This is a genomic window from Actinocrinis sp. (assembly GCF_035650855.1).
In the GTDB taxonomy this organism is placed as follows: domain Bacteria; phylum Actinomycetota; class Actinomycetes; order Streptomycetales; family Catenulisporaceae; genus Actinocrinis.
Window position 1 is genome coordinate 1 of the sequence record NZ_DASRGV010000122.1, and the last position, 50,321, is coordinate 50,321.

Here is a 50,321-nt window from a genome sequence, read left to right on the forward strand (position 1 = left end):
GAAGCTGGCCGCGGTCGCTTCGGGGCGCCCCAGGTAACCGGAGAACACGGTCGCGCCGCGCACCTGGAGTTCGCCTACTGTCGCGCCGTCATGCGTGATCAGCGAGCCGTCTTCGGCGACGAGCCTGGTGGTGACCGGGGCGATCGGGTGGCCCACGGTCCCGGGCTTGCGGTTCGGTTCGTCGGCGCGAGTGGAGAGCGTGATGAGCGTCTCGGTCATGCCGTAGCGCTCGACCGCGCGATGCCCGGTGAGGGCTTCGAGTTCGGCGAACACGGGAGCAGGCAGCGCGGCGGAGCCGGAGACGAGCAGCCGGGCGGTGGATAGCGCCTTGGCGGATCCAGGATCGGCGCACAGCCGGGACCAAACGGTCGGCACACCGAAGAAGAGCGTTCCAGGATTGGCGGTTGCGGTGGCCGCTGCAGCGTAGGCGGCCGGAGTCGGACGTCCGGTGTGCATCAGCCGTGAGCCGGTGCGTAGCGCGCCGAGGACGCCGAGAACGAGGCCGTGGACGTGAAAGAGCGGCAAGCCGTGCACGAGCGTGTCATCGGCGGTCCACTGCCAGACTTCGGCGAGTGCGTCGAGGTCGGCCGCGATGGCGTCTGCGGTGATCGGGACGCCCTTAGGCGCTCCGGTGGTGCCTGAGGTGTAAAGGATGAGCGCTGCTGCGTCGGGCGATGGTTCCGAGAAGGAGGCCGACGCGCGCGCGTGCGCTGAGCCATCGACCGGGACGACGGGCACACCGCAGTCCGGCCACACGTCGGCGTCGGCAGCCAGCAGAGCGGCCGAGCCTGAGTCGCGTAGTAGGTGATCGCGCTCGGCCGGGCCGCAATCCGGCGGCACCGGGACGACGGGCACGCCAGCAAGCATCCCGCCGAGGACGGCGATGACGGTCTCCAGGCGCGCGGCGGCGTGGACGGCGACTGCCGGTGCCCCGGCGATCTGCGCGCCGACCGCCCCGGCCGCTTCGAGTAGCTGCGCGCGTGACGTGGCATGTCCGGCCACTTGGATCGCGTCGGGCTCGTCGGCGGTCGGACCGGTGAGGCTCGGCAGGAGGCGCATTCCGCCACCGTACCGGGGACCGCTGGAGCGCTGCATGCGCGGCACCGGCCGTCTCGGTTCGCCGCACGCCGCGCGGCACTCGCCCCGCAGCACCTGTCCCTAATCCCCTACCGGCCGCCTGCTCCCGCCGGAACCCGGTGCTCCGCGAGGTGCGCGAGGACGGCCTGATGCGCTTCCCAACCGTCCGGGAACTTCACCGGGACGCCGAGGTGCACCGGATCGGTGTGCGGATGCGCGTCGAGCAGCTCGGGAATGCCTGCGCGCGCGACGACGATGCACGCGTGGCGATGCCGTGACAGCAGTACGCAGAGCCGGCCAGTCTCCAGATGGAACGCTGTGGCATCGCGGCGCCCTGACAAAGGGTGCAGGACGATGCAGACGTCGTATTCGCGGCCTTGAAGGCGGTTGGCGGTGTCGACGGTGACACCGGCCAGGTCCGCGCCTAGACGGTCCAACGCGGCACGGATCCCGGCTGCCTGGTCGCGATGCGCCGCGCCGATCGCAATCCGGTCGGCGGTGACCTGCCGGCCGTCGGCGTATGCGGGGTCGAATACCGTGGCCTCCCGGCGCACCAACCGCGCGGCGAGGCGAGCGCAGGCGTCCAGCGCCTCGGCGTCGGTTCGCACGGTGTGCCGCGCGGGCAGCTCGTACAGTGCCCAGCCGGATTCGGCGGCCAGATCAATGGCCTGATCGACCGGCCCGGCGAAACCCGTCGGGCCGGAGAGCGCGGATCCGATGCCGGAGACCTTCATCGCGCGATCCTGCGGCCCGCTGCCCGCCTCGAACGGCGTGAACGGGTAGAACGCCTTGCACACCAGCGGCGCGGCGCTGGCCGGCAGCCGCCACGAGTAGGGCAGGCGATGCACCGGCAGGCCGGGATTGTGTGAGCGCACGACCGCGACGGCGCTGTCGGTCGGGTCCCACGCCGACCCGGCCCAGCGGTCCCCGTCGATGGTGGCGAACGGGTCGAGCTGACCCGGATCGCCCACGAACAGTGCGGTACCGGCGGCGAAGCGCGGCGCGATGGCCAGCAGACCGTCCGAGCGCATCTGGTACGCCTCGTCGAGGATCGCCCAGCGCCAACCGCCTTCCGGCCACTCCGCCGCTCCGGTGCGGGCCCATTTCGCGGCGGTGGCGATGGTCACTGCGGGGCGGCCGAGATCGCCGACCTTGCCCGCCACGGTGACCGAATCGTCCACCGCGTCCGGGCCGCCGAGGTGCCGCACGACGCGCTCGCTCGGAACGTACCCGGAGGCCGACAGCCGGCCAATTGTCAGGCTTCCGCGATCGTCATCACTGTCATCACCACTGTCCGGCTGCGCACCTTGGCCATGCGCCGTCGCCAACCGATCCACCAGGTCGTCAACCTGCTCATTCGTCTGAGCGACGATCATGACCGGCTCGCCGGTGTCCGCGAGCCGCTTGGCCAGCTCGACGACGAGCGTTGACTTGCCCGCTCCCGGCGGCGAGTCGACGATGACGCCGCGATGACTGCCGGAGAGCAGGTCCGCAGTCACCCGTCCGATCACGGCTCGTGCGTCAGCGGAACGGTCGGCGACAGATCGACCGGCGACATGGTCCGGCATCAGTGCCATTCCTCATCGTGGTCTGCGCCGGTCGGCGCGTAATCGGCGGGCGGCCCTCCGTGTGTCCACGGCGTCGCGGCCACTTCCGGAAGCGGCGGCGGAGGGAAGCGCTCGGCGGCCAGCACCGTCGAGTAGCAGCGGTACTCCCCTTCCTCAGGCACGGATCCCTCCTCCGGAATCGCGCGGCGCCCCATGCCGTCGACGAGCTCGAGTTCGACGATGTATTCGTCGCCCTCGCGCTTGACGGCGACGATGACCGGACGCTGATTCGGTCGCTGCGGGCAAGCGACCTTCGTGCCCTTACGCAGCACGACGGGATCGGCCGTGCGCAACCAGACGTGCGGTCGCGGCTTCGGTGTGCGGCCGGCGGTATCCTGGCGTTCCGCGTCGACGGCCATGACGGTCCCGGCGAAGGCCTCGCCGGTGACGCGATAACCGGCCAGGACCAGCGGATCGTCCAAGGCGCGCTGCTTGTCGTAGGCCTCCTGGGCGGATTCGAGGTCTGCGAGGCGCTTGGCGGCGGCTACGGCGCCCTCCCGCCGAGGCTGGGGCGGCGCGCCCTCGTCGACACCGCGGGCGAAGTCGGTGAAGCGGCCGCGGTCCACCATCCAGCGGTGACCATCGTGCCCGGCCTCCGGCAGTCCACGCAGCAACTCAATGCCCTGCCACATCAGGTCCCAGGTCGGCGCGAGCCGTTCACGCAGCGCCGCACGCAGCTCTTTCTCGACGCGGCGCTCGACGGCCGGGTCTCCGTCCGCGTTCCGCTGCGCGCTGATCAGAGGGCTGAGAACCTCGGTGTCGAACTCGGGATCGGTCGCCGGACCCGCGGACGGCCACCGCGCGGGATCCTCGGCCAGCGCGGCGGCCTGGCTTCCGGTGAGCCGCTCGCCGGACGTGGCGAAGTGTTCGGGGACGATCCAGGCGAGCAGGGCGGCCAGGTGCCGGTCCTCCAATGCGCTCTGGCCGGTGGCCCAGTGCGCGGCCAGCACGTCGGTGAGCGCGAGGCAGACGGAGGAACCGGCGGTAGGCGCTCGATCCTCGGCGAACCAGGTCAGGTAGCGCCCGAGCACCGGGACGAGCGGATCGACCGGATAAGGGCCCTGAGAGGACCGGAACCGGGCGGAGCGGCCGAGCAGCCGCAGCGCGTCGATCCCGCCGGGGTTCGGCACGATCAGCTGTGGGGCGTCGAGTTGGCGTTCCCACTCCTCGTGGTTGCGCGTGGCCTCGACCACCTCGGTCTCGCCGCGCCGCGCCTCGATGTAGCCGACGACGATGCGGGCCAGGTCCGCGAGGAAGGCGAAGCGCTGGTCGCGGTCGCGCGGCTGCCGGACCACGAGGAGCTGAGGCTCAGCGCGCTCGGTGCCGACAAGCGCGGCGAGCGGGGCGGCGGCCTCGCCGGCCAGGAGTATGGGCACGAGGACGAGTGGGTGCGGGGAAAGGTGCACGTGCCGGACCGTCGCGAGCGGCACGGCCCGGTCGGCGGCGAAGGCCTCGACTCGGGCGAGGGCCGCAAGCGCGCTCATGCGGCGACCCGGCGGCACTGGACGGCGGCAATCGCATACTCGTCACGCGATGGCGATGGCGATGGGGATGGGGATGGCGACTGCGACTGCGACTGTCCATACGACCGGGCCGCGATGGCGCTCGTACCCACGCGCGCGCTCACGCGGCGACCTCGCGCGATCGCAACTCCGCCTCCGCCGCCCGCGCCTGCGCCTGCTCAAGTGCCTCGCTACGTGCCCTGCGAGCCATGCTCAGCAACCTCGCCGCCTCTGCGAGGTCCGGGTCGTCGTCGAATGCTTCATCGCCCCCGCGCGCCTCTCCCCCGGCGAGCGCCAGCACGTCTCGCATCGTTCCGACGCCGCCGAGCGCGTCGCGGACCGATCTGCCGAGCAGGTCGGTCGAACACGTCGCGCGGGCCTCGTCTCGGCAGTAGAACGCCATGTCGCACCGCGAGATGCATTCGGGCGCGTATCTGGCCTCGACCGCGGCCACCGCCTTGCCGAGTTCCGCCGATCCGCGCACCGGTTCGCCGTCCTCGTCCTTGGCGAGGTCGAAGGTGAGGCCCGCGTCGAGTCCGTCCAAGAGCGCGCCGATCCGCGGCAGGCGGTCAAGCTGGCGGCGCACGGCGGCGAGTTGCCTGCGGACGTCAACCAGTGCGGCAGTCGGGGTGTTGCTGAAGTCTCTGGGGCACACCAGCACGACATCAGTCGCGGCCAGTTCCGGCGGCAGCCCGAGGTCGGCGAGCAGGGCTTGGAAGGCGAGCACGTACACGGCCGCCTGCGTCGCCGCCTCGGCCACCTTCACGGGATCGGCGCGTCCGTCGATCATCGCGAAGGACTTGATCTCCGCGAGATACCACCGCCAAGGCACCGTCGGAGCTGCTGCTGACGACGCCCGGAAGGCCACGAGGTCGGGCTCAACGTAGGCCGCGCGGCCGCCGACCTCCAGTTTGAGCAGCGGATGGTCGGCGAGCACTGGACCAGCGTCCTGATCGCGGGCGGCGGCAGCGACGAGGTCGCGGGTGCGCCGGTATCGCTCCTCCCGCTCGCCAGTGCCGAGGTCGAGCCACTCGCCGCCGGAGCCGGGAGAACCAGGGTTCTGATTGTCGAGCGGGACGTCGAGTCCGAGTTGGTCGCGCAGGAGGTGCAGCAGGGTGGTGCCACCGTCTGCCTTGACCAGCTTCTCGAAGGCGTTGCCGCGGCTGATCGCGAACGGCGACTGCCCGAACCGGGGACCGAAGCCGATCCGCTCGGCCAGCGCGCGCTTGTCCACTCCGGCCGCGTCGAGCACCGCTCGGCGCGCGCAGCCGGGATTCGCGGTGAGCGCGGCGATGGTGCGCGCGTCGTGATGACGCGGGGGAACCGGCCCGCGTAGCGCGGCGAGGCGGTCCGCGACGGCCGGGTCCTGGGCTGGAGGCGGGGCCAGTGGCGAGGTCGGGGGTGAGGTCGGGGTCGGTGGAGGCGTGGCGGGCATGATGGTCCCCGAGCATAGTGGGGGCCGTGTCGCCGCATGGGGCGGTCGGTTGGGTTGTAAGTGGGGTGTCGCGGCGGCGCTGAGCTCCGGCAAGCGGCAACCGGCGGCCGACAAACCGATGTGGGGTTGCGCAGACGGGTGCCGCGGAGGCGGTCAGCACCGGCAACCGGCAACCGATGTGGGGTTGCGTGGGCGGGTGTCGCGGCGGCTGTCCGATTCGGCTTCAGTGCCGGATGACTATGGCCGAACGCCTTCTGACTCTCCGTCATGGGTCGGCCTCAGCTCGGCTAGCAGCGCCTCGATGCCCTCACGGTACGTCGGCATGATCGGTCGCCAACCGAGTTCCGCCTTGGCCTTGGCGTTCGACAGGCGCAGCGACTGACGGGTCATCAGCCCGCCCATGTACGGCGCGGCGAGCCGCAGCAGCGCGCCGGGCACGCGCCGCGGCTTTGGCAGGCCGAACGCGGCCGCGAAGGCGTCGATGAGGACGCCCCAGCGCACCGGTTCGTCGTCCACGATGTTGTAGACCTGGCCGGGCGCGGACCGGTCCAACGCGGCGACTGTGGCGGCCGCAGCGTCCTCGATGTAGACCAGGGACGCGTAGGCACCGCCGTCGCGCGGCACGGGGAACTGCCGCTTCTGCAGGCCTTCGAGGATCTGGCTCACGCTGGCCGGCCCGTAGAAGCCGCCGTAGCGCAGCGCGATTCCCTCGATGCCGGGGGCTTCGAGGACCTGCTGCTCGGTGGATCGCAGCGCCTGCCAAGTGGGGTCGAATCGGCCGCCGGGCGGGGCGAACCGGTCCTGCTCCGTCAGCAGCCGGCTGCCGTCGTGGAAGCCGTAGCCGCCGAAGAAGGACTGGGTGACGAATCGCCGCGCACCGACCTGTTCGGCGGCGGCAAGCAGGTTCGCGGTCCCCTCCACGCGCAGCCGGTTCGTCGGCTCCACGTCACGGGCTCGCATCGGCGGCCGCTTGAGCGCGGTGAGCTGGTGGATGACGGCGTCCGCGTGCGTGTCCTTCAGTGCGCGCAGCAGGCTGTCGCGGTCGAGCGCGTCGGCGATGACGCTCGACGCGCCCAGGTCCCAGAGCACGCCTGCGCCGGGTTCGGTGCGGGTGATGCCGATGACCTGGTGGCCGGCCTTGGTCAGCCGCCGTACCAGCGGCACGCCGAGTGTTCCGGTGGCCCCGGCGAGCAGTACCTTCATGATCCGCTCCTCGTCGTCTCGGTGTTACGCGAGGGAGACGAGACAGCTCGCGGATGTGTGACGTGTGCTGCGTCACATGGTTGACGCCCGCTCAGCGGAGCGGCTCGGCGGCGCGGGTCAGCTCACGACGACCGGGAAGGTCTGGTAGCCGCGCAGGACGAGCCGGTCGTTGCGTATTCGCTCGGCGTCCTCGGCCGCAGCGAGGTTGGGGAACCGGTCGAGCAGCAAGGGGAACGCGGTAGCTGCTTCGAGCCGGGCCAGGGCCGCGCCGAGGCAGAAGTGGGCGCCCGCGCCGAAGCTGAGCGGCTGGTTGTCCGGCCGGCCGGGATCGAACCGCTCGGGCTCGGGGAAACGCGCAGGGTCCCAGTTCGCGGCGCCGAGCAGCAACATCACCTCCGAGCCCTTGGGCACCGGTATCCCGGCCACCTGCAGGCCGTCGGTCATGGCGAGCCGCGAGGTCAGCTGCACCGGGGAGTCGAAGCGCAACACCTCCTCGACGAATCCGGCCGCCGGTATCGTGCCGGCGCGCAGCCCGGCCGCCAGCCGCGGGCGGTCGAACAGCACGGCGAGGCCGTTGCCGAGCAGGTTCGTGGTGGTCTCGAACCCGGCCAGGAGCAGCAGCACGAGGTTGCTCAGCAGCTCCTCCTCCGAGAGCCTGCCGTCGTCCTGGTCGGCGTCGTGGATCAGGGCGCTGGTCAGATCGTCGCGCGGGGCGGCGCGCCGCTCGGCGACCAGCGCGGTGAAGTACTCCTCGATCTCGAGCATCGCGGCGTCCGCGGGGCCGAGCGTCGACAGGTCGCTGACGATCTCCAATGCGATCGCCACGTCCTGCATCAGGGCGCGGAAGCGGTATCTGTCCGCCTCCGGGATGCCGATCAGCTCGCAGATGACCGAGACCGGCACCCGGAACGCGAACTCGTCCATGAAGTCGACCGGCGAGCCGTCCGCGCCGGCCTCGGCCATCTTGTCCAGCCGGTCGCCGACGATGGCCGTGACCGCGGGCGCGAGCGCGGCCACCCGCCGGGGCGTGAAGACCGTGGCCATCAGCCGCCGCACGCGCGTGTGGTCCGGCGGATTGGTGTCCAGTATCGACGTGCCGAACCTGGTCAGCGAGGGATGGTCGGCGATCTCGGGCCACGCCTGCGCGCTTTGCGCCCACTTGCCGAACCCGGGATTGCGCAACACCGAGTTGACCTCGTGGTACCCGTTGACGACGAAGAACGGCCCGTCGACGTGTTCGGCCGGGCCCAGTTCGTGCAGCTTCACGTACAAGGGGTACGGATCGGCCCGCCCCGCCTCGGTGAACAACTCGCCGAGGATTGCCCCGCTGCTCGTCATGACCGTTCCTCCCCGCTGCCCTCGCCCGAAATCAGCCCCGTACTTCCGTCTGAACGATCGTCAGTCCCGGTCGGGTTCCCGGGAGATTCCGAAAAGTGGCAGCTTCAACACGGACGGTGGCGGCTCCTCGATGCCGAGCTGCGTGTACGCCTGCCGGATGGTCAGCGAGATGAGGATGAAGGCCCTGGTGAGGAAGAAGGCGGCGAGCGGCAGCTCGACCAGGACCGCGGAGGCGAGGGACCACCAGATGTCCGGGGTGCCGAGGTCGAGGGTGAGGTCGAACCAGGCGTCGCAGATCAGCAGGGTCGCCGTGGCGATGGCGGCCGGGATGACCGCCTGCCTTCTGCGCCAGCCCAGGTAGACGGTCAGGCTCATCGCGATCAGCAGCAGGCCGTCGAACCCGGCCCAGGTCAGCCGCCAGTGATGGGCCCGGTACTGGTCTGGCAGGCTGACCGCGAGGAAGATCGTCCACGGGACCAGCACCGCGAGGCAGGCCAGCAGCATCTCCAGCGCACGCCTGCGTCGCCGCCGGATGAAATCGGCGCTGAGCGGCCGATACGCCACTGCGTCAGTACTCCCCGGAGATCACGTTGCGCAGCGCCTCGCCGCGCGCCCAGCGAATCAGATTCTCCCGCACGACCGCGAAGGCGCGCGCCCGGTTCTCGGGCACGAGCGAGCCGATGTGCGGAGTGATGAACACACCGGGCGCCGACCACAGCGGGTGCCCGTCGGGCAGCGGCTCCGGCTCCGTGACGTCCAGGTACGCGCGGATCTTTCCGCGCTCCGCCGCGGCGATCAGCGCGTCGGTGTCCGCGACCAGGCCGCGCGCGCCGTTCACCAGCAGCGCGCCCGGCTTCATCAGCGTGAGGAACTCCTCGTCGATCAAGCCCTGCGTCTGCGCGGTCAGCGGGGTGAGGACGATGACGATGTCCGCTCCGGGCAGCAGCACGGACAGCTCGCTGATCCCGTCGACGCCCTTACGCGGCCTGCGGGCGATCCTGCGCACGTCGACGCCGAAGGGCGCCAGGTACTTCTCAAGGCACTCGGCGATCGATCCGTAGCCGACGAACAGCACGCGCGAGCCACCGAGCACACGCACCTGGCGCGGCTCCCAACGACCGCGTGCCTGAGCGCCTGCGTGGTGCGGGATCTCCTTGTACAGCGCAAGGATCCCGGCGAGCATCAGTTCGGCCATCAGATCGTCATACGCCCCGCGCACGCTGCACAGCGTCACCTCGGCGGGCACCAGGTCCACGATCCAGTCCACGCCGGACGTCAGCGCCTGCACCAGCTCCAGCCGGCCGGCCGACGCGATGAGCATCTTGAGGTCGTACCCGTCGTCCGCCTGGTTGCGCACGAGCGGCGGGATCAGCATCCGGACCTCGCCGAGCCGCGGGTCGCCCAGCGGATCGGCCGGGATCTCGGTCATCTCCAGCGCGGCGCGCACGTCCCTCGGCAGGTCGTTCAGGTCGCCGATCGTGCCCGGGGCGGTCCACACCAGCTTGCGCTCGTCCACGCCCCCATCCTAGAAGGACGGACGTAGGTTCGAACCGGCGCGATGCGTTAGTCGGATGTGATTAGTAGCCGACCGGGCACCACGGGGCGATCGCGGTCTGGAACATAGCCGACAGCCGCGCTACCGCACCGTTGCGGTGTTCGTCCAGCATGCCCAGTACGCCGAACCGTCCGGCTGAAAAGCCTCCGAGGTAGATCGACCCGAGCACGGCCACGGGCAGCGTGACGTCCGGGGACTCCGCGCTCGGCCCGCAGGTCGCGCCATCCGGACCCCCTTCGAGCGCGAAGGTACCGGCTGCGTATCCGTCCTTGTCGACCACGCGCAGCACGACGCGGCCCGGGACCTCGTAGCGGCGCGCGGAGAGTGCGGCGGAAGTGTCGAGCACCCGGATCCACTCGGCGTCGCTCTGGTTGTCGGCCCAGGCCACCCTCCGGTTGACCAGCAGCTCACGCCAGAGCTCGTCCTCACGGCGGCCGCCCCTTCCGACCACCTCGCTCACCCAGTCATGATCGGCGAGGTACTTCCACAGCCGCGCCTCGTACTCGACGTTGATCGCGAACAGGTCCAAGACCTCGACAGGGTTGTCGGGGCGCTCGTGCGTCCATCGCTCCTCGCCGAACTTGTAGCGCAAGAAGCCGACAGCCTCGCCGCTCTCGTCCCGGCACAGAGCGTGCAAACACTTCTTCGGCGCCGGCTCTCCTTCGCGCAGCACCAGGTCGAGCTTGTTTTCCCACATCGCGCGGGTGCGGCTGACAGCGCCCGGCGTTAGGGCGCGCACTCGGTCGTAAAGAGGCGCAGCCTCCTTGAAGGCCGCCTCGGTGTCGACGACCTCGACATCGCCGGGCAGTTCACGCGCGAATGCGGCGGCACGCGCGTCAAGGTGCCATTTCGCGCAGGTCGTCGCCGGGCCGAAACCGAAGCGGCCGTAAATCGGATATTCGGACGCATACAGCCCGGCGAGTATGTCGCCGCGCTCCTTCGCGGCGCCGAGCTCACCGGCCATCATCCGAGAGAGCAAACCCCTGCGGCGATGCGTGGGCGCGACGGTCACCGCGCTAATCCCGGCGTGCGGTACGAACGCCCCTCCGGGAACAGTCGCCTCCAGACTGATCGCGCGCAGCGTGCCGACCGGCGTGGCCCCGTCGAAGGCGCCCCAACAGCGGTCCAGCTCGAACCAGCGGCGGCGGCGCGGCCCGTCACCACGGTTGTGCGGCGTGTTGAAGCCGACGTCGATCGCGTCGCTCCACGCGTCGAACTCCTCTTCGCGCACCCTGCGTACGTCGATCGTCATGACCGCAACGTATCCCTCGGCGTTGATCACTCGCGACTGGATTTCCAAGGGGTAGAGCGACCTCACGCAGGCCGCAGTGCCCGTGCCGCGAGGGCGATGCCCGTAGTCACGATCGCGGTCATCCAGAACGCGAAGGGGAGGGAGACCGCCGAGCCGAGCGCACCCACCGAAGGTCCGGCGACGAGGCCGGCGGCGTACATAACGGTCGTGATCCCGGCGACGGCCTGCTCCGCGTTGCTGCCCAGTCGCCCGGTCGCGGCGATGGCCAGCGGCACCGAGGTGGCGATGCCCAGGCCGACGGCGGCGAAGCCGAGCATGCCGAGCAGCGGGGTGTTCGCCAGCGCGACCATGCAGGTGCCGAGGACGGCGACCACACCGCCGAGCCGGACGGTCAGGACCGGGCCGAGACGCCGGGCGATCGCGTCCCCGGTCAATCGGCCGAACGCGAGGGTGGCCGAGAAGCCGGTGAGGCTGTATGCGCCCACGGCTGTGCTCGTGTGCGTGACGTCGGTGAGGTACACCGCGCACCAGCTGCGGGCCGCTCCCTCGGCGAAGATCCCGCAAAAGCCGACCACGCCGACGAACAGGATCGCGCGCGACGGCAGCGCGTAGTGCGGCGCGGCGACCTCTTCCGCCGCCGGATCGTCCGGCGGCAGCAGGGCGCAGGACAGGACGCCGACCACGGCGAAGACCGCGGCGGTCACCGCGAACTCGACCGGGGCGCCGATCCCGGCCGCGGCGCACAGTCCGCCGAGCGCGGAGCCCGCGATCATGCCGACCGCCCACATCCCGTGGAATCCGGACATGATCGACTTGCCCATGCGCGACTCGACCCGCACGCCGTGGGCGTTCATCGCCACGTCCGCGCAGCCGGCCGTCGCGCCGAAGACGAACAGCACCGCCGCGAGCGACCAGGGATCGGGCGCCAGCGCGGCCGGCACGAGAGAGACACAGAAAAGCGCCACCAGGACGCGCATGCCGATCTTGGCGCCGAAGCGGTGCACGACCTTGGCCGTCGCCGGCATGGCGGCCAGCGCGCCGGCGGTCTCCGTGATCAAGGCCGCGCCCAGCACGCCCGGGGTGGCGTGGATGTGCGTCTGGATCCAAGGCACCCGCGCGGCGAAGGTCCCCGAGATGACCCCGTGCACCGCGAAGATCAGATTCACCGCGACGCGGCCACGCCGCTCCTGCGCCCCGGGCACGGCATAGGGCACCGCGACCGCCAACTCTGCGCCCATGGGCTCTCCCCGAAGTCGCCGCCGTGCCTGCCTGTGGGCCACTTTAACAGTTAGGTTCCCTTAAAGATAGCCGAATGCTGCGTCGAAGCGCTTCGATGAAATCGATGACCATTCTTTGACTGTCGGCCTGCCGCACCACATCTTGACAGTCCACAGCGGCGGGCAGATATTTCGAAGCGCTTCAACACCCACATTGCCACATCAAGGCACCACGTGAAGGGAGCGCGCAACGATGCGCAGCAACCTGTTCAAGGCCGCCGCGGCGGCCCTGGGCGCCGGGGCGATCGCCGTGCTGTCCGTCGGTCCCGCCTGGGCGTACGCCTATGAGTCCTCCGCGCAGTACGCCTCGTATTCGACCGGCGGCTACACGATCTACAACGACGAGTGGGGCAGCGGCCACGGCACCCAGACGCTGTGGGTCAACTCGTCCAACAACTGGGGCGTCTTCTCCAACCAGCCGAGCACCTCGGGCGTGAAGTCGTACGCCAACGAGTCCAAGTCGGTGAACAAGGCGCTCAACTCGCTGTCCTACGCGAACAGCTCGTTCAGCGAGTCGCTTCCGGGCACCGGCAACTTCGAGTCGGCCTACGACATCTGGCTCAACGGCAGCGGCATCGAGGTCATGGTCTGGACCAGCACGCACGGCAACGTCGGCCCGCTCGGCTCGAACACCGGCAACCTGACCATCGACGGCAACACGTGGACCGTGTACGCGGGCAGCAACGGCAGCAACCCGACCTACTCGTTCAAGCGCACCAGCAACGAGAGCTCCGGCTCGGTGAACCTGCTCGACCTGCTCAAGTGGCTGGAGAACACCAGGCACTACTACTCGAACCCGACGCTGTCCACGATCCAGTACGGCTTCGAGATCAGCGGCACGAACAGCACGACGCAGAACTTCACCATCAACAGCTACTCCGCGTCAGCAGGCTGACAGAGCCGATTCAACAGCGAGTATCGACCAGCGCCGCCGCGTCCGGATCCTCGTCCGGCTGCGGCGGCGCCGCCAGCTCGGCCAGTTCCTCCAAGCGTGCTTCCGGGAAGACCCACATGTGCATCGCCCAGAATCGGAACACCGTGCCGAGCCCCTGTCCGACGATGAACTGAGCGATGTTCGCGGCGAGCAGCGATGTGTATCCGAGTACGTATTCGTTGAACGCCACGCAGGCTGCTGTGATGAGCATGCCGACAGCCGAGACCAGAAGGTACAGCGTGATCTCTGCGGCAGACTGCCTGCGCTCGCGGCGGCGGAACACCCAGTACTTGTTACCGAGGTAACCGATGACCGTACCGAGGGCGGTACCGCAGATCGAGCCGTAGACCTTCGGTGCGTGGAACACGCCGATGACTAGGTTGAACGTCGCGATATCGCAGGTGACGCCGACGATACCGACGGCTCCGAAGCCGACCATCTCGCGCCACAGCCGATGGACGATGTCGGTGGCCCAACGCCGCATGTGCTCCCCCAGCCAAGGTTGTGCGTAGGGTCATCGTCTGCCGCGCCCGCTGCGGTACCCCACACCGTCGTCATGTGTACGCGTCCAGTGTGGCGTACCGCAGCGTTCGCGGGCGTCATGCTGAGGGATGGGACCGGAGTCAGCCCTGGGGCGCAGCCTCGGCCGGTTCCTTCGGCTTCGCGTCGATTCCGGCCTCCTTGCGCTGGGCCGGGGTGATCGGCGTCGGCGCACCGGTCAGCGGGTCGCCGCCGGAGGCCGTCTTCGGGAAGGCGATCACGTCGCGGATGGTGTCCGCACCGGTCAGCAGCGCCACCAGGCGGTCGAGGCCGAGCGCGATGCCGCCGTGCGGCGGCGGCCCGTAGTTGAACGCCTCCAGCAGGAAGCCGAACTTCGAGCGCGCCTCCTCGTCGGAGAGGCCGATCGCGGCGAACGCCCGCTCCTGCACGTCCTTGCGGTGGATACGGATGGAGCCGCCGCCGATCTCGGAGCCGTTGAGCACGAGGTCGTACGCGTTGGACAGCGCGGTCGCCGGGTCCTTGTCGAAGGTGTCGAGGCTCTCCGGGGTCGGCGCAGTGAACGGGTGGTGCACCGCGGTCCAGCCGATCTGCTCGCCCTTCTCGTCCTCGACCGGCTCGAACATCGGGAAGTCCACGACCCACAGGAACTTCCACGCCTCGGCGCCCTGCGCGTCGGGGTCGATGAGCGAGCAGCGGCGCGCGATCTCCAGCCGCGCCGCGCCGAGCAGTTCCTGCGACGCGGTGCGCTTGCCGGCCGCGAAGAACACCGCGTCGCCGGCTGACGCCCCGACAGCCGCTCTCAGGCCGCTGAGATGCGCCTCGGAGAGGTTCTTGGCCACCGGGCCCCTCGGCTCGCCGGTCTCCGCGTCGAAGAGCACGTAGGCCAGGCCACGGGCGCCGCGGGCCTTCGCCCAGTCCTGCCAGCCGTCGAGTTCCTTGCGGGTCTGCGCCGCGCCGCCCGGCATGACCACCGCGCCGACGTAAGGGGCCTGGAACACCCGGAACTCGGTGCCCGTGAAGTACTCGGTCAGCTCGACGAGCTCCTGCCCGAAGCGCAGGTCCGGCTTGTCCGAGCCGTACCGCGCCATCGCCTCGGCGTAGGTCAGCCGCGGCAGCGGGGTCGGGATCTCGACGCCGAGCACCTCGCGCCACACCCGCTGCGCGACGGCCTCGCCGACCTTGATGACGTCCTCCTGATCGGCGAAGGACATCTCGATGTCGAGCTGGGTGAACTCGGGCTGCCGGTCGGCGCGGAAGTCCTCGTCCCGGAAGCAGCGCGCGATCTGGTAGTACCGCTCCATGCCGGCGACCATAAGCAACTGCTTGAACAGCTGAGGCGACTGCGGCAGTGCGTACCACGATCCCGGCTGCAGACGCACCGGCACCAGGAAGTCGCGCGCACCCTCAGGCGTCGAGCGCGTGAGGTACGGCGTCTCGATGTCCAGGAAGCCGAGGTCGTCCATCACGTCGCGGATGACCTTGGTGGCCTTCGCGCGCGTGCGCAGGTTGTAGGCCATGTCGTCGCGGCGCAGGTCGAGGTAGCGGTACTTGAGCCGCACTTCCTCGTTGATGTTCGCGCTCTTGCGCTCGTCGGTCGGGAAGGGCAGCGGCGCGGCCGTGGACAGCACCTCGACCGTGTCGACGACGACCTCGATCTCGCCGGTCGGCAGCTCCGGGTTGGCGTTGCCCTCCGGCCGCTCGCGCACCTCGCCGGTGGCCGTGACGCAGTACTCGTTACGCAGGTCGTGTACGGCCTCGGATGATGCCGATTCTGCGGCGTCCGCCGCCTGGCGGACCACGACCTGGACGACACCGGACCCGTCGCGCAGGTCGATGAAGGTGACGCCGCCGTGATCACGCCGCCGGGCCACCCACCCGGCCAGGGTGACGGTGCTTCCGGCGTCGGAGGCCCGCAGGCTCCCCGCCTCTCGCGTGCGGATCACGACAACTTCTCCTTGATCGTCGAGACGAGCTGGTCGATCGGAACGGGGACCTGTTCCCCGCTCTCCAAGTCCTTGAGCTGCACCACGTCGGCCGACAGGTCCCGCTCGCCGGCCACGAGCGCGTACCGCGCGCCGGAACGGTCCGCCGCCTTCATCGCGCCCTTCAGGCCCTTGCCGCCGTACGCGAAGTCGGCGTTAACGCCCTCGCGGCGCAGCTTGAGCACGAGGCCGAACAGCATGTGCCGGGCGGCCTCGCCCAGCGGCACCGCGAACACGTCCACGGCCCGGGCGGCACCCGGAGGCTCCACACCCTCGGCCTCAAGCGCCAAGACTGTACGGTCCACGCCGAGCGCCCAGCCGACCGAGGGCAGCGGCGCGCCGCCGAGCTCCTCCGACAGTCCGTCATACCGGCCGCCGCCGCCGATCGCGGACTGCGCGCCGAGGCCGTCGTGCAGGAACTCGAAGGTGGTGCGGGTGTAGTAGTCCAGGCCGCGCACCAGCTTCGGATCGTCCTCGAACGCGATGCCGCCGATCGAGAGCAGCGTCTGGACCTCTTCGTGGTACTTCTTGCAGGCGTCGCACAGATAGTCCGCGATCACCGGGGCGTCTGTTAGCTGCGCGCGCACCTCGGGACGCTTGTCGTCGAGCACCCGCAGCGGGTTGATCTCGATCCGCTCCCGAGTGGCCTCGTCCAAGTCGAGGCCGCGCAGGAACTCCTGTAAGGCGGCGCGGTACACCGGCCGGCATTCCTTGTCGCCGAGCGTGTTGAGCAGCAGCCGGACCTGGCGCAGCCCCAGGTTCTGGAACGCCTCGGCGGCCAACGTGATGATCTCGACGTCGACCAGCGGGTCCTCGACCCCCAGCGCCTCTGCGCCGACCTGCGAGAAGTGCCGGTAGCGGCCCTTCTGCGGGCGCTCATACCGGTAGTACGAACCCGAGTAGTACAGCTTCACCGGCAGCGCGCCCTTGTCGAGGTTGTGCTGCAGCGCGGCCCGCACCACCGACGCGGTGTTCTCCGGGCGCAGCGTCAGCGAGTCCCCGCCGCGCGTGGTGAAGGTGTACATCTCCTTGGTCACGATGTCGCTGGACTCGCCGACGCCGCGCTTGAACAGCGCCGTGTCCTCGAACGCCGGCGTCTCGACGTAGCCGTATCCGGCGCGCCGCACGACGGCGGCCATCGCCTCGCGCACCGCGAGGAAGGTCGCCGACTGCGGCGGGATCAGGTCGAAGGTCCCCTTGGGGGCCTGGAAGGTACTCAAGGCTGCGTTACCCGTCTATCCGCTACAGGCCGGTTCGCGCGGTACCCGGGTCCCTGAGCCGGGTCAGGAACGGGTTCGACGCGCGCTCGCGGCCGATGGTCGTCTGTGGTCCGTGGCCGGGCAGCACGATCGTGTCGTCCGGCAGCGGGAGCGCCACCCGCTCGAGCGATGCGAAGATCGCCTGCGGATCACCCCCGGGCAGGTCGGTGCGTCCGATGGAGCCGGCGAACAGCAGGTCCCCACTGAACAGCACGTCGACGTCGCGGTCGGAGTCGGCACCCCGCTCCGCATCGACACTGTCTCGCGGGAGCGTGAAGGTCACCGACCCCTTGGTATGGCCCGGGGCGTGGTTGACGACGAATTCGATGCCGAGCAGATCCGCGAAGCCCAGCCGCTGACCGTCCTCCAGCTCACGCACGTCCGAGGGCTCGGTGAAAGTTGCGCCGCCGAAAAACGCGGCCGCGTCCCGCACTCCGATCGCCGCGCCGGGGTCGGCGAGCATGAAGCGGTCGTCGGGGTGGATGAACGCCGGGATGTCGTGCGCGCCGCAGACCGGGGCCACCGACCAGACGTGGTCGTAGTGCCCGTGCGTGAGTATCACAGCCGCCGGCTTCAGCTTGTGTTCCCGCAGCGTGTCGTCCAGCGGCTTGACCGCGTCCTGGCCGGGGTCGATGACGACGCAGCGCTCGTTCGGTCCGGGCGCCACGACGAAGCAGTTGGCGCCGATCGGACCGGCGGGGAACCCTGCGATAAGCACGTGCGTCCTGTTCTCGACGGATTTCGGCGGGCTTGCGGGCGGCCGTGATGGTCAGCCAAGACTACCGGCGGCGCGCGTACGATCGCGAACCGGTAACCGCGACCCGTTGCGTCTTCAGGACGTGCCCGTACACTGCACGCGGGCAGCATCGACGCGGGTGTGGCGCGAAGTTCAGCGCGAATTTTGAGACAGGGAGAACACGAGAGTGGCGAGCACCAAGGACCGGCAGCGCGCCCTGGAGCGCGCACGCTACGAGCGGGTGCAGGCGAAGATCGCCAAGCAGCAGGCGGCGGCGAGGCGCAACAGGCGCATCGCGATCGTCACGGCCATCGCGATCGTGGTGGTCGGCGGCGGCGCCACGGCGGCGGTCCTGCTGACGTCTTCGAACACCCCGACCAAGCCGGTCGCACAGAGTTCGGCCTCGGCGCAGGCCAGCACCAGCGCGGCGCCGTCGAGCACGGCGGAGAAGATCGGCTACACCAAGAGCGGCACCGCGTCCAAGGACGTCGGCATTCCGGTGTTCAACGCGGTGCAGGCCGCCAAGCCGTACACCGCGACGATCCACACCAACCGCGGCGATGTCGTCTTCACCGCGCTGACCTCCAAGGCGCCGTACACGACCTTCTCGTTCCAGTACCTGGCCGGGAAGAACTACTTCAACAACACCAACTGCCACCGGCTGACCACCTCGAGCATCTACGTGCTGCAGTGCGGCGACCCGACCGGCACCGGCTCCGGCGGCCCCGGGTACCAGTTCCAGGACGAGAACCTGAACTACTTCGGCGCGGCCGGGTCCTCCGGCACGGTCACCTACAAGGCCGGGACCGTGGCGATGGCCAACTCCGGGCCGGGCACCAACGGCAGCCAGTTCTTCCTGGTCTACAAGGACTCCCCGCTCGGCCCGAACTACACGCCGTTCGGCACGATCACCAAGGGCCTGGACATCCTGCAGTCGATCGCCGCGCAGGGCTCGGACAACGCCAACGGCACCGGTGACGGCAAGCCGAAGGAAACCGTGACTATCCAGTCGGTCTCGATTTCGTAGCCGACCGCGCGGATACCCGCTCATCCGACGGTCCCTGGACGCGTTTACCGACTGTCCGGGGACCGTCGTTGCTTGTAGAGTGCCCTGCGCCTGTTGTAAAAACGGCGCCTCGATGAAAATGGAACAACATCGGTCTACCGCAGTACCGTGACGCAAGGGGCGCGTCGCCATAGATCACGGTCACAAGTCGCACGTCCAAGGAGGGCACCGTGTCCGAGGGACCGGAGCAGCCGGAGCAGACCGCCAGCGCCGAGCCGGAGCCTGAGGCCCCGCGCGACGGCACAGGGGAGGCTGCGCAGGCGTCCAGCGAGTGGGGCAGGGTCGCCGAGGACGGTTCCGTGTTCGTGCGCACGGCCGAGGGCGAGCGGCAGATCGGCTCCTGGGCGGCGGGCACGCCGCAGGAAGGCCTGGCCTTCTACCAGCGCAAGTTCGACGGCCTCAAGGCCGAGGTGGAGCTGCTCGAGCGCCGGCTGAGCACCACGAACCTGGATGCCAAGGACGCCGACGCGAGCATCGCCAAGCTGCGCGAGCAGCTGGTGGAGCCGCACGCGATCGGCGACCTGGACGCCCTGCGCGGACGGCTCGACAAGCTGCACGAGGTCGCCGAGCAGCGCCGCGCCGCCAAGCGCGAGGCGCGGGCCAAGCAGCAGGCCGAGGCGGCCGCGCACAAGGAGCGCATCGTCGTCGAGGCCGAGGGCCTCGCGCAGTCCGGCGAGTGGAAGGCGACCGGCGAGCGGCTGCGCGCGCTGGTGGACGAGTGGAAGGGCGTACCGCGCCTTGACCGCAAGTCCGACGACGAGCTGTGGTCCCGGTTCAGCGCGGCCCGCTCGGCCTTCGCCAAGCGCCGCAAGGCCCATTTCGCGCAGCTGGACGCCGAGCGCGAGGAGGTGCGCGCGCGCAAGGAGGCGCTGGTCGACGAGGCGGAGAGCCTGGCCGATTCGACCGATTGGGCGAGCACCGCGCAGCGTTTCCGCGACCTGATGAAGCAGTGGAAGACGGCGGGCCGGGCGCAGCGCGAGGTCGAGGACAAGCTCTGGGAGCGGTTCAAGACCGCGCAGGACACCTTCTTCACCGCGCGCAACGCCGACCTCGACCAGCGCGACGCGGGCTTCCGGGAGAACCAGACCCGCAAGGAGGAGCTGCTGGCCGAGGCGCAGAAGCTGCTGCCGATCTCGGACCTCAGGAGCGCCCGCCAGGCGCTGCGCGGCATCCAGGCGCGCTGGGAGGAGATCGGCCCGGTCCCGCGCGAGGCCAAGCCGCGGCTCGAAGGCTCCCTGCGCGACGTGGAGCGCGCGGTCGCCGACGCCGAGCAGGCCGAGTGGAAGCGCACCAACCCGGAGGCCAAGGCGCGCGCCGAGGCCACGGTCCGGCAGCTGGAGTCCTCGATCGCGAAGTTCGAGAAGGAGCTCGAGCGGGCCCGCGCGGCCGGCCAGCAGCGCAAGGCGGAGGACGCAGAGGCGGCGCTGACCGCGCGGCGCGAATGGCTGGCCCAGGCTCAGGCCGCCCTCGACGAGTTCACTCGATAGCGCCAATCCGGTAATACGACGCCGTCGGCCGCCCGCAGCGCGTGGGCGGCCGACGGCGTTTCAGATCCGGCTCTACTTCGCGTCTGACCGTGCTCGCTCTGACCGGGCGTCAGCGAATCACACGCGGTAGACGTCGTAGACGCCCTCGATGCCGCGCACCGCCTTGAGCACGTGGCCGAGGTGCTTCGGGTCGCCCATCTCGAAGGTGAACCGGGACATCGCCACCCGGTCCCGCGAGGTGTTCACGTTCGCGGACAGGATGTTGACATGCTGGTCGGACAGCACCCTGGTCACATCGGACAGCAGCCTGGCCCGGTCCAGCGCCTCGACCTGGATGGAGACCAGGAACACCGAGCTGGCGGTCGGCGCCCACTCCACCTCGACCATGCGCTCGGGCTGGGCCATCAGCGCCTCGACGTTGCCGCAGTCCTTGCGGTGCACGGACACGCCGGCGCCGCGCGTCACGAAGCCGACGATGGCGTCTCCGGGGACCGGGGTGCAGCAGCGCGAGAGCTTGACCCAGATGTCGTCCATGCCCTTGACCAGCACGCCCGGGTCGCCGCCCGGCCTGCCGCGGCCGCGGCGCCGCTCACCCTTGTCGCCGGGCAGCGCCGGCAGCGTGGACTCGGCCAGGTCCTCGGTCGTGCCCTCCTCGCCGCCGAGGGTCTGGATGAGCCGCTGGACGACCGACTGCGCCGAGACGTGGTTCTCGCCGATCGCCGCGTAGAGCGCGGAGATGTCGGCGTAGTGCAGGTCCAGGGCGATCGAGCCGAGCGACTCGCTGGAGAGCAGCCGCTGCAGCGGCAGGCCCTGCTTGCGCATCGTCTTGGCCAGCGCCTCGCGGCCCTGCTCGATGGCCTCCTCGCGGCGCTCCTTGGTGAAGTGCGCGCGGATCTTGTTGCGGGCCCGCGGCGAGGCGACGAAGCCGAGCCAGTCGCGGCTGGGGCCCGCGGTGGGCGCCTTGGAGGTGAAGATCTCGACCACGTCGCCGTTGTCGAGCTTCGATTCCAGCGGCACCAGGCGGCCGTTGACGCGGGCGCCGATGCAGTGGTGCCCGACCTCGGTGTGCACGGCGTAGGCGAAGTCCACCGGCGTGGAGCCGGAAGGCAGCGGCACCACGTCGCCCTTGGGCGTGAAGACGAAGACCTCGGAGGCGGACAGGTCGAAGCGCAGCGCGTCGAGGAACTCGCCCGGGTCCGCGGTCTCCCGCTGCCAGTCGAGCAGCTGGCGCAGCCAGGCCATGTCGCCGACCTTGTTGCCCTGCGCGGCCGCGTCCGCGCTGCCGGCCGGGCCGCGTACCGCCTCCTCCTTGTACTTCCAGTGCGCCGCCACGCCGTACTCCGCGCGCCGGTGCATCGAGTACGTGCGGATCTGCAGCTCCACCGGCTTGCCCTGCGGCCCGATGACCGTAGTGTGCAGGGACTGGTACATGTTGAACTTCGGCATCGCGATGTAGTCCTTGAACCGGCCGGGGACCGGGTTCCACCGCGCGTGGATGGTGCCGAGCGCCGCGTAGCAGTCGCGCACCGACTCGACCAGGACCCGGATGCCGACCAGGTCGTAGATCTCGGTGAAGTCGCGGCCGCGCACGATCATCTTCTGGTAGACCGAGTAGTAGTGCTTCGGCCGGCCGGTGACCGTGGCCTTGATCCTGGCGCCGTGCAGGTCGCCCTGCACCATGTCGATGACCTGGGCCAGGAACTCCTCGCGCTTGGGCGCGCGCTCGGCGACCAGGTGCACGATCTCGTCGTACATCTTGGGGTAGAGGATCGCGAAGGCGAGGTCCTCGAGCTCCCACTTGATCGTGTTCATGCCCAGGCGGTGCGCCAGCGGGGCGTAGATCTCCAACGTCTCGCGGGACTTCTGCTCCTGCTTCTCCCGGCGCATGTAGCGCATGGTGCGCATGTTGTGCAGCCGGTCGGCCAGCTTGATGACCAGGACCCTGATGTCGCGGGCCATCGCCACGACCATCTTGCGCACGGTCTCGGCCTGCGCGGCCTCGCCCAGCTTGACCTTGTCCAGCTTGGTCACGCCGTCGACCAGCAGCGCCACCGTGTCGCCGAAGTCGCGGCGCAGCATCTCGAGGGTGTAGTCGGTGTCCTCGACGGTGTCGTGCAGCAGCCCCGCGCACAGGGTCGGGATGTCCATGCCGAGTTCGGCCAGGATCGTGGTGACCGCGACGGGGTGGGTGATGTACGGGTCGCCGCTCTTGCGCCGCTGGCCGCGGTGGTACTTCTCGGCGATCTGGTAGGCCCGCTCCAGGGTGCGCAGGTCCGCCTTGGGGTCGCTGGCCCGCACGATGCGGAACAGCGGCTCGAGGACCGGACTGGGGCCGCCGGGGCGCGGCCCGCCGAGACGCGCCAGCCGGGCGCGAACCCGGCTGGAGGTGGCAGGCGTGGCGGGGCGTTGGGAGGTCTGTGGCGCGGCCTGGGTCGTGGCCTGCGGCGCGGGCTGGCCCTCAGCGGGGTCGGCGGCGGCGGGAACGGCGGCCGTGGCGGCGGTCGACGACTGCGCGGGGGCGTGCTCGGGCTCCGGGCCTGCGGGCGCGGCCGACGGTGCGGGCGCTGCCGTCCCGGTCCGCTCTTCCTGCTGGGCTCGTACCGCTGCCTCCGGCGTGGTCGTCAAGCGACTACCTCCCTGTCCCGGTCATGTCAGGGTCAACGGGGTGCGCCGCCTCAAGATTCCGGGCCTTTCGCTCCATCCTAGCGGTGCCGGGCGGCGCCGAGGATGAAGATTGGATCTAGACGGTATTCGATCTAGACGGTGTTGGATCTAGACGGTGTTGGATCTACACAGTCAGCAACGCGGTCACGGGCAGCTGCGGGCTTTCCGCGGCCAGCCGGTCGCGGCCGCCGAGGAAGCCGAGCTCCATCAGCACCGAGACGCCCACCGGCTCGGCGCCGCACTGCCGGATCGCCTCGATGGCGGCCGCGGCGGTGCCGCCGGTGGCCAGCACGTCGTCCACGATCAGCACGCGGTCGCCGGGCTGGAACGAGTCCTGGTGGATCTCCAGGGTCGCCTCGCCGTACTCCAGCGCGTAGGAGACCGCGAAGACCGCGCCGGGCAGCTTGCCGGCCTTGCGCACTGGAATGAACCCGATCTCGGCCTCCACTGCCACGGGTGCGGCCAGGATGAAGCCGCGCGCCTCGAGCCCGACCACCTTGGTCGCCCCGGCCACGCGCGCCTGCCGGGCGAATTCACCGGTCATCGCGCGGAACGCCGCCGGGTCGGCGAGCAGCGGGGTGATGTCCTTGAAGACGATGCCCGGCTTCGGGTAGTCGGGCACGTCCCGGATGCGCGAGGCGAGCAGGTCAGCAATCACGGGGCCACTGTAGTGGCAGCTCGAAAAGCAGATCGCCCGGGCATCGGCGTAGCGCGCCCGGCACTGCGCGACTGTCGGCGGGAAACGTACCGGCGCGCAAAGCAGATCGCCCGGGTACCGCACCCTCACGTCGAGAACGACGATCGGGGGCAGTACCCGGGCGCGGGCCTGTTAACTGGGCGGCGTGCGCTCAGCGGCGCTTGGACCGCGGCTGGTTGCGCACCGGCTGGTTGCGCGGACCGCGCGCTCCGGCCGCCGACGCTCCCGCCGCTGCGGGCTTCGCGTCCTGCGGTTCGGCCTGCTCGGCGACGACCACCGCCGCGGGCACCTTGCCGGCCTTGGCGTCCGCCGCCGCCTTCGCGGCGAGCCGCTGCTCCTGCGCGCGCACCGCCGGCTCGAGCTCCTTGAGCCACACCAGCATCGGAGTGGCCACCAGGATCGAGGAGACGGTACCGGCGCCGATGCCGACCAGCAGCGCGAGCGCGAGGTCCTGGAGCACCGCGGCCTGCGAGACCGTGCCGCCGAGCAGCAGCGAGGCGACCGGGATCAGCGCGATCAGCGAGGTGTTGACCGAACGCACCAGGGTCTGGTTGACCGCGAGGTTGGCGGCCGGGCCGTAACCCATCTTGTTCTGGTCGACCAGCTGCCGCTTGTTCTCCTTGACCTTGTCGAACACCACGACCGCGTCGTACATCGCGTAACCGAGGATGGTCAGGAAGCCGACGACCGTGGTCGGCGAGACCTCGAGGCCGGACCAGGCATACACGCCCACGGTGATCACGATGACGTTGATCAGCGAGGTCAGCGCGGCGACGGCCATCTTCCACTCGAAGAAGAGCGCCAGGTAGACCGTCAGCAGCGCCAGGAAGATGATCAATGCCTCGATGGCGGCCGTGGACACGTCGTGGCCCCAGCTCGCGCCGACCAGCTCGTTGGTCACCTTGGTCGGGTCGATCCCGGCCGCCTTGGCCAGATCCGCGCTCAGCTTCTCCTGGGTCTTGGAGGAGATCGTCGTCGTGGTCACGGTGACCTGACGGCCGCCGCCGACGACCTTCTGCTCCTGCACGGTCGGCGCGGGCACGCCGTCGGCCTGGGCGATCGAGGTGACCTGGTCGGTGCTGAGCGTCGCGCTCGGCACGGTGATCACCGAACCGCCCTTGAAGTCGACGCTGAAGTGCAGCCCCTGCACCACCAGGCCGAGAATCGAGAGCAGCAGCACCGCACCGAAGATCGCGGCCCAGCGCCGGCGCCGCCCGACGATCTCGAAGGAGACCTCGCCCCGGTAGAGGCGGTTTCCGAGGGAATCGCGCCCGGCCATCAGACATCCACCCGCTTCGTCTCGTCGCTCTGCACGCCGTTGGCGTCGGCGGCGGCCTGCTCCGCGGCCTTGCGCCGCTCGGCGATCGTCATCCGCCGGCCTCCGGCACTCGCCGGGGCGCGGAACGTGGTCCGGGTGCCGCCGAGCCGCTCTGGATCGAGGCCGGACCACTTGTGCCCGCCGCCGAAGAACTCGCTCCTGGCCGCCAGGGTGATCAGCGGCTTGGTGAACAGGAACACCACGACGATGTCGATCACCGTGGTCAGGCCCAGGGTGAAGGCGAAGCCCTTCACCGAGCCGATGGACATCAGGTACAGCACCGCCGAGGCGAGGAAGGACACGAAGTCCGAGGCGATGATCGTGCGCCGGGCCCGGTGCCAACCGTGCTCGACCGCGGTGCGCAGGGTCCTTCCTTCACGCACCTCGTCGCGCAGTCGTTCGAAGAACACGACGAAGGAGTCCGCGGTGATACCGATGGCCACGATCAGACCGGCGACGCCCGCCAGCGAGAGCGTGAAGCCCATCAGCGGGCCGAGCAGCACCGCCGAGGAGTAGGTCAGCAGCGCCGCGACGATCAGGCTGGAGATCGCGATGGAGGCCAGGCCCCGGTAGTAGAAGATCACGTACAGGAACACCAGGCCGAGGCCGACCGCGCCGGCCAGCAGGCCGCCGGACAGCTCGTGCCCGCCGAGGGTCGGGGAGACGATGGAGACCTGGGAGATGTCGAACCGCAGCGGCAGCGCGCCGTAGTTCAGGACGGTGGCCAGGTTGTCCGCGTCGGTCTGCGAGAAAGTGCCGGTGATCTGCGCCTGGCCGCCGGTGATGGCGCCCTGGTTGACCGCGGGGGCCGACTCGACCACGCCGTCGAGCACGATCGCGAACTGGCCGCTGCCGGTCTGGCTCGAGTACTGCTGGTAGAGCTGCTGGGTGGCGGTGGCGAAGTCCTTGGTGCCCTTGGCGTCGAAGTTCAGGTTGATCTGCCAGTTGCTGGTCACCGTCTGCCCGGCCATCACCGGGGTGGCGCTGGCGCTCTTGACGTCGGTGCCGGCGACCTCGGACGGGCCGAGCAGGTACTTGGCGGTGTTGTCCTTGTCGCAGGTGGCCACGTAGTCGGTCGGCAGCGCGTCGGCGGCGGCCTTGGCCGCGGCGTTGGCGGTGGTCTTGTCGGCGCAGTTGAGCGTCGCGAAGACGGCGGCCGCCTTGCTCTCGGAGGCCGAGGCGGCCGTGCTGGCCGAGGAGGAGGCGCTCGGCGTCGCGGAGGCGGACGCCTTCGCCGTGCTGGAGGCGGAGGCCGCGGGGCTGGCGCTCGAGCTCGCGGCGTCCTTGAGCGTGGTCAGCTTCTCGGCCTGCCCCGAGGCCTTGGCGCTGGCCGACGCGGAAGCCTTGGGCGCGGCGGAGGAGGAGGCCTTGGCCGACGAAGAGGCCGAAGGCGCGGCGCTGCCGGACGCGGACGGCGACGGGGAGGTGCTCGCCATCGCGCTCGCGGCCGCCGACTGCAGCACCGGGCGGAAGTAGAGCAGCGCCATCCTGCCGACCTGGTCGACCAGGGTCTGCGAGTTGTGGCCCGGGATCTCCACCTGGATCGTGTTCGAGCCCTGCTGGGAGACCTGCGCCTCGGACACGCCGAACGCGTTGACGCGCTCGCTCATGATGGTGACCGCGGTACCCATGGCCCCGGCCGGGATGGTGGTCGTTCCGGGCGCCGGGCTGGCGGTGAACACCGCGCTGGTGCCGCCGGCCAGGTCGATCGCCAGGTGCGGCTTGGTGTTCCCGGTCCCGAACATGGTGGCGTACAGCGCCACGACGAGGACCGCCAACAACGCCAGCGGCCGCCAGGGTCCCTGCCCCGCCCCTCCGGCCACCCACCCACGGGCCCCGGAGCGCCTCCCGCTCCGGGTCTTCCTCGCAGCCACGTTGCACTTCTCCTGTGTCATCACGGTCTCGACACGGCCGTTCCCAGGCGCCACTGGCCGCCGGCCGCTTGAGCGGCGGGCGGCCGGGCGGAACCCGGGCGGTGCCGTGCTTGGGACGGTTGCGCACCGTCCGGCGTTTCCCGCCCGCGGAGAATTCTTCGGCGATTCTCAGCCGCGATCCCCGGGAACCGGCCGAAAAACCGCCGCGCGGCGGGATGGTCTACCTCGTCGTGCTACCGCTTCGTGGCGGGAGAAGCCGTGTGCAGCTCCTCCTGCGCCCCGGTCTCCTGCGCGCCCGCGGGCACCTCGTCCTGCGGCTCGGCCGCGGCCTCGGGCTCGTCGGTGCTCTCGCCGGTCAGCGCCTCGGGCTCCTCGCCCTCCGCGGGCTCCTCGGCCTCGGGCTCGGCGGGCGCCACGACCCCGGCCACGGCGGACTTGACGAACTTGAGCCGCACGCCGGGGGTGGTCTCGACGACCACGTGCTCGTCGGTGACCTCGACGACCTCGCCGACCAGTCCCCCGATGGTGCGGACCTCCGCGCCGAGCGTGAGCGCGTTCTGCAGCTGCGCCGCCTGGGCCTGCCGCTTCTTGTTGCCGCGGCTGGTCATGAAGATGAAGACGCCGCCGATGACGACGATGTAGATCAGCAGTAGGTTCACGATTTATCGGCTGTCCTATCGGGACCGTCCCACGGTTCGACGCGGTGGCGATCGTCTGCGCGGAGCGCGCAGGCACTCCAGGTCACGCGGAGTCTATGCGCTCATACCCGCACGAAACAATGAGACCAGGCCACGACGTGATCCCAAATCGGGAGCACTCGCGCCAATGCAGTGCCCGACTACGCGCCCGGGTTGCCGGGATCGTCGCCGAATAGCCCGGCTTGCCCCGGTGCGGACTGGCCCGGCACGGTCTGGTTCCAGGCCGCGCCGCCCGGCGCCGGTCCGGCCGGCATCGGCAGCCCGAGGTGCGCCCAGGCCGCCGCGGTGGCGATACGGCCGCGCGGGGTGCGGGCCAGCAAACCCTGCCTGACCAGGAACGGTTCGGCGACCTCCTCGACCGTGTCGGTCTCCTCGCCGATGGCGACGGCGAGGGTGGACAGGCCGACCGGGCCGCCGTTGAAAAGGCGTAACAACGCGCCGAGCACGGCCCGGTCCAGCCGGTCGAGGCCGCGCTCGTCCACCTCGTAGACCTCCAGGGCGGCCCGCGCGGCGTCGAGGGTGACCCGTCCGTCCCCTCTGACCTGCGCGAAGTCCCGGACGCGGCGCAGCAGCCGGTTGGCGATACGCGGGGTGCCGCGGGAGCGGGAGGCGATCTCCGCGGCGCCTTCGGCCTCGATGTCCACGCCGAGCAGCCGCGCGGAGCGGTGCGCGACCCGTTCCAGGTCCTCGGACTCGTAGAACTCCATGTGCCCGGTGAAGCCGAAGCGGTCGCGCAGCGGGGCGGGCAGCAGGCCGGAGCGGGTGGTCGCGCCGACGAGGGTGAACGGTGGAAGTTCCAAGGGGATGGCGGTCGCGCCCGGTCCCTTGCCGACGATGACGTCGACCCGGTAGTCCTCCATCGCCATGTAGAGCATCTCCTCGGCGGGCCGGGACATCCGGTGGATCTCGTCGAGGAAGAGCACCTCGCCGTCGGCGAGCGAAGAGAGGATGGCGGCCAGGTCGCCGGCGTGCTGGATGGCCGGGCCCGAGGTGATCCGGATCGGCGCGCCGAGCTCGGCGGCGATGATCATGGCGAGGGTGGTCTTGCCCAGCCCGGGCGGGCCGGCCAGCAGGATGTGGTCGGGCGCGGTGCCGCGGCCCTTGGCCGCGTGCAGCACCAGTTCGAGCTGTTCGCGCACCTTGCGCTGGCCCACGAAGTCGGTGAGCGACTTGGGGCGCAGCGCCGCCTCGGCTGCGCGTTCGTCGGTGTCCGCGCTCGCGTCCATCAGCCGCGGCTCGTTGGTCATTGCGCTCTCCCCCGCCGGTTATCGCTTCAGACTGCGCAGTGCGGCGCGCAGCAGGACGGGCAGTTGCGGGGTGTCGCCGCGGGCCTCGGCCTCGGCGGCGACCGGCTCGACGTCGGCGAGCGCGGCCTCGGCGTCCCGGGCGGTCCAGCCGAGGCCGGTCAGCGCTTCGAGCAGCTGGCCGCGCCAGGGCGTGACGCCGGGCGCGGCGCCGCCGGCCGCTGGACCTCCGGAGGCGCCCTGCGCGGCCGCGCCGCTGGGTGCGCCGAGCCGGCCTTTGAGCTCGATCAGCAGCTTCTGCGCGCCCTTCGGCCCGATGCCGGGCACCAGTGTCAGCGCCCTTTGGTCCTGAGTGGCGAAGATGGTGCGCAGCGTGTCCGGGCGGTGCGTGGCGAGCATGGCCTGCGCGAGGCGGGGACCGACTCCGCTGGCCGTCTGCAGCAGCTCGAAGACGGTGCGCTCGTCGTCGTCCGCGAAGCCGTAGAGGGTGAGCGAGTCCTCACGCACGATCAGACTCGTGGCCAGGCGGGCCTGCTGACCGACCGTCAGCTGCGCGAGCGTGCCGGGCGCGCAGTGCACGAGCAGCCCGACCCCGCCGACTTTGACCACCGCCGCGTCCGGGGCGAGCGTGTCGACCTGGCCCTCGACGAAGGCGATCACGCGGCGCCGCCGGACGCTGGCAGTTTCCGCACGCCGCTCATCTGAAGCCGCCCTTCCGCCGTCCACGTTCCCTGTGCATCGGCACGTTACCGGAGGGCAGCGACACTCCCTGGCGTTGCAGCGCTTCGGCGATCCGATCGGCCGCGCCGCCGCGCCAGACGTGGCAGATCGCGAGGGCCAGCGCGTCGGTGGCGTCGACCGGCTTGGGCGCCTCGGCGAGTTTCAGGATGCGTACCACCATCGCGGCGACCTGTTCCTTCTGCGCGCGCCCGTCACCGGTGATCGCGGCCTTCACCTCGCTCGGCGTGTGCATCGCGACCGGCAGCCCGCGCTTCGCGGCAGCCACCATGGCGATCCCGGCGGCCTGCGCCGTGCCCATGATCGTACGAACGCCCTCTTGCGCGAACATCCGCTCCACGGCGACCGCGTCGGGCTTGTACGTGTCCAGCCACTCGCTGATCTGCTCGTCGATCGAGAGCAGCCGCCGGTGGATCGGCTCCTCGGCGGGCGTGCGCACCACTCCGGCGGCCACTATCGACAGCGGGGCGCCGATACGTCCCTCGACCACGCCGACGCCCATCCGCGTCAGTCCCGGGTCCACGCCGAGAACTCTCACGGCGCTCAGCCGCGCGGGTCGATGACGGAAATGCCCGCGTCCTTCGCGGCGAGGGCGAGGCGGTCGTCGTACGTCGCGATGCCGTCCAGGTCCGGCAGCAGGACTCGGGCCGTGGCCAGGTGGATGGCATCGAGCGAGCGCAGCATGCGGTCCGGCTCGTTCATCGCGGCCTCGACGATCTCCTCGTCGATCGGGATGAAGTCGAAGGCCAGCAACAGCGCCCGAGCCTCCGGCAGCGCCGCGGGCAGCGCCCGGGAGACCGCACGCACCACTTCGATCCGCAGGAGTGCGGAGCTGACCCAGGCGGATCCCGCCGAAGCGTCGTAGAACTCGGCGAACGCATGGGAATGCGACTCCTCGGCCACCAGCTTGAGCGCGGCCGAGGTGTCGATGTAGTAGAGGCTCACCAGCGATCCCCGTCCCGCGACTCGGCCAGGGCCTCGCCCAGCCGGTCGGTGCCGTCGCCGGACCGCATCCGCGGCCGGAAGCCGGGACGCACCGCGCGCTTCAGCCGGCCCGCCTCCACCAGGCGGTCGAGCGCCGGGATCGGCTCGTGCTCCTCGACCGGGACGATGCGCGCCACGAGCCGCCCGTACTCGGTGATGTCGATCGTCTCGCCGTGCCGGACCCGCGCCAGCACCTCGCTGGTGTTGTGGCGCAACTCGCGCAGGCCGACGGCGTGCTCGTGCAGTGCGGTCATGGCCGAAAATGTAACACAAAAATGTATAACATGCCCGCACGCGGCCGGGCGGCGGCTACTCCTCGTCGAGCTTGGCCATGATCTCGTCGGACACGTCGAAGTTGGCGTAGACGTTCTGCACGTCGTCGCTGTCCTCGAGCGCGTCGATGAGCTTGAAGATCTTGCGCGCGCCTTCCTCGTCCAGCTGCACCTGCATGGTGGGCATGAACGGGGACTCCGCCGAGTCGTAGTCGATCTTGGCGTCCTGCAGCGCGGTGCGCACCGGGATCAGGTCGCCGGGCTCGGAGAGCACCTCGAAGGAGTCGCCGAGGTCGTTGACCTCCTCGGCGCCGGCGTCCAGGACCGCCTCCAGGATCGAGTCCTCGGTCAGCCCGTCGCTCTTGGGCACGATGATCTGGCCCTTGCGGCCGAACAGGTAGGACACCGAACCCGGGTCGGCCATCGAGCCGCCGTTGCGGGTCATCGCGACCCGGACCTCGGAGGCGGCCCGGTTGCGGTTGTCGGTCAGGCACTCGATCAGCACCGCGACGCCGTTGGGGGCGTAGCCCTCGTACATGATGGTCTGGTAGTCCGCGCCGCCGGCCTCGGCCCCGGAGCCGCGCTTGATCGCGCGGTCGATGTTGTCGTTGGGTACCGAGCTCTTCTTCGCCTTCTGAATGGCGTCGTACAGGGTCGGGTTGCCCGCCGGGTCGCCGCCGCCGGTGCGCGCGGCCACCTCGATGTTCTTGATCATCTTCGCGAAGAGCTTGCCGCGCTTGGCGTCGATCACGGCCTTCTTGTGCTTGGTGGTCGCCCACTTGGAGTGGCCGGACATGCCCTCGCTCCTTCTTCCAAAACCCCGTCGTCACGGACTACACGGAGTCGCCAGCGGACTCGTCTCTGGCCGCCGCGGCCCTGCGCGGCGGCGGGTTCAGCGGGCGGCGCGCGCGATCTGCGCGAAGCGGCCGTGCACGCGCAGGTCCCCGGTCAGCTCCGGATGGAACGAGGTGGCCATCAGCGCGCCTTGCCGAACGGCGACGATCCTACCCGCGCCGGGACCCGCCGTGACCCGCGCCGTGACGCGCACCGCCGGATCGACCTGCTCGACCCACGGCGCGCGGATGAAGACGCCGTGCAGGGTTCCGGCCGCGCCGGCCGCGCCTTCCGCTCCGTCAAGGCCGTCGAACTCGATCGGGCCCTCGAAGGAGTCGACCTGCCGGCCGAAGGCGTTGCGGCGCACGGTCATCGCGATGCCGCCGAAGGTCTCCTGGCCGGACGCCGCGTCGAGCACCCGGTCGGCGAGCATGATCATGCCGGCGCAGGAGCCGTAGGCGGGCATCCCGCCGGCGATCCGCTTGCGCACCGGCTCGAACAGCTCGAAGGCCGTGGCGAGCTTCCACATGGCGGTGGACTCGCCGCCCGGGATGACCAGTGCCTCGACCGCGTCGAGCTCGGAGGGGCGGCGCACCGTGACGGCGCGCGCGCCCACCGCGTCGAGCATGGCCAGGTGCTCGCGCACGTCGCCCTGGAGGGCGAGCACGCCGATGGTGACGGGCTGAGACGCCGTCACCAGCCGCGCCCGGCGTAGCGCTCGGACTCGGGCAGGGTGTCGATGTTGATGCCGACCATCGGCTCGCCGAGCCCGCGGGAGACCTTGGCGATCACGTCGGGGTCGTCGTGGAAGGTGGTGGCCTTCACGATCGCCGCGGCGCGCTTGGCCGGGTCGCCGGACTTGAAGATGCCGGAGCCGACGAAGACGCCCTCGGCGCCGAGCTGCATCATCATCGCCGCGTCGGCCGGGGTGGCCAAGCCGCCGGCGGTGAACAGCACGACCGGCAGCTTGCCGGTGGCCGCGACCTCCTTGACGATCTCGTACGGCGCCTGGAGGTTCTTGGCGGCCAGGAAGAGCTCGGACTCGTCCAGCGTGGTCAGCCGGCGGATGTCCGCGCGGATCTGGCGCATGTGCCGGGTGGCCTCGACCACGTTGCCGGTGCCGGCCTCGCCCTTGGAGCGGATCATCGCGGCGCCCTCGGCGATCCGGCGCAGCGCCTCGCCCAGGTTGGTCGCGCCGCACACGAACGGGACGGTGAAGGCCCACTTGTCGATGTGGTGGGTCTCGTCGGCCGGGGTCAGCACCTCGGACTCGTCGATGTAGTCGACGCCGAGCGACTGGAGCACCTGCGCCTCGACGAAGTGGCCGATCCGGGCCTTGGCCATGACCGGGATCGAGACGGCGTTGATGATGCCGTCGATCATGTCCGGGTCGGACATGCGGGCCACGCCGCCGTCCTTGCGGATGTCGGCCGGGACGCGCTCGAGCGCCATGACCGCGACCGCCCCCGCGTCTTCGGCGATCTTCGCCTGCTCGGGGGTGACCACGTCCATGATGACGCCGCCCTTGAGCATCTCGGCCATGCCGCGCTTGACGCGGGCGGTGCCGAGCTGCGGGGCCGCGTCGGACTGGCCGGGAGTGGGGTTGGTGGACACAGCTGACCTCGCTCGCGGGTACTCAGGCGTGATGGAGACGCATCCATCTTATGACCTGATGAGCCTGATCCCGGTTCACGGCCTGTCAGAAGCGTCCCACCTCAGGCTTACGCTGTGCGGAGTGACCCGAGGTAGTGACTCTTACCAGGAAAGCGCGGGTCTTAGCGGGCGAAGACGGCGGGCGGCTCGTCGTCGATCTCGAAAGTCGGCTTATCGGGAGCGCGACCGGCGAGCCGGAAGTACCGCACCCGGCGATATCCGCGGATCTGGCGTACCGCACGCACCGACTCGTTGTGGAAGCGCCGCGCGAGCTGGACCCTCCGCATCGACGCGCCAAGCTCCTGGACCAGATCCGCGCCCTCGGGCGTCTCGGCCAGCTGCTTGAGCTCCTCGGGATCGTCGAACGCCGCGCGCAGGTCGCGGGTGAGCGCCGATTCGGCAGGTTCGCGCTCGTCCTCGGTCGCGATCTGGGCGCTGCGCGCGGCGGTGGCCAGGATGACCGCGGTGGCGACGTCGAGCAGTCCGGAGCGGGCGAGCTCGAGGGTCGCGGCGGAGCGGCGGACCAGTTGCGCGTCGAGGGCCACGCGGGCCGCGTCGAGGCGCACGTGCAGCCGGTCGAGCCGGGTCGCGGTCCAGCTGAGGTAGAGACCGAACAGCAGGATGAGGACCGCGACCAGGACGACGATCTCGGTGTACTGGGTCAGGACGAGCTTCACCGCTGGCTCCGATCGGCGTCGGCCTGCGGTTCATCGCGCCGGCCGCCGTCGGCTCGGTCGCCGTCGCCGCTCGTGCCACTGCTGGCGCCGCTGTTACTGCCACCGCCGCTGCTACTGCTGCCGCCGCCGCCGCCACCGAGGCCGAAGCCGCCGAGGCCGCCGAGGTTCCCGAGCGCGCCGAATCTGGCGGTCCCGGTGCGCGCGGCGGCGGCGCGGGCCTGGCTGGTGCGCGTGCTGACCTGTGCGGTGGATTCGGTGACCATCTCGTAGACGGACAGGATGTCCGCGGCGACCACCGACCAGTCGTACTTGCGCACGCACCGGGTCGCCTCCTCGCGCAGCGCGTCGCGGCGGGCCGGGTCTGCCAGCAGCCCGAGTGCGGCCTTGGCGAGGGCCGCCGCGTCGCTGTTGGGGAACATCTGCCCGGCCGAGCCGCCCTCGAGTACCAGCGAGAACGCGTCGAGATCGGTGGCCAGCACCGGAGCGCCGGCGCTCATCGCCTCGACCAGGATGATGCCGAAGGACTCGCCGCCGGTGTTCGGCGCGCAGTAGATGTCCACCGAGCGCAGCAGCTGCGCCTTTTCCTCGTCGCTGATCATGCCGAGGAAGGTCACGTTGTCGCGCACCTCGTCGGGCAGAGCCTCCGCCGCCTCCTCGGTGTCACCGCGGCCGGCGACCAGCAGCCTGGTCGCGGGGCGGGCGGCGACGATCGCGGGGAACGCTTCGAGCAGCACCGGCAGGCCCTTGCGCGGCTCGTCGATCCGGCCGATGAAGCCGATCGTGCCGCCCTTGCCGTCCGGACCGCCGTCGCCGTGCGGCGTCGTCCAGTCGGGCCGGGACAGCGCGTCCGCGAAGTAGGCGACGTCCACGCCGTTGGGGATCACGACCGCGTCGCCGCCCAGGTGCTCGACGAGGGTGCGGCGGGCGTACTCGCTGACCGCGATGCGCGCGTTGATCTTCTCCAGGGCCGGCTGGAGGATCGGGTAGGCCGCGGTCATGGCGCGGGAGCGCGGGTTGGCGGTGTGGAAGGTCGCGACCATCGGCACGGTGGCGGCCCAGCACGCCAGCAGCGAGAGCGAGGGCGTGCCCGGCTCGTGCAGGTGCACGACGTCGAATGCGCCCTCGTGCAGCCAGCGGCGGACGCGCGCGGCGGACAGGAACCCGAAGTTGAGGCGCGCGACCGAGCCGTTGTAGGGCACCGGCACGGCCCGCCCGGCCGAGACGACGTAGGGCGGGACCGGCGTGTCGTCGTCGGCGGGCGCGAGGACGGAGACCTCGTGGCCGAGGCCGATGAGGTGCGCGGCCAGGTCGCGGACGTGGAACTGCACTCCGCCCGGCACGTCCCAGGCGTAGGGGCAGACGATCCCGATTCTCATGCTGGCCCGGCTGCTTGCCCCGTGGGCTTCGGCGCCTTGGCCGGATCCAGGTCCGCCAGCCAGAGCTTCTGCAGCATGTGCCAGTCGGCCGGGTGCTCGGCGATGCCCTGCTCGAAGACGTCGACCAGCGCCTGGCACATCGCCGCGATCTTCTCCTCGCGGCTGCCCGTCTCCGGGACCTCGATCTTCGGGTGCACCCTGGCCTGCTGGTGGCCGGTCTCGTACCAGAGCGTGACCGGCATCAGCGCCGCCCCGGTCGCGATGGCCAATGCGGCGGGCCCGGCCGGCAGCTTGGTGGTCTCGCCGAAGAACTGAACCGGCACGCCCCGGTCGGTCAGGTCGCGCTCGGCCACCAGGCAGACAAGGCCGCCGGCCCTGAGCCGCCGGACCAGGCCGAGGAAGGTGTTCTGGCCGCCGGTCAGCGGCAGCACCTCCATGCCGATGGACTCGCGGTAGGCGAGGAAGCGCTCGAACAGCCGCTCCGGCTTTAGGCGTTCGGCAACCGTGGTGAATCCGTTGTAGCGGTGGGCGGCCCAGGCGCCCGCGTGGTCCCAGTTGGCCATGTGCGGCAGGGCCAGGACCACGCCCTTGCCGGCGGCGTGCTCCTTGTCCAGGTCCTCCATGCCGTCGACCGGGAAGGTGGCGTCGATCCGCTCCTGCGACCAGGTTTCGAGGCGGAAGGTGTCGCACCAGTACCGCAGGTAGTTGCGCATCGCCTGCTTGGAGACCTGGCGGATGCGTTCGGGGCTCGCCTCGGGCCCGAGCACGCGGGCCAGGTTGCGCTCCAACTGGGTGACGCCCTTGCCCCGTTTGGCCCAGACGCGGTCGGCCACGCGCTCGAACAGCCGGTACGCGGTTCGCTCGGGCAGCCGCTTGACCACCCCCCAGCCGAACGCGTAGAGGCGGTAAGTCGCCTCGTCCCTCAGGTTGCTCATTCGCTCGTCGCCTCCGCGATCGGCTCGCCCGGCGCGGCCGGACTGTGAGGACTGGCGGGGCCGGCCGCGCTGACGGCCATGGCCTGCTTGCGCACGTGCAGGATGCGTTGCACGACGGTGGCCGTCGACCCGATCGCCAGCCCCCACAACGCGATCGCCTGGATGAACGGCACGCCGAGCCCGGCAAGGCCGGTGGCCACCAGCGAGCCGACCAGCCGCTCGCCGCGCTCGACGAGGCCGACCGAGCAGTCGTAGCCGAGCGACTCGGCCTTGGCCCGCGCGTAGGAGGTGATCGCACCGGAGACCAGGCAGACCAGGGCGAGCACGAACATCCACCGGTCGCGCACCCCGGCGAAGTAGTAGGCCAGGCCGCCGAAGATCGCCGCGTCGCCGAAGCGGTCCATGGTGGCGTCGAGGAAGCCGCCCCACTTGGACACCCGCCCGGCCAGCCTGGCCATGGTGCCGTCGAGCAGGTCGGAGAAGATGAAGGAGGTCACCGCGACGGTGCCCCAGAAGAACTGCCCGCGCGGGAAGAGCGCGAGCGCCGAGAAGACCACGCCGAGCGTGCCGACGAGGGTGACCGTGTCGGGTCCGACCCCGCGCCGCAGCAGGAACTGCGCGGTGGGGGTGAGCACGCGGGTGAAGAACGCCCGCGCGTAGCGGTTCAGCATCGAAGTCCCAGCGTCGTCGGCAGCGCGTGGGGCGCTGCGCACGGTGCACGTTTCCAGGCGGCGCGGCCCAAGGTGACGGCACGGGGCCGCGGACCGCGGCGCCCATCGTATTGGGTGCGCGGGCCGCGATCGTGCCCGGCCCGCAAGTGCCTCTAGTCCGTGACGGATGCGATAGCACGCGGCCGGGTGTGGCGTATCGCGGGACGTCCCGTCGAGTGGAAGGCTTGAAGAGGACTTGTCGGGCGCTTCGAAGAGGAGTTGTCTGCAAGGAAAACCTGAACACTGCGTTACGCACGGATCACGGGATCGGATCGGCCCGGTGCCGCCGGCCCGCCTGATCAGTGCGGACGCGGGCCAGTACTCGCCGGGAGGATACCGATGTCCGAGAAGAAGGATGCGAACCGCGGCGGCAGGGATGCGAAGGCGCCGGTGGCCGAGCGGCCGGAGTCCGTCCGCAACGTGGTCCTGGTCGGGCACACCGGCGCCGGGAAGACGACCCTGGTCGAGTCGCTGCTCGCGGCGACCGGGACGATCGGGCGGCCCGGGCGGGTGGAGGACGGTTCGACGGTCACCGACTGCGACGACATCGAGCACCGGCTCGGCCGCTCGGTGAGCCTGGGGCTCGCGCCGCTCGAGTTCGGCGGGATCAAGGTCAATCTGCTGGACGCTCCGGGTTACGCGGACTTCGTCGGCGACCTGCGCGCGGGGTTGCGGGCCGCGGATGCCGCGCTGTTCGTGGTGTCGGCGGCGGACGGCGTGGACGGCGCGACGCAGCTGCTGTGGGAGGAGTGCGCGGCGGTGGGCATGCCGCGCGCGGTCGTGGTGACGAAGCTGGACAGCCCGCGGGCGGATTTCGACGAGACCGTGGCGATCTGCCAGCGGGTCTTCGGGGACGGGGTGCAGCCGCTGTATCTGCCGCTGCTGGACGACCACGAGCAGGTCGGCGGGGTGATGGGCCTGCTCTCCGAGCGGATTTACGACTACACCGGCGGGCAGCGCGCGGAGAACGAGCCGGATCCGGAGCACCTGGAGCTGATCGAGGGGCCGCGTAACGCGCTGATCGAGGGGATCATCGCGGAGAGCGAGGACGAGTCCCTGATGGACCGTTACCTCGGCGGCGAGCAGATCGACGTCAAGGTGCTGATCGATGACTTGGAGACCGCGGTGGCGCGCGGGCACTTCTACCCCGTGCTGCCGATGGGCGCGGTCTCGCACGACGCGGAGGAAGGCGCGGTACGGGTCGGCACGATCGAGCTGCTCGAGCTGGTGACGAAGGCGTTCCCGGCGCCCGGCGAGCACCTGATCCCGGCGGTGACCACGCCGGACGGCGCGCCGAAGGCCCCGCTGGAGTGCGACCCGAACGGGCCGCTGGTGGCCGAGGTGGTCAAGACGACCTCGGACCCGTACGTCGGGCGGATCTCGCTGGTGCGGGTGTTCTCCGGGACGCTGCGCCCGGAGCAGCCGGTGCACGTGTCGGGGCACGGCCGGGCCGAGCGGGGACACCCGGACCACGACGTGGACGAGAAGGTCGGCGCGCTCTCCTGCCCGCTGGGCAAGGTGCAGCGCACGGTGCAGCAGGCGGTGGCCGGGGACATCGTGGCGGTGGCGAAGCTGGCGCACGCGGAGACCGGCGACACGCTCTCGGCGAAGGACGACCCGGCGCTGATGGAGCCGTGGGTGATGCCGGATCCGCTGCTGCCGGTGGCGGTGCTGGCCAAGGCGAAGTCGGACGAGGACAAGCTCGGGCAGGCGCTGGGCCGGCTGGTGGCCGAAGACCCGACGCTGCGCCTGGAGATCAACCCGGAGACGCATCAGCTGGTGCTGTGGTGCATGGGCGAGGCGCACCGCGACGTCGTGCTCGACCGGCTGTCGACGCGGTACAGCGTCGCGGTGGACACGGTGCCGTACCGCATCTCGCTGCGGGAGACGTTCACCGCGAAGGCGACCGGGCACGGACGGCATGTGAAGCAGTCCGGCGGCCACGGCCAGTACGCGATCTGCGACATCGAGGTCGAGCCGCTGCCGAACGGCGGGGGTTTCGAGTTCGTGGACAAGGTGGTCGGCGGCGCGGTGCCGCGCCAGTTCATCCCGTCGGTGGAAAAGGGCGTGCGCACCCAGCTGGAGCGCGGCGTGTTCGCCGGTTACCCGCTGGTCGACGTGCGGGTGACGTTGTTCGACGGCAAGGCGCACTCGGTGGACTCCTCCGACATGGCGTTCCAGACGGCCGGCGCGCTGGCGCTCAAGGAGGCGGCGGCGAAGATCACCGGCGCGCTGCTGGAGCCGGTGGACGCGGTGGAGATCAGCGTCGCGGACGAGTTCCTCGGCGCGGTGATGGGCGACCTGTCCGGGCGGCGCGGCCGGGTGCTGGGCACGGAGCCCGATTCGGCCGGGCGGACGCTGGTGCGCGCGGAGGTGCCGGAGACCGAGCTGTCGCGCTACCCGGTGGAGCTGCGCTCGCTGTCGCACGGCACCGGCGTCTTCACGCGCGACTACCTGCGGCACGAGGCGATGCCGCCGCAGGTCGCCGCGAAGATCCTGGCCGAGGCGTCGTCCTGATCCTCAGGTCTGATCGTCAGTACTGATCGTCCGTACTGATTGTCAGAACTCTGCGGTGATCCGGGTGCACCGGCCGTTCCGGTCGCACCCGGCCCGCAGAGCGCGCACCCGGTCCGCGTCGGCGAGCGGGAACACGACCAGTCCGGAGAACTCGACCGGTTCGTCGGGGTGTTCGCGCAGGCGCTCGGTGAGCAGTTCGTATTCGTCGACCGGTTCGTCGCCGAGGTCGGTGAAGTCGGTCAGCGCGGATTCGTCGAGCAGGCATACGTAGCCTGACGGCGCGTCGAAGCCGGGCGCCAGCGTCTCCCAACGCTCCGGTTCGGCGTCGGCGAGGCGCAGTTCGAGCCCTGACCCGTCTGCGGATACCTGATACTCGCCGGGCGGCAGCACGAGATCGAGCGGCTTCGCGTCACCGAACAGCGCGCTCGGATCGCCGACGATCAGTCGGCCGGTGGGCAGCGCGAGCGTGGCGTGCATGGAGATCGATCTTAGGAGGCGTCCGAGTTCGCGGGCCAATGCCGCGCCAGCAGCTCGCGGGTGTCCGCGAGCAGTTGCGGCAGCACCCGGGTGCGGCCGATCACCGGCATGAAGTTCGCGTCGCCGCCCCAGCGCGGCACGATGTGCTGGTGCAGGTGCGCGGCGATTCCGGCGCCGGCGACGGTGCCCTGGTTCATGCCCAGGTTGAAGCCGTGCGGGTTGGAGGCGGCGCGCAGCGCGGCCATGCCCTGCTTGGTGAACGCGGCGAGCTCCGCCGTCTCGTCCAGCGTCAGGTCCGTGTAGTCCGCGACGTGCCGGTACGGGCAGATGAGCAGGTGGCCGGGGCTGTATGGATACAGATTGAGGACGGCGTAGACGAGCTTGCCGCGTTCGACGATCAATCCGGCCGCGTCGCTGAGGGTGGGCACCCGGCAGAACGGGCAGCCATCGCCGGCCTCGGCGCTCTCCGGCTTGTTCTCGCCCTTGATGTAGGCCATGCGGTGCGGCATCCACAGCCGCTCGACGTCGTCGGGGACGCCGGGACCGTCGGGCTGCCCGGCGCCAGCGCCCGCACCGATGCTGTCTGCGCCGTCCCGAACGCCTGACTGTTGCTCGGTCTGCATCCGCGCGTCCATAGCGGCCAGCATATTCGGTGCGCCTGGTGGCCGGTCACGACCGCGACGGGTTGTGACCGGCCCTCAAGGCGCCGACCCGGTAGTGAGCGACGCGGACTAGCGCCGCTCGCGCACCGCCGCCACGATCTCGGCGACGGCCTCGTCAACCGGGACGCCGTTCTTCTGCTCGCCGCTGCGGTAACGGAACGAGACGGCGCCCTTAGCGGCGTCCTCGTCTCCGGCCAGCAGCATGTACGGCACCTTGGCCTTCTGCGCGTTGCGGATCTTCTTCTGCATCCGGTCGTCGGACGCGTCCACCTCGACCCGAATGCCTTGAGCGCGCAGCTTGGCGGCGATCTCGTCGAGGTAGGCCACGTGTGTGTCGGTGATCGGGATGCCGGTCACCTGTACCGGGGCGAGCCAGGCCGGGAACGCGCCCGCGTAGTGCTCAAGCAGGATCGCGAAGAAACGCTCGATCGAGCCGAACAGCGCGCGGTGGATCATCACCGGCCGGTGCCTGGCGCCGTCCGCGCCGGTGTACTCAAGGCCGAAGCGCTCGGGCTGGTTGAAGTCGACCTGGATGGTGGACAGCTGCCAGGTGCGCCCGATCGCGTCCCTGGCCTGCACCGAGATCTTCGGGCCGTAGAACGCGGCGCCACCCGGGTCGTCGACCAGCTCGAGCTCCTGCTTGAGCGCGGCCTGGCGCAGGGCCTCGGTGGCCTCGGCCCAGGCCTCGTCGGTGCCGATCGACTTCTCCGGGTCGCGGGTGGACAGCTCCAGGTAGAAGTCGTTCAGGCCGTAGTCGCGCAGCAGGTTCAGCACGAAGGTGAGCAGGCTGTCCAGCTCGCCGGGCATCTGCTCCTTGGTGCAGTAGATGTGCGCGTCGTCCTGGGTGAAGCCGCGGGCGCGGGTAAGGCCGTGCACGACGCCCGACTTCTCGTACCGGTACACGGTCCCGAATTCGAACAGCCGCAGCGGCAGCTCGCGGTAGGAGCGGCCGCGCGCGTCGAAGATCAGGTTGTGCATCGGGCAGTTCATGGGCTTCATGTAGTAGTTGACGCCCTCGTCCAGCTGCATGGGCGGGTACATGCCGTCGGCGTACCAGTCCAGGTGGCCGGAGGTCTCGTAGAGTGTGCCCTTGGTGGTGTGCGGGGTGTAGACGAACTCGTAGCCCGCTTCCTCGTGCCGGCGGCGGGAGTACTCCTCCATCGCCATGCGCACGGTGCCGCCCTTGGGGTGGAAGACCGCGAGGCCGGAGCCGATCTGGTCCGGGATGGAGAACAGGTCGAGCTCGGTGCCCAGCTTGCGGTGGTCGCGCTTCTCCGCCTCGGCGAGGAAGTCCAGGTGCGCCTTCAGGGCGTCCTTCGACTCCCACGCGGTGCCGTAGATCCGCTGCAGCTGCGGGTTCTTCTCGCTGCCGCGCCAGTACGCGGCGGCCGAGCGCATCAGCTTGAACGCCGGGATGTTGCGGGTGGTCGGCAGGTGCGGGCCCCGGCACAGGTCCTTCCAGCACAGCTCGCCGGACTTCGGGTCGAGGTTGTCGTAGATGGTCAGCTCGCCCGCGCCCACCTCGGCGGAGGCCCCCTCGGCGGCGTTGGCCGCGGAGCCCTTGAGGCCGATCAGCTCCAGCTTGAACGGCTCGCCGGACAGCTCGGCGCGCGCCTCGTCGTCGGTGACGGCGCGGCGGGAGAAGCGCTGGCCCTGCTTGACGATCGCCTGCATGCGCTGCTCGATGGTCTTCAGGTCCTCCGGGGTGAAGGGCCGCTCGACCTGGAAGTCGTAGTAGAAGCCGTCCTTGATCGGCGGGCCGATGCCGAGCTTGGCCTCCGGGAAGACCTCCTGCACCGCCTGCGCCATCACGTGCGCGGTGGAGTGGCGCAGGATCGCGCGCCCGTCCTCGGAGTCGATGGCGACCGGGGTGATCACGTCGCCGTCGGCCAGCGGCCTGGCGAGGTCGACCAGCACGCCGTCCGCGGCGCCTGATCCCGAGCCCGAGCCCGGCGCGTAAAGGCGCGCGGCGATGTTGGAGCGGTCCCCGGCGAACTCCGCGGCGAAAAGGTCGCCGACGGTCGTGCCCGTAGTGACCGTCCGCTCGGCCCGTTCGGCTTGGCGGTCGATGGTCACCCGGATCTCGGACACCGTGGTCTCCTTGTTCGTCTGCTGAACTACGTCGGCTTCAGGCGCGGCGCGGACGTGCGCTGCTCTGCACGATCGTACCGACCGCGGTGGCCCGGGCATGACCGCATTTCGGGTCGGCGCGCGGCACCTGGCAGCCAACCGCAGGCCACCTCGCGTTCACCGGCCGGGGCTATGTTCGGGGCGTGGCCGTGACGGTGGGGGCACGTGTAGGCACGGAGCTGGCGACTGGTGGGGTTGGGAACGGCGGGCAGCGGAATCGCCGCAGTACCCCTTTCCGCCTGGCGGCGTGGACGGTGGCGGTCGGGCTGGCGCTGGGTGCTCTGCTTGGAGCGACGGTCAGCGCGTTTACCGCAGCGCGGGATGGTACGGAGAGCGTGGCGCAGCACGCGCGAATCGCCTCGGACGCCTCGGATCTCTACTTCAGCCTCTCCGACCTCGACGCCGAGGCGGCTCGGCTGGTGCTGCTGGGCAACGGCGCCGATCCTGGCACGGGCGCGTTGGATCATGCCGGTGACCAGATCGCGGCGCTGGACGCGTACAACCAGCGCACGGCGCAGGTTGACGCGGACCTTCGGCAGCTGGCCGGCGAGGACCCGAACGCCGCCCCGGTGACCGCGCTGACCGGCGGCGTGACGGAGTATCACCAGGTCGCCGACGCGGCGATCGCGCTCGACCAGACGGCGCCGAGCACGCTGGCCGACACGATGGGCGCGCCGTCCGGGCAGCCTGCCGCAGCCGCGATCGGTTACTACGCGCGGGCCACGACGTTGATGCAGAGTCGGCTGCTGCCCGAGGCCCGCGCGCTGCGCGACGAGACCTCGAACGCACTTTCAGATGCTGCGGCCTCCGCGCATCTGGCCGGAATCATCGGCGCGAGCGCGGTCGGCGCCATGGGATTGCTGGCGCTGGTGCTGGCGTCGCGGATGCACCGGCGGCTGCGGCTGTGGTTCCGTCGCACGCTCAATCCCGGCATGCTCGTGGCGCTGCTGGTCGCGCTCGGGTTGGCGATCGGGAGCCTGTTCGCGCTGATCGCCACCGCGCGGGACGCTTCGGCCGCTGGAGCGCGCTTCGCGGACTACCTCGCGGTGACGCGGGCGCGCGCGGCGAGTTACGACGTCGACGGTGCGGTAACGCGCTATTTGCTGATGCCGGACACCACGGATCAGCAGCTGACGAAGGCGCTGTCGACTGCGAACGGAGAGCTGACCGGTCTCGGCTCGGCGGGCACGGAGGCGGCCGCACGCTGGAAGCCGATCGTCCAGGCCCCGCAGGGCGACATTCCCGCGATCATCGGCCGATCGGATATTTCCACCGCGGATATTTCCAACGCACTGGCCCGCGACACCGGGACGGCCCGCGGCGATGAGGCCTTCGATTTCTATTACTACGACGCGGCGCTGGTGAAGCTGTCGGATGAGCGGCACGCCGCCTTCGACACCGCGATGGCCTCCGCGCGCTCGGACCTGGCCGGGTGGTCGTGGCTGCCGTGGTCGCTGGTCGCGGCGGCGTTGCTCGCGCTCGGATTCGGCGTGTGGCCGCGCTTCGGCGAGTACCGATAGGGCCGTGCGCCCCACCCGGCCCGGCCCGATCGCCGCTGAACCCACAAGTGCCACAGGGCCGTGTACGTAGACGGATACACAGGCTTACGATGGGCTACGAAACGATGGCCAAACGGGGAAAATACCAATTTGATCATCCTGGATTGGGGTGACGCACGGTGGGTGTCGAGATCGCGATCGCCGTGGTGGCCGTGGCGGCGCTGATCGGTCGTCCGCGGTTCCGGATCGTGCGGCAGTTCGAGCGGGGCGTGGTGTTCCGCTGGGGAAAGGTGCTGGGCCGGCCGCGCGAGGCCGGAATCGCCATGCTGGTGCCCTTCTCCGACAAGCTGATCCGGGTCAACACGCAGATCGTGACGATGCCGGTGCCCGCGCAGGAGGGCATCACCCGGGACAACGTGACGGTGCGGGTCGACGCGGTGGTGTACTTCCGGGTGATCGACCCGGTGCGGGCGCTGGTCGAGGTGCAGGACTACCAGTTCGCGATCGGGCAGGTCGCGCAGACCTCGCTGCGGTCGATCATCGGCAAGTCCGAGCTCGACGACCTGCTGACCAACCGCGAGCCGCTGAACCAGGGCCTGGCGCTGATGCTGGACTCGCCGGCGGTCGGCTGGGGCATCCACATCGACCGGGTGGAGATCAAGGACGTCGCGCTGCCCGAGTCGATGAAGCGCACGATGGCGCGGCAGGCGGAGGCCGACCGGGAGCGGCGCGCCCGCATCATCACCGCGGACGGCGAGCTTCAGGCGTCGAAGAAGCTGGCGCAGGCGGCCGACGTGATGTCGGACAGCCCGGCGGCGTTGCAGCTGCGGCTGCTGCAGACGATGGTCGAGGTGGCCTCGGAGAAGTCCTCGACGGTCATCCTTCCGTTCCCGGTGGAGCTGCTGCGCTTCCTGGAGCACTCGTCGCTGCCGCACGCCGAGCGGGCCGCCGAGACCCGGGCCGCGAACAAGGGCCGCAACCGCGCCGTCGTCGAGGAGGAAGAGGCGGCGGGTCTGACCGAGGCCGTCAAGCCGGAGGAGATCGAGGCCGCGGACGTCCCGGAGCTGCCCGAGGTGGCGTCGGTTCCGCAGAACGCGAGCACGCCCGACCCGATCGAGGACGAGCTCAACCGGGCTGAGGCGCAGTCGGACGGCGCGCAGCCGCAGCGGCTGTAAGAGCTTTGAACGGCCGGAACGGCAACGGCCGGAAAGGCAGCAGTCGGAACAACAACAGGAGCAGGGCACCGCGTTCAGGCGCTTTCGCGTCGTGGCGCGGTGCCCTGATGCTTCCGGTCATCCGCCGGTCGGGCTGTTGCGCAGGTAGTCCAGCACGACCGGGTCGATCTTGCCGTCGACCAGGCGCATCTCCAGGTTCTCCCGGCCGCCCCAGTTGCCCAGCGCCTTGCCCAGCTCGCCGGTGAAGCCCCGCTCGGACAGCAGGCCGGAGACCTCGGCGGCCAGCTCACCTTCCAGCGCGAGCAGTTCCTCGGGGTCGGGCTTGCCGAACAGCAGGTCGTGCACGTCGAGCAGCCGGGCTAGCTCGGCCACCGGCTCCTCGTGGTCGTCGACGCGCAGATCGACCAGCACGTCGCTGCCGTCGTACCCCTCCCCCGCGGCCACTACGTACAGCGCCGCGCTCTGCTTGCCGCGGCTGTCGCCGCCGACCTTGTCCCCGGCGGTCAGCGCCGCCAGCAGCCTGCGCGCCAGCGGCCCGCGCGGGTCGGAGGCCAGCCACGCCTCCTCCATCAGCGCCACCACCCGCGAGCCGGCCAGGATGTTGCCCTGGATCGCGTAGCCGTATCCGGTCGCGCCGCCCGCCCAGGGCAGGCAGCCGGGGCCGGTGTACGTCGCGGCCTGGCCTTCCGCGTCCACGACGCCGAGCTGGCGTTCCGCGGCCAGTTCGTCCGCGCCGGTCAGCGCCTCGACGGTCTCCTTCGCGCTTCTGCCCTCCGCCAGCAGCCGCAGCCCCTCGCCCTTGTAGCGCAGGTTCGCCAGGGCCTGGGTGGCCAGGGCGCCGCCCGGCCGGCCTTCGCGGGTGACCGCGGCGGCCGGGACCATGGCGCCGACGGCGAGGAACTTGGAGGCCACCGCGACGCCGAAGTGCCGGCCGTCTGCGCTGCGGGCGACTATGGAGAAGGTCATGCGCTCAGTTTTCCAAGACCGGCAGCAATTCCGGAAGATGGCCGTCGAATCGTTCCCCGGTCGCGACCCGCTCCGCGGGCACGTCGCCGTAGGTCGTGCCGCGCTGGCGGGTGGGCCGGCCGGCCGCGGCGGCAATCTCCTTGATTTCGTGTACTGACTTATAGCTGCCGTAGGAGGAGCCGGCCATCCGCGAGATGGTCTCCTCCATGAGCGTGCCGCCGAGGTCGTTGGCGCCGCTGCGCAGCATCTCGGCCGCGCCGTCGGGGCCGAGCTTGACCCAGCTGGTCTGGATGTTGGGGATCAGCGGGTGCAGCAGCAGCCGGGCCATCGCGGTGACGGCCCGGTTCTCGGCCAGGGTCGGCCCGGGGCGGGCGATGCCGGCGAGGTACACCGGGGCGTTGGTGTGGATGAACGGAAGCGTCACGAACTCGGTGAAGCCGGCGTGGCCGCGCTCGAGGTTTCGGCGCTGCATCTCGGCGAGCAGGCGCAGGTGGCCGACCCAGTGCCGCGGCTCGTCCACGTGGCCGTACATCATCGTGGAGGAGGAGCGCACGCCGAGGCTGTGCGCGGTCTCCACGATCTCGACCCAGGCGGCAGCCGGCAGCTTGCCCTTGGTCAGGACCCAGCGGACTTCGTCATCGAGGATCTCGGCTGCGGTACCCGGAATCGTGTCGAGCCCGGCGTCCCGCGCTGCGGTAAGCCAGTCCCGGATCGACATCCCCGTCCTGGTCGCACCGTTCGCGATCTCCATAGGCGAGAAGGCGTGTACATGCATGCCGGGGACGCGTTCCTTCACCGCGCGCGCGATGTCGAAGTACGCGGTACCGGGCAGGTCGGGATGGATACCGCCCTGCATACACACCTCGGTAGCGCCTACATCCCACGCCTGCTGCGCGCGGTCGGCGACCTGGTCGAGGGAGAGGGTGTACGCGTCGGCGTCGGTGCGGCGCTGAGCGAAGGCGCAGAACCGGCAGCCGGTGTAGCAGACATTGGTGAAGTTGATGTTCCGCGTGACAAGGAAGGTGACCTCCTCTCCCACCGTCGCGCGGCGCAGCTGGTCCGCGATGCGGCACAGTTCGTCGAGCGCGGCCGCATGTTCCGGCGTGGCGTGCTGAGCGGTGTCGAACAACGCGAGCGCCTGATCGTCCGTCAGGCGAGTCGGGTCGTCGGCCGCGACGGACAGCGCCGCACGCACCTCACCGTCCAACCGAATCGGCGCGCCTTCGAACTTCCCGCCGTCCTTACCCCCGCCGCTCCCGCTTCCGCGCCTTACCGTCTCGCGCAGTTCCTCCCAGTCCCCGTACACCGCGTCGAAGTCGCCGCGCCGGTCTCCGGTGCGTCCCTCCGTGTCGATCGCCGTGTGCAGGTCCGTCCGGCCATTCGCGCTGAGTACCGCCTCGGGCTCCTGCCACGGGCGCCCCTCGACAACCGCATCCTCGTCGGCGAGCCCGGTCGCGGGATCGACGAGCGCGCGCACGTGCGGTACCAGACGCGGATCGAGCCACGGCTCGCCGCGCTTGACGAACTCCGGGTAGATCGTCAGCCGTTCGCGGAGGGTGAATCCGAGGTCGGCCGTCCTCGCCGCGAGTTCCTCGATGTGCGGCCATGGGCGTTCCGGGTTGACGTGATCCGGGGTCAGCGGGGATACGCCGCCCCAGTCGTCGATCCCGGCGTTGATCATCTGAGCGTATTGTTCGCCGACGAGGTTCGGCGGGGCCTGGATGCGCGCGGCCGGGCCGAGGATCAGCCGGGCGGTGGCGATCGTCGCCGCCAACTCGTCCAGATCGGCGTCGGCGGCCCGCCGCATCGCCGTGTCCGGCTTCGCGCGGAAGTTCTGAATGATGATCTCTTGAATGCCCTGGTACTGCCGCTGCACGCGCCGGATCGCGAACAGCGCATCGGCTCGCTCGGCGTACGTCTCCCCGATCCCGATCAGCAGACCGGTCGTGAACGGCACGTTCGACCGTCCCGCATCCTCCAGCACCCGCAGCCGCACCGCCGGTTCCTTGTCCGGCGAGCCGTAGTGCGGGCCGCCGGGCTCGGACCACAGCCGCGTCGCGGTCGTCTCCAGCATCATGCCCATCGAGGGAGCTACCGGCTTGAGTCGCTGGAAGTCCGTCCAGGTCAGCACGCCGGGATTCAGGTGTGGCAGCAGTCCCGTCTCCTCGAGCACCCGCACGGCCATGGCGCGCACGTAGGCGAGCGTGTCGTCGTAGCCGTGGGCGTCAAGCCACTCGCGTGCTTCCGGCCAGCGGTCTTCCGGCCGGTCGCCCAACGTGAAGAGCGCCTCCTTACAGCCGAGTGCTGCGCCTTTACGCGCGATGTCCAGCACCTCGTCCGGCGACAGGTACATGCCGTGGCCTTCACGCCGCAGCTTGCCGGGGATGGTGACGAAGGTGCAGTAACCGCAGCGATCGCGACACAGCCGGGTAAGCGGTATGAACACCTTGCGCGAGTACGTGATGATGCCCGGACGCCCCGCCTGCTCAAGCCCCGCGTCACGCAAGCGTGCCGCGACGGTTGATAGCGCCGTCAGATCGTCTCCACGTGCTTGAAGCAGTACCTCAGCCTCAGCCAGATCCAGGGCCACTCCTTGCTCGGCGCGGTGCAGCGCCCGCCGCATCCCCGTTTGCGTCGGTACGTGCCGCTGCTCAACCATCCGCGCCTCCACGCTCGCGCCCGCCGCCCGTGCCCGTGCGGCCCGTGCCGTGCCCTTGCCCTGACCCTCATGCGAACCGGGGCACGGCTCCTATCCTTCCCTGTCTCGTCGACTGCATGATCAGCCGGGTACACCCGGCTCCTGCGGCTTTGGGTGTGGCTCGCCCTGGCGAGTTACCCTGAACGACGTCTCAACCAGGGAGTGATCAATGGCGATCAGCGTGTTCGACCTGTTCTCGATCGGCATCGGGCCGTCGAGTTCACACACGGTCGGACCGATGCGGGCCGCGCGCATGTTCGCGCGCCGGCTCAAGTCCGAGGGGCTGCTCGCCCAAGCCGCGGCGGTGCGCGCGGAGCTGTTCGGGTCGCTCGGCGCGACCGGTCACGGGCACGGCACGCCGCGTGCGGTGCTGCTCGGCCTGGAGGGCAATTCGCCGCGCACGGTCGATCTGGAGCAGGCCGATGCGGACACCGCGCGGATCAGGCAGACCGGCCGGCTGCGGCTCCTCGGCCACGAACTCGGCGCCGCGCACGAGATCGGGTTCGACGAGCAGGAGCAGCTGATCCTGCATCGCAGGCGCGCGCTGCCCTATCACGCGAACGGCATGACGCTCTGCGCGTACGACGCAGCCGGGCTTCCGCTGCTGGAGAAGACGTACTACTCGGTGGGCGGCGGCTTCGTCGTCGACGAGGACAAGATCGGAGCCGACCGTGTCGTCCCGGACGACACCGTCCTGCGTCACCCCTTCCGCACCGGCGAGGAACTGCTGCGGCTGACCCGGGAGACCGGTCTGTCGATCTCCGCGCTGATGCTGGAGAACGAGCTGGCCTGGCGCAGCGAGGAGCAGATCCGGGCCGGGCTGCTGGAGATCTGGCGGGTCATGCGCGAGTGCGTCGAGCGCGGCATGTCGCGCGAGGGCATCCTGCCGGGCGGCCTCAAGGTGCGCCGCAGGGCGGCGATCGCGGCCAGGGCGCTAAGGGCCGAGGGCACGACCCCGGCGAACGCGATGGAGTGGGTGACGCTCTACGCGATGGCGGTCAACGAGGAGAACGCGGCGGGCGGCCGCGTGGTCACCGCCCCGACGAACGGAGCGGCCGGCATCATCCCGGCGGTCCTGCACTACTACACGACGTTCATCCCCGGCGCGGACGACGAGGGCATCATCCGCTTCCTGCTCGCGGCGGGCGCGATCGGCATGCTCTACAAGGAGAACGCGAGCATCTCCGGCGCCGAGGTCGGCTGCCAGGGCGAGGTCGGCTCGGCCTGCTCGATGGCCGCCGGCGGCCTGGCCGAGGTATTGGGCGCGAGCCCCGAGCAGGTGGAGAACGCGGCCGAGATCGGCATGGAGCAC

At 70.5% G+C, this 50,321-nt stretch carries 42 protein-coding genes and 1 pseudogene; 7 read left to right on the top strand and 36 right to left on the bottom strand.

Features of this window, described 5'->3' with window-relative positions; translation table 11 throughout:
* From VFB40_RS09650 to VFB40_RS09695, 10 genes are all read right to left on the bottom strand, one after another.
* On the bottom strand, positions 1 to 1,059 hold a 1,059-nt coding region (locus VFB40_RS09650), incomplete at its 3' end, for an AMP-binding protein (RefSeq protein WP_324849069.1).
* Positions 1,060 to 1,166: 107 nt separating this feature from the next.
* Complete coding sequence (locus VFB40_RS09655) at positions 1,167 to 2,645, bottom strand: AAA domain-containing protein (RefSeq protein ID WP_349261415.1); 1,479 nt, start codon at positions 2,643 to 2,645, stop codon at positions 1,167 to 1,169.
* Positions 2,645 to 4,168 (bottom strand): hypothetical protein, encoded by a 1,524-nt coding sequence (locus VFB40_RS09660; RefSeq protein ID WP_324849073.1) that lies wholly within the window; start codon positions 4,166 to 4,168, stop codon positions 2,645 to 2,647. The genes VFB40_RS09655 and VFB40_RS09660 overlap by 1 nt, the downstream gene beginning before the upstream one ends.
* A 139-nt stretch (positions 4,169 to 4,307) precedes the next feature.
* Complete coding sequence (locus tag VFB40_RS09665; protein WP_324849075.1) at positions 4,308 to 5,621, bottom strand: hypothetical protein; 1,314 nt, start codon at positions 5,619 to 5,621, stop codon at positions 4,308 to 4,310.
* A gap of 237 nt (positions 5,622 to 5,858) precedes the next feature.
* Positions 5,859 to 6,824 carry an NAD-dependent epimerase/dehydratase family protein gene (locus tag VFB40_RS09670; protein WP_324849077.1) on the bottom strand — a complete coding sequence of 322 codons (966 nt, stop codon included), beginning with the start codon at positions 6,822 to 6,824 and terminating at the stop codon, positions 5,859 to 5,861.
* A gap of 117 nt (positions 6,825 to 6,941) precedes the next feature.
* Positions 6,942 to 8,162: a cytochrome P450 gene (locus tag VFB40_RS09675; RefSeq protein WP_324849079.1), complete on the bottom strand. Its 1,221-nt coding sequence runs from the start codon at positions 8,160 to 8,162 to the stop codon at positions 6,942 to 6,944.
* A 60-nt stretch (positions 8,163 to 8,222) separates the two neighbouring features.
* Positions 8,223 to 8,726 carry a hypothetical protein gene (locus tag VFB40_RS09680; protein WP_324849081.1) on the bottom strand — a complete coding sequence of 168 codons (504 nt, stop codon included), beginning with the start codon at positions 8,724 to 8,726 and terminating at the stop codon, positions 8,223 to 8,225.
* A gap of 4 nt (positions 8,727 to 8,730) precedes the next feature.
* Complete coding sequence (locus tag VFB40_RS09685) at positions 8,731 to 9,678, bottom strand: NAD(P)-dependent oxidoreductase (protein ID WP_324849083.1); 948 nt, start codon at positions 9,676 to 9,678, stop codon at positions 8,731 to 8,733.
* Positions 9,679 to 9,739: 61 nt separating this feature from the next.
* A complete protein-coding gene (locus tag VFB40_RS09690) occupies positions 9,740 to 10,969 on the bottom strand; it encodes a GNAT family N-acetyltransferase (RefSeq protein WP_324849085.1) in 1,230 nt (409 codons plus the stop codon).
* Between the two features lie 62 nt (positions 10,970 to 11,031).
* Positions 11,032 to 12,207, bottom strand: a complete 1,176-nt coding sequence (locus tag VFB40_RS09695) for an MFS transporter (RefSeq protein ID WP_324849087.1) — start codon at positions 12,205 to 12,207, stop codon at positions 11,032 to 11,034.
* A 232-nt stretch (positions 12,208 to 12,439) separates the two neighbouring features.
* Here VFB40_RS09695 and VFB40_RS09700 point away from each other — a divergent pair, with 232 nt between their 5' ends.
* Positions 12,440 to 13,141, top strand: coding sequence for a GH12 family glycosyl hydrolase domain-containing protein (locus VFB40_RS09700; protein WP_324849089.1), 702 nt, complete (start codon positions 12,440 to 12,442; stop codon positions 13,139 to 13,141).
* Between the two features lie 10 nt (positions 13,142 to 13,151).
* On the opposite strand, the gene VFB40_RS09705 is transcribed toward VFB40_RS09700, so the two are convergent.
* From VFB40_RS09705 to VFB40_RS09720, 4 genes are all read right to left on the bottom strand, one after another.
* Positions 13,152 to 13,664, bottom strand: a complete 513-nt coding sequence (locus VFB40_RS09705; protein ID WP_324849091.1) for a GtrA family protein — start codon at positions 13,662 to 13,664, stop codon at positions 13,152 to 13,154.
* Positions 13,665 to 13,803: 139 nt separating this feature from the next.
* The gene (gene aspS, locus VFB40_RS09710) at positions 13,804 to 15,624 is read right to left on the bottom strand and encodes an aspartate--tRNA ligase (RefSeq protein WP_324849092.1); all 1,821 of its coding nucleotides are present in this window, start codon (positions 15,622 to 15,624) and stop codon (positions 13,804 to 13,806) included.
* Entirely contained in the window at positions 15,621 to 16,883 is a 1,263-nt protein-coding gene (gene hisS / locus VFB40_RS09715) for a histidine--tRNA ligase (RefSeq protein WP_324849094.1), read from the bottom strand. The genes aspS and hisS overlap by 4 nt, the downstream gene beginning before the upstream one ends.
* A 22-nt stretch (positions 16,884 to 16,905) precedes the next feature.
* Complete coding sequence (locus VFB40_RS09720; RefSeq protein ID WP_324849096.1) at positions 16,906 to 17,640, bottom strand: MBL fold metallo-hydrolase; 735 nt, start codon at positions 17,638 to 17,640, stop codon at positions 16,906 to 16,908.
* Positions 17,641 to 17,845: 205 nt separating this feature from the next.
* Between VFB40_RS09720 and VFB40_RS09725 the strand changes: the two genes are divergently transcribed.
* A complete protein-coding gene (locus tag VFB40_RS09725; RefSeq protein ID WP_324849098.1) occupies positions 17,846 to 18,685 on the top strand; it encodes a peptidylprolyl isomerase in 840 nt (279 codons plus the stop codon).
* Positions 18,686 to 19,023: 338 nt separating this feature from the next.
* Positions 19,024 to 20,211: a DUF349 domain-containing protein gene (locus tag VFB40_RS09730; RefSeq protein ID WP_414642074.1), complete on the top strand. Its 1,188-nt coding sequence runs from the start codon at positions 19,024 to 19,026 to the stop codon at positions 20,209 to 20,211.
* 117 nt (positions 20,212 to 20,328) lie between these two features.
* Here VFB40_RS09730 and VFB40_RS09735 read toward each other — a convergent pair whose 3' ends face one another.
* The 17 genes and pseudogenes from VFB40_RS09735 to pgsA all read right to left on the bottom strand — a co-directional run bounded on the left by VFB40_RS09735 (position 20,329) and on the right by pgsA (position 36,846).
* A complete protein-coding gene (locus VFB40_RS09735) occupies positions 20,329 to 22,836 on the bottom strand; it encodes a RelA/SpoT family protein (protein WP_324849101.1) in 2,508 nt (835 codons plus the stop codon).
* A 163-nt stretch (positions 22,837 to 22,999) separates the two neighbouring features.
* Positions 23,000 to 23,533 carry an adenine phosphoribosyltransferase gene (locus VFB40_RS09740; protein WP_324849103.1) on the bottom strand — a complete coding sequence of 178 codons (534 nt, stop codon included), beginning with the start codon at positions 23,531 to 23,533 and terminating at the stop codon, positions 23,000 to 23,002.
* A gap of 190 nt (positions 23,534 to 23,723) precedes the next feature.
* On the bottom strand, positions 23,724 to 24,851 hold the full coding sequence (gene secF, locus VFB40_RS09745; RefSeq protein WP_324849105.1) for a protein translocase subunit SecF: 1,128 nt from the start codon (positions 24,849 to 24,851) through the stop codon (positions 23,724 to 23,726).
* Positions 24,851 to 26,713, bottom strand: coding sequence for a protein translocase subunit SecD (gene secD, locus VFB40_RS09750; RefSeq protein WP_324849107.1), 1,863 nt, complete (start codon positions 26,711 to 26,713; stop codon positions 24,851 to 24,853). The genes secF and secD overlap by 1 nt, the downstream gene beginning before the upstream one ends.
* Positions 26,714 to 26,997: 284 nt before the next feature.
* A complete protein-coding gene (gene yajC, locus VFB40_RS09755) occupies positions 26,998 to 27,423 on the bottom strand; it encodes a preprotein translocase subunit YajC (protein ID WP_324849109.1) in 426 nt (141 codons plus the stop codon).
* Positions 27,424 to 27,602: 179 nt separating this feature from the next.
* Positions 27,603 to 28,709, bottom strand: a complete 1,107-nt coding sequence (ruvB, locus tag VFB40_RS09760) for a Holliday junction branch migration DNA helicase RuvB (protein ID WP_324849111.1) — start codon at positions 28,707 to 28,709, stop codon at positions 27,603 to 27,605.
* Positions 28,710 to 28,727: 18 nt separating this feature from the next.
* Positions 28,728 to 29,366, bottom strand: a complete 639-nt coding sequence (ruvA, locus tag VFB40_RS09765) for a Holliday junction branch migration protein RuvA (protein ID WP_324849113.1) — start codon at positions 29,364 to 29,366, stop codon at positions 28,728 to 28,730.
* A gap of 37 nt (positions 29,367 to 29,403) precedes the next feature.
* The gene (gene ruvC / locus VFB40_RS09770; protein ID WP_349261416.1) at positions 29,404 to 29,982 is read right to left on the bottom strand and encodes a crossover junction endodeoxyribonuclease RuvC; all 579 of its coding nucleotides are present in this window, start codon (positions 29,980 to 29,982) and stop codon (positions 29,404 to 29,406) included.
* Positions 29,983 to 29,987: 5 nt separating this feature from the next.
* The gene (locus VFB40_RS09775; RefSeq protein ID WP_324849117.1) at positions 29,988 to 30,389 is read right to left on the bottom strand and encodes a type II toxin-antitoxin system VapC family toxin; all 402 of its coding nucleotides are present in this window, start codon (positions 30,387 to 30,389) and stop codon (positions 29,988 to 29,990) included.
* Positions 30,386 to 30,682: a type II toxin-antitoxin system Phd/YefM family antitoxin gene (locus tag VFB40_RS09780; RefSeq protein ID WP_324849119.1), complete on the bottom strand. Its 297-nt coding sequence runs from the start codon at positions 30,680 to 30,682 to the stop codon at positions 30,386 to 30,388. The genes VFB40_RS09775 and VFB40_RS09780 overlap by 4 nt, the downstream gene beginning before the upstream one ends.
* Positions 30,683 to 30,737: 55 nt before the next feature.
* On the bottom strand, positions 30,738 to 31,496 hold the full coding sequence (locus VFB40_RS09785) for a YebC/PmpR family DNA-binding transcriptional regulator (RefSeq protein WP_324849122.1): 759 nt from the start codon (positions 31,494 to 31,496) through the stop codon (positions 30,738 to 30,740).
* Positions 31,497 to 31,592: 96 nt separating this feature from the next.
* On the bottom strand, positions 31,593 to 32,231 hold the full coding sequence (pdxT, locus tag VFB40_RS09790) for a pyridoxal 5'-phosphate synthase glutaminase subunit PdxT (protein ID WP_324849124.1): 639 nt from the start codon (positions 32,229 to 32,231) through the stop codon (positions 31,593 to 31,595).
* Complete coding sequence (pdxS, locus tag VFB40_RS09795) at positions 32,228 to 33,148, bottom strand: pyridoxal 5'-phosphate synthase lyase subunit PdxS (protein ID WP_324841566.1); 921 nt, start codon at positions 33,146 to 33,148, stop codon at positions 32,228 to 32,230. Before pdxS ends, pdxT begins: the two co-directional genes overlap by 4 nt.
* A gap of 161 nt (positions 33,149 to 33,309) precedes the next feature.
* A complete protein-coding gene (locus tag VFB40_RS09800; RefSeq protein WP_324849126.1) occupies positions 33,310 to 33,864 on the bottom strand; it encodes a hypothetical protein in 555 nt (184 codons plus the stop codon).
* 182 nt (positions 33,865 to 34,046) lie between these two features.
* A pseudogene (locus VFB40_RS09805) lies at positions 34,047 to 35,240 on the bottom strand (glycosyltransferase family 4 protein); the annotation flags it as partial.
* The gene (locus tag VFB40_RS09810; RefSeq protein ID WP_324849130.1) at positions 35,237 to 36,175 is read right to left on the bottom strand and encodes a phosphatidylinositol mannoside acyltransferase; all 939 of its coding nucleotides are present in this window, start codon (positions 36,173 to 36,175) and stop codon (positions 35,237 to 35,239) included. The pseudogene VFB40_RS09805 and the gene VFB40_RS09810, both read right to left, overlap by 4 nt.
* A complete protein-coding gene (gene pgsA / locus VFB40_RS09815; RefSeq protein ID WP_324849133.1) occupies positions 36,172 to 36,846 on the bottom strand; it encodes a phosphatidylinositol phosphate synthase in 675 nt (224 codons plus the stop codon). Before pgsA ends, VFB40_RS09810 begins: the two co-directional genes overlap by 4 nt.
* A gap of 378 nt (positions 36,847 to 37,224) precedes the next feature.
* On the opposite strand from pgsA, the gene VFB40_RS09820 reads away from it, so the two are divergent.
* Positions 37,225 to 39,402 (top strand): elongation factor G-like protein EF-G2, encoded by a 2,178-nt coding sequence (locus VFB40_RS09820; RefSeq protein WP_324849135.1) that lies wholly within the window; start codon positions 37,225 to 37,227, stop codon positions 39,400 to 39,402.
* Between the two features lie 42 nt (positions 39,403 to 39,444).
* On the opposite strand, the gene VFB40_RS09825 is transcribed toward VFB40_RS09820, so the two are convergent.
* The 3 genes from VFB40_RS09825 to thrS form a co-directional block, all read right to left on the bottom strand.
* Positions 39,445 to 39,879, bottom strand: a complete 435-nt coding sequence (locus VFB40_RS09825) for a hypothetical protein (RefSeq protein ID WP_324849137.1) — start codon at positions 39,877 to 39,879, stop codon at positions 39,445 to 39,447.
* Positions 39,880 to 39,890: 11 nt separating this feature from the next.
* Positions 39,891 to 40,514, bottom strand: a complete 624-nt coding sequence (locus VFB40_RS09830) for an HIT family protein (RefSeq protein WP_324849139.1) — start codon at positions 40,512 to 40,514, stop codon at positions 39,891 to 39,893.
* A gap of 96 nt (positions 40,515 to 40,610) precedes the next feature.
* Positions 40,611 to 42,632: a threonine--tRNA ligase gene (gene thrS / locus VFB40_RS09835; protein WP_324849141.1), complete on the bottom strand. Its 2,022-nt coding sequence runs from the start codon at positions 42,630 to 42,632 to the stop codon at positions 40,611 to 40,613.
* A 374-nt stretch (positions 42,633 to 43,006) separates the two neighbouring features.
* On the opposite strand from thrS, the gene VFB40_RS09840 reads away from it, so the two are divergent.
* A complete protein-coding gene (locus VFB40_RS09840; RefSeq protein ID WP_324849143.1) occupies positions 43,007 to 44,191 on the top strand; it encodes a GlnX family signal transduction membrane protein in 1,185 nt (394 codons plus the stop codon).
* Positions 44,192 to 44,361: 170 nt separating this feature from the next.
* On the top strand, positions 44,362 to 45,345 hold the full coding sequence (locus tag VFB40_RS09845; protein WP_349261418.1) for a slipin family protein: 984 nt from the start codon (positions 44,362 to 44,364) through the stop codon (positions 45,343 to 45,345).
* Positions 45,346 to 45,462: 117 nt separating this feature from the next.
* Here the strand turns inward: VFB40_RS09845 and VFB40_RS09850 are convergent, their stop codons facing one another.
* Both VFB40_RS09850 and VFB40_RS09855 read right to left on the bottom strand, forming a co-directional pair.
* Entirely contained in the window at positions 45,463 to 46,311 is an 849-nt protein-coding gene (locus VFB40_RS09850; RefSeq protein WP_324849146.1) for a DUF1028 domain-containing protein, read from the bottom strand.
* Between the two features lie 4 nt (positions 46,312 to 46,315).
* Positions 46,316 to 48,970: a bifunctional FO biosynthesis protein CofGH gene (locus VFB40_RS09855; protein WP_324849148.1), complete on the bottom strand. Its 2,655-nt coding sequence runs from the start codon at positions 48,968 to 48,970 to the stop codon at positions 46,316 to 46,318.
* A gap of 208 nt (positions 48,971 to 49,178) precedes the next feature.
* On the opposite strand from VFB40_RS09855, the gene VFB40_RS09860 reads away from it, so the two are divergent.
* Positions 49,179 to 50,321: L-serine ammonia-lyase (locus tag VFB40_RS09860; RefSeq protein ID WP_324849150.1), on the top strand; the 1,143-nt coding region annotated here is incomplete at its 3' end.

Bases quoted from the DNA above. Each gene is read 5' to 3' on its own strand.
- VFB40_RS09655 (WP_349261415.1), bottom strand. From the start codon at position 2,645: ATGCCGGACCATGTCGCCGGTCGATCTGTCGCCGACCGTTCCGCTGAC.
- VFB40_RS09660 (WP_324849073.1), bottom strand. From the start codon at position 4,168: ATGAGCGCGCTTGCGGCCCTCGCCCGAGTCGAGGCCTTCGCCGCCGAC.
- VFB40_RS09665 (WP_324849075.1), bottom strand. From the start codon at position 5,621: ATGCCCGCCACGCCTCCACCGACCCCGACCTCACCCCCGACCTCGCCA.
- VFB40_RS09670 (WP_324849077.1), bottom strand. From the start codon at position 6,824: ATGAAGGTACTGCTCGCCGGGGCCACCGGAACACTCGGCGTGCCGCTG.
- VFB40_RS09675 (WP_324849079.1), bottom strand. From the start codon at position 8,162: ATGACGAGCAGCGGGGCAATCCTCGGCGAGTTGTTCACCGAGGCGGGG.
- VFB40_RS09690 (WP_324849085.1), bottom strand. From the start codon at position 10,969: ATGACGATCGACGTACGCAGGGTGCGCGAAGAGGAGTTCGACGCGTGG.
- VFB40_RS09695 (WP_324849087.1), bottom strand. From the start codon at position 12,207: ATGGGCGCAGAGTTGGCGGTCGCGGTGCCCTATGCCGTGCCCGGGGCG.
- VFB40_RS09700 (WP_324849089.1), top strand. From the start codon at position 12,440: ATGCGCAGCAACCTGTTCAAGGCCGCCGCGGCGGCCCTGGGCGCCGGG.
- VFB40_RS09705 (WP_324849091.1), bottom strand. From the start codon at position 13,664: ATGCGGCGTTGGGCCACCGACATCGTCCATCGGCTGTGGCGCGAGATG.
- secF (WP_324849105.1), bottom strand. From the start codon at position 24,851: ATGGCCGGGCGCGATTCCCTCGGAAACCGCCTCTACCGGGGCGAGGTC.
- ruvB (WP_324849111.1), bottom strand. From the start codon at position 28,709: ATGACCAACGAGCCGCGGCTGATGGACGCGAGCGCGGACACCGACGAA.
- VFB40_RS09780 (WP_324849119.1), bottom strand. From the start codon at position 30,682: ATGACCGCACTGCACGAGCACGCCGTCGGCCTGCGCGAGTTGCGCCAC.
- VFB40_RS09785 (WP_324849122.1), bottom strand. From the start codon at position 31,496: ATGTCCGGCCACTCCAAGTGGGCGACCACCAAGCACAAGAAGGCCGTG.
- VFB40_RS09810 (WP_324849130.1), bottom strand. From the start codon at position 36,175: ATGAGCAACCTGAGGGACGAGGCGACTTACCGCCTCTACGCGTTCGGC.
- pgsA (WP_324849133.1), bottom strand. From the start codon at position 36,846: ATGCTGAACCGCTACGCGCGGGCGTTCTTCACCCGCGTGCTCACCCCC.
- VFB40_RS09820 (WP_324849135.1), top strand. From the start codon at position 37,225: ATGTCCGAGAAGAAGGATGCGAACCGCGGCGGCAGGGATGCGAAGGCG.
- VFB40_RS09825 (WP_324849137.1), bottom strand. From the start codon at position 39,879: ATGCACGCCACGCTCGCGCTGCCCACCGGCCGACTGATCGTCGGCGAT.
- VFB40_RS09830 (WP_324849139.1), bottom strand. From the start codon at position 40,514: ATGGACGCGCGGATGCAGACCGAGCAACAGTCAGGCGTTCGGGACGGC.
- VFB40_RS09850 (WP_324849146.1), bottom strand. From the start codon at position 46,311: ATGACCTTCTCCATAGTCGCCCGCAGCGCAGACGGCCGGCACTTCGGC.
- VFB40_RS09855 (WP_324849148.1), bottom strand. From the start codon at position 48,970: ATGGTTGAGCAGCGGCACGTACCGACGCAAACGGGGATGCGGCGGGCG.